This window comes from Collinsella tanakaei (assembly GCF_030373545.1).
GTDB lineage: Bacteria > Actinomycetota > Coriobacteriia > Coriobacteriales > Coriobacteriaceae > Collinsella > Collinsella tanakaei_C.
Genome location: NZ_JAUDCO010000010.1, coordinates 1 through 50,331 on the forward strand (window position 1 = coordinate 1; position 50,331 = coordinate 50,331).

40 protein-coding genes are annotated in these 50,331 nt (G+C 65.5%); 16 read left to right on the forward strand and 24 right to left on the reverse strand.

Annotated elements, in window-relative coordinates:
* Positions 1-321 precede the first annotated feature (321 nt).
* The 7 genes from QUW00_RS08170 to rplJ form a co-directional block, all read right to left on the reverse strand.
* On the reverse strand, positions 322-1,215 hold the full coding sequence (locus tag QUW00_RS08170) for an alpha/beta hydrolase (protein WP_289613893.1): 894 nt from the start codon (positions 1,213-1,215) through the stop codon (positions 322-324).
* 78 nt (positions 1,216-1,293) lie between these two features.
* Positions 1,294-2,172 carry a dihydrodipicolinate synthase family protein gene (locus QUW00_RS08175; protein ID WP_289613894.1) on the reverse strand — a complete coding sequence of 293 codons (879 nt, stop codon included), beginning with the start codon at positions 2,170-2,172 and terminating at the stop codon, positions 1,294-1,296.
* Positions 2,064-2,981, reverse strand: coding sequence for an amidohydrolase family protein (locus QUW00_RS08180; protein WP_289613895.1), 918 nt, complete (start codon positions 2,979-2,981; stop codon positions 2,064-2,066). Before QUW00_RS08180 ends, QUW00_RS08175 begins: the two co-directional genes overlap by 109 nt.
* A 59-nt stretch (positions 2,982-3,040) precedes the next feature.
* Positions 3,041-3,832: an SDR family oxidoreductase gene (locus QUW00_RS08185; RefSeq protein WP_289613896.1), complete on the reverse strand. Its 792-nt coding sequence runs from the start codon at positions 3,830-3,832 to the stop codon at positions 3,041-3,043.
* Positions 3,833-3,889: 57 nt separating this feature from the next.
* Positions 3,890-5,407 carry a UxaA family hydrolase gene (locus QUW00_RS08190; protein WP_289613897.1) on the reverse strand — a complete coding sequence of 506 codons (1,518 nt, stop codon included), beginning with the start codon at positions 5,405-5,407 and terminating at the stop codon, positions 3,890-3,892.
* Positions 5,408-5,624: 217 nt separating this feature from the next.
* A complete protein-coding gene (gene rplL / locus QUW00_RS08195) occupies positions 5,625-6,005 on the reverse strand; it encodes a 50S ribosomal protein L7/L12 (RefSeq protein WP_204616136.1) in 381 nt (126 codons plus the stop codon).
* Positions 6,006-6,107: 102 nt separating this feature from the next.
* Positions 6,108-6,629, reverse strand: a complete 522-nt coding sequence (gene rplJ, locus QUW00_RS08200; protein ID WP_289613898.1) for a 50S ribosomal protein L10 — start codon at positions 6,627-6,629, stop codon at positions 6,108-6,110.
* Positions 6,630-7,082: 453 nt separating this feature from the next.
* Here rplJ and QUW00_RS08205 point away from each other — a divergent pair, with 453 nt between their 5' ends.
* Positions 7,083-7,988 carry a zinc ribbon domain-containing protein gene (locus tag QUW00_RS08205; RefSeq protein ID WP_289613899.1) on the forward strand — a complete coding sequence of 302 codons (906 nt, stop codon included), beginning with the start codon at positions 7,083-7,085 and terminating at the stop codon, positions 7,986-7,988.
* 42 nt (positions 7,989-8,030) lie between these two features.
* Here QUW00_RS08205 and QUW00_RS08210 read toward each other — a convergent pair whose 3' ends face one another.
* Positions 8,031-9,197, reverse strand: a complete 1,167-nt coding sequence (locus QUW00_RS08210) for a pyridoxal phosphate-dependent aminotransferase (protein ID WP_289613900.1) — start codon at positions 9,195-9,197, stop codon at positions 8,031-8,033.
* Between the two features lie 191 nt (positions 9,198-9,388).
* Between QUW00_RS08210 and QUW00_RS08215 the strand changes: the two genes are divergently transcribed.
* The 3 genes from QUW00_RS08215 to QUW00_RS08225 all read left to right on the forward strand — a co-directional run bounded on the left by QUW00_RS08215 (position 9,389) and on the right by QUW00_RS08225 (position 13,215).
* A complete protein-coding gene (locus QUW00_RS08215) occupies positions 9,389-10,027 on the forward strand; it encodes a hypothetical protein (RefSeq protein ID WP_289613901.1) in 639 nt (212 codons plus the stop codon).
* Between the two features lie 171 nt (positions 10,028-10,198).
* Positions 10,199-11,914 (forward strand): TerB N-terminal domain-containing protein, encoded by a 1,716-nt coding sequence (locus QUW00_RS08220; protein ID WP_289613902.1) that lies wholly within the window; start codon positions 10,199-10,201, stop codon positions 11,912-11,914.
* Positions 11,911-13,215 carry an ATP-binding protein gene (locus QUW00_RS08225; RefSeq protein WP_289613903.1) on the forward strand — a complete coding sequence of 435 codons (1,305 nt, stop codon included), beginning with the start codon at positions 11,911-11,913 and terminating at the stop codon, positions 13,213-13,215. The genes QUW00_RS08220 and QUW00_RS08225 overlap by 4 nt, the downstream gene beginning before the upstream one ends.
* 272 nt (positions 13,216-13,487) lie before the next feature.
* Here the strand turns inward: QUW00_RS08225 and QUW00_RS08230 are convergent, their stop codons facing one another.
* Positions 13,488-15,116: a 4Fe-4S dicluster domain-containing protein gene (locus tag QUW00_RS08230; RefSeq protein ID WP_289613904.1), complete on the reverse strand. Its 1,629-nt coding sequence runs from the start codon at positions 15,114-15,116 to the stop codon at positions 13,488-13,490.
* 259 nt (positions 15,117-15,375) lie between these two features.
* Here QUW00_RS08230 and QUW00_RS08235 point away from each other — a divergent pair, with 259 nt between their 5' ends.
* Together QUW00_RS08235 and QUW00_RS08240 are read left to right on the forward strand one after the other, a co-directional pair.
* The gene (locus QUW00_RS08235; RefSeq protein WP_289613905.1) at positions 15,376-16,449 is read left to right on the forward strand and encodes an ABC transporter substrate-binding protein; all 1,074 of its coding nucleotides are present in this window, start codon (positions 15,376-15,378) and stop codon (positions 16,447-16,449) included.
* 81 nt (positions 16,450-16,530) lie between these two features.
* Positions 16,531-17,913: an ATP-binding cassette domain-containing protein gene (locus QUW00_RS08240; RefSeq protein ID WP_289613906.1), complete on the forward strand. Its 1,383-nt coding sequence runs from the start codon at positions 16,531-16,533 to the stop codon at positions 17,911-17,913.
* A gap of 33 nt (positions 17,914-17,946) precedes the next feature.
* On the opposite strand, the gene QUW00_RS08245 is transcribed toward QUW00_RS08240, so the two are convergent.
* Complete coding sequence (locus QUW00_RS08245; RefSeq protein ID WP_289613907.1) at positions 17,947-18,612, reverse strand: methyltransferase domain-containing protein; 666 nt, start codon at positions 18,610-18,612, stop codon at positions 17,947-17,949.
* 470 nt (positions 18,613-19,082) lie between these two features.
* Between QUW00_RS08245 and QUW00_RS08250 the strand changes: the two genes are divergently transcribed.
* Positions 19,083-21,512: a DEAD/DEAH box helicase gene (locus QUW00_RS08250; RefSeq protein ID WP_289613908.1), complete on the forward strand. Its 2,430-nt coding sequence runs from the start codon at positions 19,083-19,085 to the stop codon at positions 21,510-21,512.
* A gap of 13 nt (positions 21,513-21,525) precedes the next feature.
* On the opposite strand, the gene QUW00_RS08255 is transcribed toward QUW00_RS08250, so the two are convergent.
* The gene (locus QUW00_RS08255) at positions 21,526-22,791 is read right to left on the reverse strand and encodes a CapA family protein (RefSeq protein WP_289613909.1); all 1,266 of its coding nucleotides are present in this window, start codon (positions 22,789-22,791) and stop codon (positions 21,526-21,528) included.
* Positions 22,792-22,917: 126 nt separating this feature from the next.
* On the reverse strand, positions 22,918-24,981 hold the full coding sequence (locus tag QUW00_RS08260) for an FAD-dependent oxidoreductase (protein WP_289613910.1): 2,064 nt from the start codon (positions 24,979-24,981) through the stop codon (positions 22,918-22,920).
* Positions 24,982-25,230: 249 nt separating this feature from the next.
* Between QUW00_RS08260 and QUW00_RS08265 the strand changes: the two genes are divergently transcribed.
* A complete protein-coding gene (locus QUW00_RS08265) occupies positions 25,231-25,818 on the forward strand; it encodes a TetR/AcrR family transcriptional regulator (protein WP_289613911.1) in 588 nt (195 codons plus the stop codon).
* Between the two features lie 50 nt (positions 25,819-25,868).
* Here QUW00_RS08265 and QUW00_RS08270 read toward each other — a convergent pair whose 3' ends face one another.
* Positions 25,869-26,852, reverse strand: a complete 984-nt coding sequence (locus QUW00_RS08270; RefSeq protein ID WP_289613912.1) for a spermidine synthase — start codon at positions 26,850-26,852, stop codon at positions 25,869-25,871.
* The gene (locus QUW00_RS08275) at positions 26,852-28,762 is read right to left on the reverse strand and encodes an elongator complex protein 3 (protein WP_289613913.1); all 1,911 of its coding nucleotides are present in this window, start codon (positions 28,760-28,762) and stop codon (positions 26,852-26,854) included. Before QUW00_RS08275 ends, QUW00_RS08270 begins: the two co-directional genes overlap by 1 nt.
* A gap of 322 nt (positions 28,763-29,084) precedes the next feature.
* Here QUW00_RS08275 and QUW00_RS08280 point away from each other — a divergent pair, with 322 nt between their 5' ends.
* The 4 genes from QUW00_RS08280 (at position 29,085) to QUW00_RS08295 (ending at position 34,233) form a co-directional block, all read left to right on the forward strand.
* Positions 29,085-29,864, forward strand: coding sequence for a class I SAM-dependent methyltransferase (locus tag QUW00_RS08280; protein ID WP_289613914.1), 780 nt, complete (start codon positions 29,085-29,087; stop codon positions 29,862-29,864).
* Positions 29,861-30,631, forward strand: a complete 771-nt coding sequence (locus tag QUW00_RS08285) for a GNAT family N-acetyltransferase (RefSeq protein ID WP_289613915.1) — start codon at positions 29,861-29,863, stop codon at positions 30,629-30,631. The genes QUW00_RS08280 and QUW00_RS08285 overlap by 4 nt, the downstream gene beginning before the upstream one ends.
* Positions 30,632-30,676: 45 nt before the next feature.
* Positions 30,677-31,534, forward strand: a complete 858-nt coding sequence (gene trmB, locus QUW00_RS08290) for a tRNA (guanine(46)-N(7))-methyltransferase TrmB (RefSeq protein WP_289613916.1) — start codon at positions 30,677-30,679, stop codon at positions 31,532-31,534.
* Positions 31,535-31,596: 62 nt separating this feature from the next.
* A complete protein-coding gene (locus QUW00_RS08295) occupies positions 31,597-34,233 on the forward strand; it encodes a DEAD/DEAH box helicase (protein WP_289613917.1) in 2,637 nt (878 codons plus the stop codon).
* Between the two features lie 35 nt (positions 34,234-34,268).
* On the opposite strand, the gene thpR is transcribed toward QUW00_RS08295, so the two are convergent.
* The 4 genes from thpR to QUW00_RS08315 all read right to left on the reverse strand — a co-directional run bounded on the left by thpR (position 34,269) and on the right by QUW00_RS08315 (position 37,274).
* Positions 34,269-34,799 (reverse strand): RNA 2',3'-cyclic phosphodiesterase, encoded by a 531-nt coding sequence (gene thpR / locus QUW00_RS08300; protein ID WP_289613918.1) that lies wholly within the window; start codon positions 34,797-34,799, stop codon positions 34,269-34,271.
* Positions 34,800-34,862: 63 nt separating this feature from the next.
* Entirely contained in the window at positions 34,863-35,192 is a 330-nt protein-coding gene (locus QUW00_RS08305) for a helix-turn-helix domain-containing protein (RefSeq protein WP_289613919.1), read from the reverse strand.
* Between the two features lie 163 nt (positions 35,193-35,355).
* Positions 35,356-36,285, reverse strand: a complete 930-nt coding sequence (locus QUW00_RS08310; protein ID WP_289613920.1) for an aldo/keto reductase — start codon at positions 36,283-36,285, stop codon at positions 35,356-35,358.
* Positions 36,286-36,401: 116 nt separating this feature from the next.
* Positions 36,402-37,274, reverse strand: a complete 873-nt coding sequence (locus tag QUW00_RS08315; RefSeq protein ID WP_289613921.1) for a patatin-like phospholipase family protein — start codon at positions 37,272-37,274, stop codon at positions 36,402-36,404.
* Between the two features lie 280 nt (positions 37,275-37,554).
* Between QUW00_RS08315 and QUW00_RS08320 the strand changes: the two genes are divergently transcribed.
* Positions 37,555-37,815, forward strand: coding sequence for a hypothetical protein (locus tag QUW00_RS08320; RefSeq protein WP_289613922.1), 261 nt, complete (start codon positions 37,555-37,557; stop codon positions 37,813-37,815).
* Between the two features lie 148 nt (positions 37,816-37,963).
* On the opposite strand, the gene QUW00_RS08325 is transcribed toward QUW00_RS08320, so the two are convergent.
* Entirely contained in the window at positions 37,964-38,749 is a 786-nt protein-coding gene (locus tag QUW00_RS08325; protein ID WP_289613923.1) for a class I SAM-dependent methyltransferase, read from the reverse strand.
* 274 nt (positions 38,750-39,023) lie between these two features.
* Between QUW00_RS08325 and QUW00_RS08330 the strand changes: the two genes are divergently transcribed.
* The gene (locus QUW00_RS08330; RefSeq protein WP_289613924.1) at positions 39,024-39,317 is read left to right on the forward strand and encodes a hypothetical protein; all 294 of its coding nucleotides are present in this window, start codon (positions 39,024-39,026) and stop codon (positions 39,315-39,317) included.
* A 139-nt stretch (positions 39,318-39,456) separates the two neighbouring features.
* Here QUW00_RS08330 and QUW00_RS08335 read toward each other — a convergent pair whose 3' ends face one another.
* The 3 genes from QUW00_RS08335 to QUW00_RS08345 all read right to left on the reverse strand — a co-directional run bounded on the left by QUW00_RS08335 (position 39,457) and on the right by QUW00_RS08345 (position 44,576).
* Complete coding sequence (locus QUW00_RS08335; RefSeq protein WP_289613925.1) at positions 39,457-41,085, reverse strand: MFS transporter; 1,629 nt, start codon at positions 41,083-41,085, stop codon at positions 39,457-39,459.
* Between the two features lie 111 nt (positions 41,086-41,196).
* Positions 41,197-42,162 carry a choloylglycine hydrolase gene (bsh, locus tag QUW00_RS08340; protein WP_289613926.1) on the reverse strand — a complete coding sequence of 322 codons (966 nt, stop codon included), beginning with the start codon at positions 42,160-42,162 and terminating at the stop codon, positions 41,197-41,199.
* A 257-nt stretch (positions 42,163-42,419) separates the two neighbouring features.
* Positions 42,420-44,576, reverse strand: coding sequence for a Tex family protein (locus QUW00_RS08345; RefSeq protein ID WP_289613927.1), 2,157 nt, complete (start codon positions 44,574-44,576; stop codon positions 42,420-42,422).
* 271 nt (positions 44,577-44,847) lie between these two features.
* Between QUW00_RS08345 and QUW00_RS08350 the strand changes: the two genes are divergently transcribed.
* Positions 44,848-46,236 carry a hypothetical protein gene (locus QUW00_RS08350; RefSeq protein WP_289613928.1) on the forward strand — a complete coding sequence of 463 codons (1,389 nt, stop codon included), beginning with the start codon at positions 44,848-44,850 and terminating at the stop codon, positions 46,234-46,236.
* A 262-nt stretch (positions 46,237-46,498) separates the two neighbouring features.
* Here the strand turns inward: QUW00_RS08350 and QUW00_RS08355 are convergent, their stop codons facing one another.
* Positions 46,499-48,121, reverse strand: a complete 1,623-nt coding sequence (locus QUW00_RS08355; RefSeq protein ID WP_289613929.1) for a hypothetical protein — start codon at positions 48,119-48,121, stop codon at positions 46,499-46,501.
* Between the two features lie 240 nt (positions 48,122-48,361).
* On the opposite strand from QUW00_RS08355, the gene QUW00_RS08360 reads away from it, so the two are divergent.
* Positions 48,362-48,640, forward strand: a complete 279-nt coding sequence (locus tag QUW00_RS08360) for a hypothetical protein (RefSeq protein WP_289613930.1) — start codon at positions 48,362-48,364, stop codon at positions 48,638-48,640.
* A 117-nt stretch (positions 48,641-48,757) separates the two neighbouring features.
* On the opposite strand, the gene QUW00_RS08365 is transcribed toward QUW00_RS08360, so the two are convergent.
* Positions 48,758-50,059: an ATP-binding protein gene (locus QUW00_RS08365; protein ID WP_289613931.1), complete on the reverse strand. Its 1,302-nt coding sequence runs from the start codon at positions 50,057-50,059 to the stop codon at positions 48,758-48,760.
* Positions 50,060-50,331 lie beyond the last annotated feature (272 nt).

Genomic DNA, 50,331 nt, shown 5'->3' on the forward strand with positions numbered 1-50,331 from the left:
AGCATCTCCTTGGGGGTGCACTTGGTGGAGGGCAAAAAGCGGGTGCCCAGGCCCGCCGCGGGTATGATGGCCTTCATTCGGCTTCGGTTCCTTTCGGGGCGCGTCGCCCGTTGCGGTGCGCGTCCGCGTCATGGCGCCCTGTGCAGACGCCGCGTAACACTAAGCGGCAGGGTACCCCAAAGGGCAACCATGCGCGACTCGTCGCCTAAAATTGCGCTGGAAATGCGCAGATATCAAGAGAATGTCAGGTACGTGTCTGGAGTCCGTCTCGCCCGCGCACGCCAAGGTGTCCGCTTTGTCGGCTCAAAGAGCGCGCAGCACCTACATCTCGCCCCGCGCGGGCTCGTCGACGTCCTCAAGGCCGACGTTGCCGCTGTTCACGCCAGGGTGCGCCTGTCCGAGCGGCAGCCAGCTGACGACCTGCTCGATGGCCTCGTTCCAAAACGCCCAGTTGTGCCCGCCGGGAGCCTCGCGATAGGTCACCTCGAAGCCGAGCTCATCGAGCCGCTGGCGAGCCGTGCGGCTTGCGGCAAGCAGCCCGTCGCTCTGCCCGCACGCAAGGTACACCTTGGGCAGCGGCTCCCGTGAGGCGGCCAGCTGCTCGGCCAGCCACAAGGGATCGCGCTCGCTGCCCACAAGAGTCGACAGGTCCCCATAGACCGCCTCGGAAAACCTGCGGGTTGAGAAATAGCGGTCGGCGTCGTCGGTGCGCGCGGCCACGTCATCCACGAGCAGCGCGCCCGACAGCGACGCGATATGCGAAAACGTCTCGGGATACCGAAGCCCGCAGCGCAGCGCTCCGTATCCGCCCATCGACAGTCCGCCGATGAAGGTGTCGGCGCGCTCGCGCGACAGCGGAAACATCGCGCGCGCCATCTCCACGAGCTCCTCGCCCACAAAGCGCCCGTAGTAGTCGTGCGACGCCGGCTGATCGAGGTAGAAGCGGTTGTCGCCCGAAGGCATGATGACCGCCAGGTCGCGCTCCTCCGCCCAGCGCTGGATGCACGAGCCGCTCACCCAGTCGGTGTAGTTGCCAAAGATGCCGTGCAAAAGGACGAGCGTCTTGAAACCGCCCTCGGGCACGTTGGGCCGATAGGACGAGGTCGAGCCGTCGTCGCCCACCGGCACCTCCTGCTTGTCGACCGGCAAGATCACGTTGACGGGGACCGTGCGCATGAGCGCCGACGAGAAGAAGTTGACGGTAATGAGCGCCACGGGGTACCTCCTGGGAGCAATCCGCATGAACACGTGCGCGGGCGCGCCGAAGCCCCGGCGCGCCCGCATGCGAACGCCTTACGCGAGCAGGGCGCGGATGCGCTCGACCTGCTTGGGCGTCGCCTGGACCGCCGGCTCGCAGATCTTGGTCGAGATGGGCAGGCCCTTGACCATCACCGCGGCCTTGATGGCCGAGACGAACAGGTCGCACACGTCGTAGACCGCCATGAGCTGCGAGATGCGCTCGGCGCAGGAGACGGCGTCGGCGTACTCGCCCGCCTGATAGGCGGCGTGCATGCGCACGAACAGCTCGGGCTCCACGTTGGTCAGGCCACACAGCACGCCGTTGCCGCCCGCGACCCGGTTGGGCAGGTAGTACTCGTCGAAGCCGGACAGCACGGAGAACTCGGGGTTCACCGCACGCGCCGCCGCGATGACCTTACGCGTGTGGCTGATCGTGTCGACGGTGTCCTTGATGGCGCAGACGTTGGCATGGTCGCGCGCGAGCGAGGTCACGAGTTCCGGCGACAGGTCGGTGCCGGTACGCGCCGGGAAGTTGTAGAGGACGACCGGCAGCGAGGTCGCCTCGGCGATGGCACCGAAGTATGCGCGGGCGACCTCGTTGGTGGGCCCGAAGTAATACGGCGAGACGGCGACGACGCCGTCGGCGCCCGCCTGCTCGGCGAAGCGCGTGAAGTCGAGCACGCGGTCGAGCGCGGTGTCGCCCACACCGGCAAGCACCTTCATGCGGCCGGCGACGCGCTCCACCGCAAAGGCCAGCGCGGCCTTCTTGTCCTCAAGCGAAAACGCGTAGAACTCGCCGATGCTGCCGAACAGCAGCACACCGTTCACGCCCGCGTCGGCCAGGTGGTCGAGGTGGCGACCCCACAGCTCCAGGTCGATCGCGCCCGTATCGTCGGTGATGGTGATGGAGGGGCAAAAGATTCCTTCGAACATGCTCGTTCCTTTCCGATATGCAATCCGTAGGCGCGAACCGCGTTGCCCATGAAGAAGTCCTCGTCGTCGCCGAACGCGTCGCGCACGAGCTCGAAATGCTCGGCAAGCGAGGAATACATGTTGACGACCGGCCAGTTGGAGGCGTACAGCAGCCGGTCCGCGGAAAACGTCTCGCGCACGAAGGCGAGCAGCTCGCGGACGAATCCGGAATCGGCCGTCGGATAGCCCGAGACCTTCACGTACAGGTTGGGCAGGGCCGCGAAGCGCTCCATGGCAGCGCACCAGGCGGCGTCCATGCGCTCGACGTTGCCCAGATGGTTGAGGATGACTGTCTCCTCGGGCACCTGGGAAAACGCCCGGTAGGCATCCTCGAGCTCGCCGACGCGGTTGCACGACTCAAAGGGCTTGCCCGCCGCCGAGAGCGCCGCGAGCCCGTCGATAAACGACGGCTCCAGACAGCGCCCGCGCGCTGCCCCGTCCACATGCAGCGGCTCGCGGATGCCCGCGGCGTTCAACGGCACGCGCATGGCCGGCCCCACCGAGCCGCGCAGCATGGCCGCAAGCACGCGCGGCTCGCGCTCCATGAGGTCGTAGACGATGGCGTCCTCGGCGAGCGCATCGCTGCAGTCGACCTCGACGTACACGCCGCCGACAAACTCGACCCCGTCCATCTGCGCATAGATATCCGCAAGGTCGCCGAACGTATAGGTCTTGGAGATGCTTCCGTCAGTGCCCTCTAGCCACGGCAGGCGCTGGACAGCAAGGTCCCATACGTGAAAATGAGTATCGATAACCCGCAGGTCGGACATGGCCGGCCCCCCTCTCTCCTCAAATGACAGGCGCGATGCGCCGCAGCCGCGACCGTGCGCTAGGACAGCGCACGGTCGAGATTGACGTAGCCGCCGTCGACGTTCAGCCACTGGCCGGTGGTGTGCGACGAGCGGTCGGACAGCAGGAAGCAGGTCGTGTCGGCGATCTCCTCGACCGTGGTCATGCGATGGCCCAGGGGGATCTTGTCGGTGATGAGCGCCAGGCGCTTAGCCTGCGCCTCCTCGTCGCCGAACGTCTTGATCCAGTTGGCGTACAGCGGGGTCCAGGCCTCGGCGACCACGATGGCGTTGACGCGGACCTCGTCGTCCACGAGCGCCGCGGCCCACTCGCGCGTGAGGCCCAGGATGGCACCCTTGGCCGCCGCATAGGCGGTCGTCTTGCCCTGGCCGGTGAGGGCCACCTTGGACGAGATGTTCACGATGGAGCCGTGCGAGCGCTTGAGGTACGGCAGGGCGCGGTGCACGAGCTCGAAGTAATGGGTGAGGTTGCCGTGGAGCGACGCCTCGAACTCCTGCCAGCTCGTGGTCTCAAGATCCAGGTTGTCGTTGCGCCCGGCGTTGTTGACGATGCCGTCGATGTGCCCGTACTTGGCCGCGACGTCCTCGACGATGCCCGCGATGGCATCGGTGTCGGCAAGATCGATGAAATGGATGTCGAAGGCGTCGGTGATCTTAGAGAGCTCCGCGCAAAAGGCGTCCTCGACGCCGTCCTTGCGGTTGAGGACCACCGGAATCGCGCCCTCGCGGGCGAGCTGGAACACGATGCCCTTGCCGATGCCCTTGAAGCCGCCGGTGACGATGACGACCTTGCCGTCCAGATGCAGATCCATGATGCGTTGCTCCTTTCGTGCGGCCGCCGCCCCGCGTGTGCGGGCGCGGCGCGCCCCTTACATATAGTTGCAGATGTGCGGCAGGGCGGTCTCGGTGTAGCCGAGCGCCTCGGCGCAGGTCGGGGTTCCATTGCATACGTCGATGATCTGGTCGATCAGCGCATCGCGCAGCTCGCGCATGGTCTCGGGCCCGTATATCGAGGCCGAGGCGTCAAAATCCGTGTTGTCAGCCATGGTCTGGGCGGTGCGGCGGTTGGCGGTCAGGCGCAGAACCGGCGCGATGGCGTTACCGGTGGGCGTGCCCAGACCGGTCGAGAAGACCACGAGCTGGCAGCCGCCTGCGACGATGCCGCCCACGCTCGACGGGTCGTTGCCCGGCGTATCCATGACGACCAGGCCCTCGCCCGCCGCCAGCTGCGCGGCATACGGGTAGACCGCCGAGATCGGCGCGTGGCCGCCCTTGTGGATGCAGCCGAGGGACTTCTCCTCGAGCGTGGTCAAGCCGCCCGCCATGTTGCCGGGGCTCGGGTTGCCCTCGCGCATCTCGGCGCCGAACAGCTGCACGTACTTCTCGTAATCCGCGACGATGCCTAAGATGCGCTCGGCGACCTCGGACGTCTTGGCACGGCGGGCGAGGATGTGCTCGCCGCCGAACAGCTCGGGCGTCTCGCACAGCACCGAGGTGCCTCCCTGGGCGACCAGCCAATCGGAGACCTCGCCGATCAACGGGTTGGCGCCCAGCCCGCTCGAGGTATCGGAACCGCCGCAGTTGGTACCCAAGATGAGCTCGGAGACAGGGCAGGCGACGCGCCGCTCGCGGGCGGCGACGCAGGCGAGCTCGCGTGCGATGCGCGTGCCTTCCTCGACGGCGCGGATGGAGCCGCCGACCTGCTGGATGATCAGGGTGCGAACGGGCTTGTCGGTGCGCTGTCTGATGGCGTCGACCACCAGATCGTTTTGGCAGCCCTCGCAGCCAAGCGACACGGCGAGCACGCTGTGCACGTTGGGGTTGGCGGCAAGCCCGGCCAGGGTGTCGATGGTGACCTGCTGGTCGATATCCACCTGCGAGCAGCCGTTTTGGTTGTGGAACGTCACGCAGCCCTCCACGGCCCGCGCGATGCGCTCGGTCGTATCGGAGGCGCAGATGCTCGTGGGCAGGATGAGCACATGGTTGCGGATGCCGACCCGGCCGTCGGAGCGGCGATAGCCCATGAACGTCCGCCCGGGACCGTCGGCGTGCGCTTCGGCGACGGCGGTGGGAGCGCAAGCGACAGGTTCGCCCGCATCGGCGGTACCCTTCAGGGCATCGGTGCTCGCGCAGTTGTGGACGTGCACGTGCGAGCCGGCGGCGATATCCTCGGTCGCGACGCCGATGTATTCGCCGTACTTGATGACGCGCTCGCCGCGGGCGATATCCACGCGGGCGATCTTGTGGAACAACGGGATGTCCTCGACGGCGTCGACCGACCCTTGCGAGCCGTCGGGCAGCGTATAGAGCGCCTGCTCGCGGGCGCCTATCGGGACGATCGCGATAGCGACGTTGTCCTTCTCGTCGATGACCACGGCGTTTCCCATAGACCCTCTTTTCGTCGCGCACGGTCGTATGACGCCATTGTGGCACAGCCCGTTCCCAAAACGCGCGGGAACGTGACAAAAGGGACGCGCCGCCCCGTGAGATCGGGCGGGGCATACCGCGCCGAGGATCCATACAAAAACAGGGGCCCGGTTTCCCGGACCCCTGTGGCACAGCGGTTATGCTGCGAACTCGAGCAGGCGCATCGCCTGCCAGAAGTTACTTGAGGGAGACGGCAGCGCCGGCGGCCTCGAGCTTCTCCTTGGCAGCCTCGGCGTCCTCCTTCTTGACACCCTCGAGAACGGCCTTGGGAGCGCCCTCGACGACCTCCTTGGCCTCCTTCAGGCCAAGGGAGGTGAGCTCACGGACGACCTTGATGACCTGGATCTTGTTGTCGCCGAAGCCCTCGAGCACGACGTCAAACTCGGTCTTCTCCTCCTCGGCAGCGCCAGCGCCAGCAGCGGGGGCGGCCACGACGGCAGCCGGAGCAGCGGCGGAAACGCCGAAGGTGTCCTCGATAGCCTTGACGAGCTCGGAAGCCTCGAGCAGGGTCATTTCCTTCAGAGCCTCGATGATCTCATCGGTGGTAAGCTTAGCCATTTTAAAATCCTTTCGGTTCCCCTGCGGTTTGCAGGGAGATCTTATGCGGATGGCGCGCTATGCGCCGGGGGTGCGGGCGCAAGCCCGCGATGAAGGCGACGGTTACGCCGCCTTCTGCTCGGAGACCTGCTGGATCGAGCGGGCGAGACCGCTGGAGACGCCGTTGACGCAAACAGCGATGTCGCGCGCGAAGCCAGAGATGAGGCCGGCGATCTGACCCAGGAGCTGGTCCTTGGTCGGCAGCTCGGCGATAGCGTTGACCTCCTCGGCGGACACGGCCTTACCCTCGGAGATACCGCCCTTGATCTCAAGCACGCCCTTGGACTTCGTAGCGAACTCCTTGAGGGCCTTGGCAGCCTCGACGGGCTCGTTCTCGTAGAACACATAGGCGACGGGGCCGACGAGGATGTCGTCGATCTCGGGCTGGCCCTGGTTCTTCAGAGCGATACGGACGAGGTTGTTCTTGTAGACCTTCATCTCGGCGCCGGTCTCGCGCAGGGTGTGGCGCAGCGCCTCGGCCTGCTTAACGGTCAGACCGTTGTAGTTGACGACGAACACACCGTTGTTCTGCTCGATGCGAGACTCGATCTCGGCGACCTTATCGATCTTGTACTGCTGTGGCATATGGATTACACCTCCTCTTCTTTTTCTCCCGGCACAAACCCGTGCGAAGACGTGACGGGGGCATGCCTTGAGAAAAAGAAGCCCCCGCGCTGCATAGAGCGACGGGGGCGAGAAGACATATCTGCTCGACCACCTCGGCTGGCGGGTTACCCCTTTGAGCCTCGGGGCGCGTGTGCGACCCTGCGGCACCGGCTGTCTCTGGCAGCGGATTCGTGCGTGAACCGTATGTAGTATGACCAACGGGACGGCACGCGTCAAGCCTCGCGCCCAGCGCACAAACCCTCCACGCCCTCAAATTGTCGCGTGCGGGGACGGGACCGAGACGAGCCATGCATGGGGCGGCGCCCGCATGCCTCAGATTTATTGCGCAACACGCGCCCGCCTTGCTCCGTCAATACTATGCTCTGCAGATGAGTCGCGTCTAGGCGACGCGTTCGAGGGAAAGGTGCAGCCATGTTCTGTCCCCATTGCGGAGCCATCAATTCCGATAACGCTCGCTACTGCCGCGCATGCGGAGGTGCGCTCCCCGCCCCTTCCGCCCAGCCGCACATGATGGGCCAGCAGCCCCCTTCTTCCGCTCCATTCGCGCCGCAGCCGGTCGCCGCCGCGCCCGCCATGCAGCCCGCGAAGAAGAAGTCGCGTCGGGGCATCGTTGTCGGGGCCATCGCGGGCGGCGTTGCGCTCATCGCGCTCGCCATCGTCCTCGCGCTCAACTTCCTGCCGCACAAAACCCCGGTCACCGGCGTCTCCCTTGCTGCCGCCGAAGACCCTGACGACACCTTCAACCAGCTTTCCGTCTCCCTTACCGATGACACGTTCTCGCTGTCCATCGGCCGGCTTGAACAGGACAAGGGCCCGTTCCTCACGGGGACGATCGTGTCGACCGAGGACCGCGGCGACGCCACGCTCTATCGGCTCGCAGACGTGTCCTCGGCGATCGTACAGATATACCAGAGCTGGAGCAGCGGCAGCATGACCGTTGAATCGGCCGCGGTCATCGTCCCCAAGGACGCATCGACCGAGAACCCCGTGGGCTTCTGGGGCGTCTTTTTCGACCTTTCGGTCGCAAGCGACCGCTCCGGCCATGATTTCTGGGGCGTCGGCTATCAGGTCAACGAGGACGGAACAGCTCGGTACTACGCAGGCGAGACGATGGTGGTCGGCGACGCCAGCTCTGCCCTCGACATCACGAACGCGGCCTTCAGCATCGATGCGGCCATAGCAGAGATCCAGACTCAAAGCACATCGCACGAAGTCCACAACGGCTTCTCAGGCACGACCACCTGGAAACGTGGCGACGACGGCGTGTTCATGCTCGTCAACAACGACGGGACGCAATTCCGCATCGCCCTCACGTAACCGCTTGTCTTAGCGACTCATTTTAAGACGAGTTCGACAGGGTCACGCACACGTCGCGTGGCCCTGCCGCTTGGACACGAACGCCGCCAGTCGGCGGAGCGCCTCGTCGAGGTCCGCGTCCGACACGCAAAACGACAGGCGCACGTGCCCGGCCGCCCCGAAGCACGACCCCGGTACGAGTCCCACGCCCGCCTCGGCGATCGCGCGCTCGCAGAACTCCTCGTCGCCCATGCCTGTGGCCTCGATGTTGGGAAACGCATAGAACGCGCCCTGGGGACGGCGGGTGGGCAAACCCATGTCGTTGAGCGCCCCGACCACGCGATCCCGACGCGCCCGATAGGTCGCGAGCATGTCGGCGGGATCGCAGCCGAGCGCGACCTCGGCCGGCGCCATGCAAAACGCCACCGACGACGAGGCGGCGGTCTGATGCGCCTTGGCGATCTGGGAGAGCAGCGGCTCGGAGGCCGCAAGCCACCCCATGCGCCAGCCCGTCATGGCCCACGGCTTGGAGAAGCTGTCGATCACCACCGTCCGGTCGCGCAGCTCGGGATGGCGCGCCGCGAATCGCTCGTAGCCCTCGTCGAACACCAGGCGGTTGTAGACGTCATCGCTGATCACGTACAGCCCGTACGCGGCGGCGACATCCGCCACCGCGTCGAGCGACGAAGCGTCGAGGATGCAGCCGGTAGGGTTGTTGGGCGAGTTGATCACGATGGCCTTCGTGGCGGGCGTCACCAGCGCGCGCAGGGCCTCTCGGTCGATCTGGAAGCCGTTTGCCGCCGTATCGAGGCGCACCGGGCGCGCGTGGTTCATGCGCGTGGCGGACTCGTAGGACACGAAGGCGGGCACCGGGATGATGACCTCGTCGCCGGGGTTCAGCAGCGCGAGCAGCGTCGACGAGATCGCCTCGGTGGCGCCGAGCGTCACCACGATCTCGTCCGCGGAATACGAAAGCCCCTGCCCCGCCATGTAGGTGGAGATGGCTCGACGCAGCGACGGCGTGCCCACGTTGGGCGCATAGTGGGTCTCACCCCGGTCGAGGGCGGCCTTCGCCTCGGCGCGGATCGCGTCGGGCGTATCGAACTCCGGCTCGCCGAGCGCAAGCGAGATGCAGCCCGGCGTGCGCGCGGCCAGCCCGCTGATGCGGCGGATGGCGGAGGGCTGCATGGCGACGATGGCCGAATTGATGGGACGGGGAGAAGCTGCCATGGCGGACCTCCGGACGATGCGTAGCCGAATGCGTTGGCGTCCATTGTCTCATGACGGGAAGGCCCCGGGCGCGCATTCGGGCCCTTGGGGCGCGCTCGTTTCGGATCGGTTACGTGCGCGGGCGCGCCGCGGGCATCCGAGCGGCTACAATGGCCACAAACGATGGATGCCGGGGGTCTTACGACATCCGCATGGCAAGGCGATTGGAGGCAAGAAGGTTGGACGGCACGCTGCGACATGTCGCGCTTGTCGACGCCGACGGCGACGACGGAGCGGCGCACCTGCTGCTCGAGGACTTCGCCGACGCTCTGGTCGCCTACGCCCGCATGGGCGAATCCGAGCCCCCGGCCGTGACATGGATGGACGGCGCGGCGGAAGAGGCCGGGCTTCCCGATTGCGCGGTCATCGCCTCTCGCCTGCGGGAAGATACCTCCTCGACCTGGGCAATCGATGCGCTGCGAGCCCTCGGTACCCCCGACGGTCTGCCCGTGTACCTGCTGTGCTGCACCGATGAGTTCGATCCGGCCGACGCCCTGCCCGCCGTGACGGCCTGCGCCGACAAGCTCGAGGGACACGGTTTTACCTGCCGCGGCGGCGTCATCGCGGGCGGCGGCTCCCTGGTGCCGCGCACGGCGAAGAGCCCCCGCATGGGCACGCTGCGCCGATGGCGCTCGGAGGCCACGGACGCCCTGATCGCCGCCGTGCGCTTGCAATGCAGCGTGGACGAGGCGGCAGCGATGACACGCGACGAGACGCGCCGGCGCGCGTGCGGGTTCATCCTCGCCCGCTGCCCGATTCCCCGCTGGGCCTATCGCCTCTTTCGTCGCTGATCTTCGCGGACAACCTATCCGCGCATCCATCCAGCATGTTTCCCGCTTCCCCTTGTGCTCCCTCTTGCTCCCGGTCCCTTTTGGGATGCCCCCATTGAATCGAACATCTGTTTGTATCTATGGTATGATGAGAGGTCACCCGTTGGCGATATTCGGCAGGAAGGAGGACCCATGGCGGACGTGCAGCGCATCATCGAGCAGATCCTGAACACGGAGCGGCTCCGGAACAGCTCGCATTTCTCGGACCGCGTGTACACGGACGAGCCGATTCTTACAACCGGACGCCAGATGGCCTCCTACCTGCCGGATCGCTACCGCGAGATGCGCACCATCTCGCGCTGGCAGCCCGACGCGAACGGCGGGAGCGGGCGGTGGCTCACCGAGGCGGAGCTGTTCTGGCGCCAGGGCGTCTTCATGGAGGACTTCGAGGACGACTGCCCCTATCACGGTTCGTTCAAGTCGTTCTTCCCCACCTACAACGCCATGAGCGACCGGCAGCTGCGCGGATACTTCACCTGGCGCGCGGCGGTGCGGCGCGGACGGATCGAGGAGACGTCGCTCTCCTTTGCGTACGTGTACATCTACGAGCTGCTGTGCGGCATCGGCGTGACGAGTGCGTGCGAGGGCTTCGACCTGCTTCGCGGCTTTTGGGAGGCCTATCGCGCATACGCTCCCGAAATCGACCGCTACCTGCGGGTATGGATCCAGGATTACGTCGTGTACCACGGGCTCGATGTCGAGCTGATCGCCGACCAGAAAAGCGTCGCCTTCGATCGCAGCCTCGTCGAGCTCTCCGCGCTTACCACCGAGGCGCTCGGCAGGTTGGCGCCGACGGGCGGCAAGGCCCGACGCGCGCTGCCCGAGACCCTGCTGCCTGTCGACGCCGCGTTTGAAAAGCGACTTCTTGGCGCCATCGACGCCCTGTCCACCTATCGCATCGCCGGCTCGAAGCTCTACAGAAGCGATCCTGAGGGCATGCGCCATGTCGCCTGCGCGGTCTACACCCAGCTCGCGGCGTATTACGCCGGCCATCGCAAGCACGGCATCATCGAGAGCCTGTTCGGGACGATGTCGGCGCTGCCCTACACCATGTTCGCCTCCGCGGTGTTCTTCGAGCCGGCGCGCCATCCCGACACCGTCTTCGAGCTCGACGAGATCCATCGCTTCACGTGCGCAAACGGGCTGTGGACCTGCGAGCGCGTGCACGGCAACCGGGGCCGCAGCGCCAAGATCGGCGAGGCGATGCACGCCGCGGACCGCAAGCTCCGTGAGGCGCTGGGGTTCGAGGCGCAGCTGAAAGACGAGAGCGTCCCCAAGTACCTGGAGCGCATCGTCGACCGCGAGGTCGAGGGCTGGCTGACATGGCGCCGGACCCATGCGCCCCGCAAGATCGATATCGACCTGACAAAACTCTCCGGCATCCGCAACGCCGCCGCGCAGACCCGCGAGGCGCTCCTCGTCGACGAGGAGCGCGAGGAGAACGCGGCGGCGGTGATGGAAGATAGCTTCACAGCCGAGCTCGACACCGCACCCGAGCCTGCGCCCGCAATCGAGCTGAAGGCGGAACCGGCAGGCGATCCCACGGAGACGCACGAAACCGACGAGCCGTCCAAGGCGGAGCCCTCCGAAGCGCCGCGGGCAAGCAAGTCCGATGCGGCAGGGCCGCTGCCGGCTGCGCATGTGGCGTATCTCCGCGCGCTGCTGAGCGCCGACGGCCCGGCCGCGCGCGATGCGGTCGGGCTGGCCGGTATCTCCGAGGACATGCTGGTCGACGCCATCAACGAGACGCTGTTCGACATCCTCGGCGACACAGCGATTGAATTCGGGCCCGACGGGGCGTGTATCGTCGAGGACTACCGGGAAGACATGGAGGAGCTGCTCGCATGAACGACACCAACGCCGGCGTCCCGCGCGTGCCCAAGCGCGTTGCCGCCGTCATCCTGAACTCGCTCAAGGGCGGCGTGGTGCCGCGCATCGGCCTGCCCTACATCACCGTGGGCCGCGAGGTCGAGATCCGCGCGCTGCTCACCGACCTGGATCTCATCGCCGACGGCGGCGCCTCGTTCCGTTTTTTGGTGGGCCGCTACGGCGCGGGCAAGAGCTTTCTGCTGCAGACCATCCGCACGCACGCCATGGGCGAGAACTTCGTGGTCGCCGACGCCGACCTGTCGCCGGAGCGCCGCCTGCAGGGCGGACAGGGGCAGGGCCTTGCCACCTATCGCGAGCTCATTCGCAACCTTTCGACCAAGACGCGCCCCGAGGGCGGGGCGCTGGGCCTCGTGCTCGACCGCTGGGTCGCCCGCCTGCAGGACGGCGAAGGCGGCGACGTCCTTGCGCGAGCGCGTGCAAGCGTCGCCAACCTCGAGGAGCTCGTGCACGGCTTCGATTTCTCACAGATGCTCATGCGCTATCTGCAGGCGAGCCTCGAAGGGGACGACGAGGTCAAATCGTGCGTCATGCGCTGGCTGCGCGGCGAGTACCGCACCAAGACCGAAGCGCGCGCCGACCTGGGGTGCTCCACGATCATCACCGACGACGACTGGTACGACTACATCAAGCTCATCGCGGCGTTCCTGACCAACGCCGGCTACCGCGGCCTGCTCGTGCTCATCGATGAGCTCGTCAACCTGTACAAGATTCCCAACGCCATCACCCGCCAGTACAACTACGAGAAGATTCTCACCATGTACAACGACACACTGCAGGGCAAGGCGCATCATCTGGGCATCATCATGGGCGGCACCCCGACCTCCATCGAGGACCGACGCCGCGGCGTGTTCTCCTACGAGGCGCTTCGCAGCCGGCTTACCCAGGGCCGCTTTGCCCGCGAGGACATGCGCGACATGCTGGCGCCCATCATCCGCCTGCACCCGCTCACCTACGAGGAGCTGCTCGTCCTCATCGAGAAGCTCGGGCAGATCCATGCGGGCTACTTCGGCTACGAGAACACCATCGCCGACGAGGACCTCGTGGCGTTTCTGAAGATCGAGTTCGGCCGTGTGGGAGCCGACACGCACCTCACCCCGCGCGAGGTGATCCGCGACTTCATCGAGCTGCTCGACATCGCCTACCAGAACCCCGATATCGACATATCGGCGCTCCTGCGCGACGAGGGCGCCGTGACGGGTGCGACCGGGACCTCTGCAAGCGACAACGGTGCCGCGCCGTTCGCAGAATTCACCATCTAGCCCAGAGCCGGGGCGTTCCGCCGCGCCCTTGATCCCCAAAGAGCGCGAAGTGAGTGCGTACATCCGGAAACGCTTTGTATACCGATACGGTAGCAATTTGTGTACCAGCGATTTTACGCTATGGAGATACCTCTCTACTTGGGCAACCCGAAACGAAGCACTCACTTCGTGACCATAGGGCGAATCGGAGGACCCCAGCGCACCCAAAAAGAGAAGCGGCCGCCTCCCGAAGGGAGACGGCCGCGCTCGCATCATATCGAAGCGGATGACCCTTACGCCTTGGTATCAGGCGTCAGGGCCTCGTGGGCCTCGGCGACGGCGTCAGACTTGCCGTCCTCGGGGCGCTCGAGCTCGGGAATCCAGTCGATGTAGGCGTCGTCCGGCGCGTTCTTGTGCGGGGAGCGCTTGGCATAGGCCTTCACCATGGCAGCGGTCTTGGTGATGGACTGCAGCGTGCCGGCGCCGGCCACGCAGCCGCCCGGACACGCCATGCCCTCGAGCAGGTAGCCGTCGTACTTGCCCTTGATGGCGTCCTTGAGCATCTTGCGGCAGTTGTCCAGGCCCTCGGCGTTGGCGATCTTGACGATGCGCGACGGGTCATCACGATGGATGGCGTTGACCACGGCGTTGGCGACGCCACCGGCAACGGCGAAGTTGCGGCCGTCGGTGGAGGCGACCTCGAAGTCGCTCGAGCCCTCGCCGGCGAGCTTGGTGTAGTCGATATCCTTGGCCTCCATCATGCCCGCCATCTCCTCGAAGGTGAGCACGAAGTCGACCTCGGACTTGACGGACTTGCGCTGGGCCTCGAGCTTCTTGGCCGAGCAGGGTCCGACGAACACGATCTTGGCATCGGGATGCTGCTTGCGGATGAGGCGCGCGGTCAGCGTCATGGGCGTGAGCGCCATCGAGATGCAGTCAGCATGCTCGGGGAACTCCATCTTGGCCATGACCGACCACGCCGGGCAGCACGAGGTGCCCATGAACGGGATCTTCTCGGGGACCTCCTCGAGGAAGTCGCCGGCCTCCTGAACGGCGCACAGGTCGGCGCCGAGCGCGACCTCCTCCATGCCGGAGAAGCCGAGCTCCTTGAAGGCCTGACGCAGCTTGTCGACGTTGCCCTTGCCGCCGAACTGGCCGACGAAGGCGGGCGCGACCTCGGCGATGACCTCCTGGCCCTCGCGGATGGCGTGGATGACCTGGAAGATCTGGCTCTTGTCGGCAATGGCGCCGAACGGGCAGTTGACGAGGCACTGGCCGCAGGAGACGCACTTGTCGTAGTCGATCTTGGCGCGGCCCTGCTCATCGGAGCCGATGGCGTTCATGCCGCAGGCGGCGGCGCAGGGGCGCTCGTAGTGGTGGATGGCCGAATACGGGCACACGGTCGCGCAGCGGCCGCACTTGATGCACTTGGACTGGTCGATGTGGGCCTTGCCGTCCACGAACGAGATGGCGCCCTTGGGGCAGATCTCGCGGCAGGGGTGCGCCATGCAGCCCTGGCAGGCGTCGCTCACGCGGTAGACGTTGTCCTCGCACGCGTTGCAGGCGAAGCTGATGACGTTGATCAGCGGCGGCTCGTAGTAGGTCTCGGGCTTGGCGGCCTCGGCCACGCCCTCGGAGAGCATGGCGGGCTTGTCAACGCCCTGCAGCGGCAGGCCCATCGCCAGGCGGATGCGCTCGCCCACGACGGCGCGCTCGATGAAGACGCTCTCACGGTAGGTGGCCACGTCGCCCGGAATGATCTCGTAGGGCAGGTTGTCGACCCAGCTGTAGTCGTCGCTGTCAACGATGCCGTCGCCGTCGACATCGACGCCGCCCTGATAGGCGATGCGTGCGACCTCTTTGAAGACGGTGCGCCGGATCTTGGTGAGGTTGGTGTCAACCCCGCGCATGGCGTTGCTCATATCGAATTCCCCTCTCGGAGGTTGTTACAGGCTTCACCATTTTATAATCGCCGGCGCCGATTTGTCCGCACTTTGCTGTTTAGAAACTTGAATTGGTGCACAAGACAAACACTCACCTCCTGAAGATTTTGGCGTCATGCGTATAATCGAGGGCAGCGACCCGTCTGCCACCCGCCTGAGACTCAATTCGACACGCGCGACAGACGCCGTCAAACGTATATGCGCTCCGCGCGCCTGGTATTTGAAAGAAGGTTCGCTCATGAAGCACCCGTTTATCTCCACCACGCTGAACCGCCGCGCGTTCCTTGCGTCCGCCGGCCTGGGAGCGGCATCGCTCGGCGCCCTGCTCGCCGGATGCGGCTCCACGCCCGCCGAGAACGGCTCGGCCGCCGGCAGCGCCCCCGTCGAGACGGGCAGCGCCGAGACCTCCGAGGGCGTCGAGGTTCGCGTCGCCTCCCTCAAGGGCCCGACCTCCATCGGTCTCGTGACCTTCATGAACGAGGCCAAGAACCCGGACATGTTCAAGAACAGCTACGACTTCCAGATCATGACCGCCGCCGACGAGATCCTGCCGCTGGTCATCAAGGGCGATATCGACATCGCCCTCATCCCCGCCAACGCCGCATCGGTGCTGTATAACAAGACCGAGCAGGGTATCACCTGCCTGGACATCAACACGCTCGGCGTGCTGTCCGTCGTGACCGGCGACAGCTCCGTGGCGAGCTTCGAAGACCTCGCCGGCCGCACCGTCTACCTCACCGGCAAGGGCACGACGCCTGAGTACACCATGAACTTCCTGCTCGAGGCGGCCGGCATCGCCGATTCCATGACGCTTGAGTTCAAGAGCGAGGCCGCCGAGGTCGTGAGCGTCCTTGCTGCCGACGCCGCCGCCGTGGGCGTCCTGCCGCAGCCCTTCGTGACCGCCGCGCTCGTCAAGAACGAGGCGCTGTCCGCCCCGATCGATCTGACCGACGTCTGGACCCAGTACGCCGAGGAGGGCAGCCAGCTCGTCACCGGCGTCACCATCGTGCGCAACGAGTTTTTGGCCGAGCATCCCCAGGCCGTGTCCGAATTCGTGATCTCGCAGGCCGCTTCCGTGGACACCGTGAACGACGACCCCGCCACCGCCGCGCCGCTCGTCGTCGAGGCTGGCATCATCGACGCCGAGCCCGTGGCCGAGAAGGCCATTCCCGCCTGCCACCTGGTGTGCCTGACGGGCACCGAGATGCAGGAGGCGCTGTCCGGTTACCTCCAGGTGCTCTACGACGCTGACCCGACATCCGTCGGCGGCGCGCTTCCCGAGGACGAGTTCTACACGGCGTTCGAGGGCTAACAGCCGCGATTCGGGCGGGGTGCCTCGCGACGCGGGCGCCCCGCCTTTCTTGCTATTGATGCATACGACCACGGAAGGGCCATGGGAAACGACACGTCCAACATACGCGCGCGCCGAAGCGCGACCAGGGCGATCGCCGTCCTGTTTTGGATCGGCGTATGGCAGGCGGCGAGCATGGCGGTCGGCAGCGAGTTCATCCTCGCCGGCCCGCTCGATGCCGCCCGGGCGCTCGTGCGCCTTGTGCCCTCCCCCGCCTTCTGGGAGCACATCAGCTTTTCCAGCCTGCGCATCGTAGGCGGCACCATGGCGAGCTACGCCCTCGCCCTCGCGCTCGCCGCGCTCGCGTGGCGCAGCGCCGCCGCGCGCATCCTCATCTCCCCCGCGCTCACCGCCATCAAGAGCACACCGGTCGCCTGCGTGGTAGTCGTGCTGCTCATCTGGTTCGGCTCGATGAACGTCAGCGCGATCGCCGTCTTCCTCATGGCGCTGCCGGGCGTGTACTTCTCGGTGCTCAAAGGTTTAGACGACCTCGATCCCAAGCTGGTCGAGCTCTTCGATATCCACCACGCGCGACGGGCGGTTCGACTGTGCGCTCTCATCTGGCCGGGTGTCCTTCCCTACCTCGTGGCGGCGAGCGAGACCGTGCTTTCCATGAGCTGGAAGGCGGGCGTTGCCGCCGAGCTCATCGGCGTTCCCGACGGCTCGATCGGCGAGCGTATCTACCAGGCGAAGCTGCTGCTTGAGACGGCCGACCTCTTTGCATGGACCATCGTGGTGGTCGCGATCGCCTGGGTCTTCGAGCGTGCCGCGCTCGCACTCATACGCGCCAGCTGGCCCGCCGCAGGCAGATGGGCCGCGCGGCGCGTCGCCGCGGAATCGGCTGCCCCGGCGGGCACTGCCGCCCTGCGCGCAAACGGGCTTGTTGTCGGATATCGCGGGCACGCCGCCTGCGCCGCCGTCGACCTCGACCTCACGCGTGGCGACAGCCTGTGCCTTATGGGGCCTTCCGGCGCGGGCAAGACCACGATTCTGTGCACGGTCTGCGGCCTTACCCCTGCGCTTGGCGGCACGCTCACGGTGACCGACCGCACGCGCTGGGCGGCCGTATTCCAGGAGGCACGACTCGTTGACGATCTCACCGCCGTCGAAAACGTCACCCTGTTCGCCGCTGCCGATGCGGATGTGCGCGGCCTGCTTTCCGAGCTTCTGCCCGAAGATGCACTCGAAGTGCCCGTCCGCGAGCTGTCGGGCGGACAGCGCCGACGCGTAGAGCTTGTCCGGGCGTTCGCCGCCCCGGCCGACATCGTGCTGCTTGACGAGCCGTTCGGCGGCCTCGACCGTGCGGCACACGACGGCGCGCTCGCCTTTATCGTCCGTCACCGCAACGAGCGCATCCTGATCGTGAGCACCCATGACGAGGGGGACGCCGCCGCTCTCGCGGCACCGACCCTGCGCATCGGATAGCGCTGATGCCGCGCCGTCCTCGTGGGACGGGCCTTATTCCGCGCGAATCGGATCGTAGCGCCAGATCGTGTAGGTCTGCGGATGCGCGTAGACACGCACGGTGCACCCGGACGGCAGACGGTGATCTTGGATGCTCCCCTGCCTGATTACCTGCCAGCCGCTTCGCCCCAGATAGGCGAAGCGCTCGCCGTTGTCCGACATGTGCACGACCGTGACCGCCTGGCGCGCCTGGCGCTCGAGCCGATCCAGAAAGCGCGTGAGCACTGCGGTGTCGAAGGGGTTGAACAGGTAGAAATGCGTATACGGAGCGAGCTGCTCATCCAGCACGCTGCCGCATCTGACCTCGAGCTGTGGATACGCCGATGCCCATGAGGCGGCCTCGCGGGCAAGCTCCGAATCGGGCTCGAGGCCCGTCACCCGCGCCGGGCAGCCGATGTCCGCGCAATAGGCGAGCACACGCCCGCGTGCACACCCGACGTCGAGCAGGTGCGACTGGGCATCGAGGCCGATTGTGGGCAGCAGCTTCTCGAGCACGAAGTAGGGCGTCGCGGTGGGATCATGGGCGCCCATGCCGGCAAGAGCCGTCGCATCGTCGCAGGCAAGCGACCTGCCGCAGATGGCCCGGTCGCGTTCCTCGTCATCAGCGAGCAGGTCCGCCCTGGTGCAGCCTCCCTTGGATGCGCGTCTATTGTCTGCCATAGCCATCCTCTCGCATGCCGTCATCCGTCGATGGAAAAGGCGCCCCACGTATAGAACATATGTTCTCTTTTGTGCTATCATACCACCATTGAGCGGACGGTGCCCTCCGAATCTCGCAGGGAGAAAGGAGGGGTCCCATGCTCAGGAACCTCACCTGGCTGCTGCTTGCGGCAGCCGCGCTGCTGGCGCACGTGACGATTCTGGCGCTCATCGTCAGATAGCCGTTTGTGGGTGAGCCCTGAAAACGGGAACAGCCGCCTCTGGCTAGGCGGCTGTTCTGTGCGGGCTTAACCCACAAAACCCATCTAGCAGGAGGGCTTGAAACCTTCTGCTCGTACTGAGTATACCCTTTTCGCATCCCTGCGTGCGCGGGTATCACCGGGGCAGGGCGCCCTTTTGCGGCGCCCTCGCCGGCGCGGCATAATCGAAGGGCTTCGACACGAAATGTATGGGACGAGAGGAGGAACGACGTGGGGGTTTTCGACCGATATGCACCGTTCGTGCAGGACTTCATCTACAGCCATGATTGGGAGAGCCTGCGGTCCATCCAGGTGGCCGCGGCCGACGCCATCTTCAACACCGATGAGAACGTCTTGCTCACCGCTCAGACCGCATCGGGCAAGACCGAAGCGGCGTTCTTCCCCATCCTCACCCTGTTTGACGAGGACCCGCCCGCAAGCGTCGGCGCGCTGTACATCGGTCCGCTGAAAGCGCTCATCAACGACCAGTTCTACCGCCTCAACGACCTGTGCGAGGAGGCCCATATCCCGGTGTGGCACTGGCATGGGGACGTCGCGGCGTCGCACAAGCGCAAGCTGCTCAAAGAGCCCTCGGGCATCCTGCAGATCACGCCGGAATCGCTTGAAGCGCTCCTGCTCCACAAGCATGCCGCCATTGGACGGCTGTTCGGCGATCTGCGCTTCGTGGTCATCGACGAGGTGCACTCGCTGCTGCGCGGCGACCGCGGCGGCCAGACGCTCTGCCTGATCGAGCGCCTGTCGCGCATGGCGGGCGTCAACCCGCGCCGCATCGGCCTTTCCGCCACCATCGGCGACCCCGAGCGGACCGGAGCGTTCCTGTCGGCAGGCACCGGGCGCGGCTGCATCATCCCCCGCTTCGAGGAGCCGCGTCGCACCTGGCGGCTGTCGATGGAACATTTCTACATCACCGGACCGCAAGCGACCGAGCGTGCCCGCCAGGACGCGTCGCCGCTCGAAGCCGAGGTGGTGAGCTGCGAGCGACTCGGCGCCGGCGCACCCTCGCTCGACGACCTGCTCGCCAACGCCACCAGCCCGAACTCCGATGCCGTGTTGGCCAAGTGCGACCAAGCAGCACAGGGACCATCGTTCGCACAGGGAGCCGCGAGCGAACCTTCCGACGAGATCGGCATACCGCCCGTCGCGGAGACGGAACTCATGGTGGCCACCGACACCGCGCCCGCCGATGCGGATCCCGGACTCGGCTACATCTTCGAGCACACGCGCGGCCGCAAGTGCCTCGTGTTCGTCAACTCGCGTGAGGAGGCCGAGGGCGTCTGTACCATCCTGCGTCAGTACTGCGAGGCGAACCACGAGCCCGACCGCTTCCTCATCCACCACGGCAACCTCTCCGCCTCGTACCGCGAGACCGCAGAGGAGATCATGCGCGACGAGGAGCTCGCGCTCACGACCGTCACCACCGCCACGCTCGAGCTCGGCATCGATATCGGCCGTCTCGAGCGGGCGTTCCAGATCGATGCGCCGTTTACCGTCTCGTCGTTTCTGCAGCGTATGGGCCGCACGGGCCGCCGCGACCTGCCGCCCGAGATGCACTTCGTCATGCGCGAGGAACAGCCCGAACCGCGTTCGATGCTTCCTGAGACCATCCCCTGGAAGCTGTTGCAGGGCATCGCCCTCGTGCAGCTCTACCGCGAGGAGAAGTGGGTTGAGCCCCCGCAGCTCGATCGGCTCCCCTACAGCCTGCTCTACCATCAGGTCATGGCAACGCTTGCGAGCTGCGGCGAGCTCACGCCCGCCGAGCTTGCCGGCCGCGTGCTCACCCTGTCGTACTTCCATCGCGTGAGCGCCGACGACCTGCGCGTCCTGCTGCGCTATCTCATCGAGACCGACCATATCGAGCAGACCGAGGGCGGCGGGCTCATCGTCGGCATCGCCGGCGAGCGCATCACCAACTCGTTCAAGTTCTACGCTGTGTTCCAGGAAAACGAGGAGTTCACGGTGCGCTCCGAGTCCGCCGAGCTCGGCACCATCGTGAACCCGCCGCCCGCCGGCGAGCGCATCGCCATCGCCGGCCATTGCTGGATCGTCGAGGAGGTGGACTGGAAGCGCCACCTGGTCTACTGCACGCAGGTGAAAGGACGCGTGCCGGCCTACTTCGGCGACTGCCCGGGAGACATCAACACCCGCGTGCTCGAGCGCATGCGCCAAGCGCTCACCGAGAGCTGCGGCTACCCCTATCTCATGGCCAACGCGCGGGCGCGCTTGCGCCAGGCGCGCCACGTGGCGGCCAACGCCCACCTCACCGACCGTCCCCTCATCAACCTGGGGGGCGACACGTGGGCACTCGTGCCGTGGCTGGGAAGCTATGCGTTTTTGGCCCTCGAGCGCCTGCTCAAGATCAAATGCGCGGCCGAACTCGGCCTGAAGGGCCTCGACCCTTCGCGCCCCTACTTCATGCAATTCCGCATGAAGGCCGACGAGTCCACGTTCTATCAGGTCGTCTGCTCCGAGGCGCAGGTCGACTTCGATCCGCTCGATCTGGTCTATCCCGGCGAGGTGCCCTACTTCGATAAGTACGACGAGATGCTCCCCGCCGAGCTCGTGCGCAAGGGCTTCGCCGAGGGCGTGTTGGACATCGAGGGCATGCGCGAGCGCGTGAGCTCGTGGGAGATGTTCATCTGATCGCGCCGCCGCGTTACAGCTCGCCGTACAGCACGCACGCGTCCGGGTCGTAGGCGTCTCCGAGCACCTTCGCCGCCAGGTCCCGGCAGTACGCGACGTCAAAATCGCCGCAGCCGTCGGCGAGCCTCACGACGTTTTTCTTGGCGAGCTCGTCGGTGTAGTCGGACAGGCGGTACACGCTCATCGTGACGTCCCACGCGCGATGGGTCACCAGCGGCGTCATCGAGTACGAGACCACGCGCGACCCCGACGAGGTCTTCTCGAAGGTGAGCTTCGCCATGCCTCCGACCATGCGCGGCTTGTCGATCTGGCTGGAGATGTAGTTGCCGAGCGACCAGAAGACCGGAATGCGCTTGCCGCCCGCGTCCTCGAGTACCTCCACAGGCTGGATAACATGGGGGTGCGTCCCGATGATCGCGTCGACACCGGCCTCGACCAGCACATCGGCCCACTTGTATTCCGTGGGATGCGGCTCGTGGACGTACTCCTCACCCCAATGGGGGCAGGCGACCACGATGTCGGCTCCCGCCTCGCGCATGCGTGCGACGTCGTCGGCGACATCGCAGTTCTCGAAGATGCTGATGCACCACGTTTTGTCGGACGGCGGGTATTGCCCGTTGGTGAACGCCGTGTAGGAGAGGATGCCCACCTTGATGCCGTTGCGCTCAATGATCTTGGGCGTGCGCGCGACCTCTTTGGTGTCGGCGATGCCCGGAACGAGCACCTCGGGATGCTTTGAGCGCCAATAGTCGAGCGTCCAGCAGATACCCTCGTAACCATGATCGAGCGAATGGTTTGTCGCCGAGATGGCTACGTCCACGCCCGCCTTGACCTCGGCATCTCCCAGTTCCTGCGGGCTGTTGAAATGCGGGAAATCCTCGAGCCCGTGCTCGGTGCCGCCCAGAATCGTCTCCTGGTTGACCATGGCGATGTCGGCGCCGGAGAACTCATCGCTCAGATTGGCAAAGAAGTGGTCGTAGTTGAGGGTGCCGTCCTCGCGCTCGCCGCTCTTCCAGACCGCGGTGTGAATGAGCATGTCGCCCACCATCATGAGCGTAGCCGTCTTGACCGGGGGCGCGCTGTCATAGACGGTCGGCAGGGTTGACTCGATCTTGTCGGATCCCGCACTGCTGCTGAAAGGGGCAAGGCCGCCGGGGGCGCATCCCGGAAGCGCGGCGGCGCCGGCAAGGAGCGAACAGGCAAAGGCGCGGCGGGATATGGACACCGGCGGACGGCGCTCGCCATCGCGACGTGTCGTATCGCCCTGTCCTCGTTCCATCGTGCAGCTCCTCACCTTGCATGCGGCTGTTCCCATGATAGCAGCTGGCGGCAATGTTCCCGCACGCAAAGCGGGCGCGCGCCGGTTGCTGGCGCGCGCCCGCTCGCAGGGAGTGGCTGTCCGTCCTTACAGCGCGACGGCCGTCTCGTAGGCGGTCCAGATCGCCTCCATGACGTTGGCGGGACGGATCGCGTCGCCGATCAGATGCAGGTGCGCGGCATCAACCATCTTGGCCAGCTGATCGTACAGCTCCTGGCTGGCCGTGTACCCGACGCACGCGACGATGTGGTCGGCCGGGACCTTGTGCATGAGCTTTTCGCCCTGCGGACCGAGCGCGAACATGCGCTTGGCACGGTTTGCGCAGTTGGGATAGTTCTTCTCGGTCTCCTCGACGTAGGCCACGCCGTCCTCGTACTTCTGCACGACGGCGTTCTTGATGACGCGCACATGGTAGTAGTCAAGCAGGTCCATGAGCATGTTGTAGTTGGCCGCCGCCAGGCCGAAGGTGTTCAGGATCGTCTCGGTCATCTCGACGATGGTGACGTGCTTGCCCTTGCGGCCCAGGTCGTAGGCAATCTCGCAGCCGGTCAGACCGCCGCCCACGATGACGACGTTGTCGCCCTCGAACTCGTCGTGCGCCGACAGCGTATCGATCGCGTAAGTGACGTTCGGGCTGTCGAACCCGGGCGTATCGAGGCGGCGCTCGGTGGCGCCGGTCGCCACGTAGACCTCATCGTAGCCCGCGACCATGTCGGCCGTGGCCTCGGTGTTCAGGTGCACGTTCACGCCCAGATCGGCCATCTGCTTCTTGTACCACGCGAGCAGCCTGCGGTCGTCCTCCTTGAAGTCGAGGGAGGCCGCCCAGACGAAGACGCCGCCCAGCTCGCCGGTCTTCTCGAACAGGTCGACCGTGTGCCCGCGCAGGGCGCTCACGCGCGCGGCCTCCATGCCGCCCAGGCCGCCGCCCACCACGGCGACGCGCTTGACGGTCTCGGCGGGCGTGATGGCCATGCTCTTCTCGCGACCGCACGCGGGGTTGACCGCGCAGCTGATGTCCTTGTGCTGGAAGATGCGCGACAGGCACCCCTGATGGCAGGAGATGCACGGGCGGATGTCGTCGAGCCTACCCTCGCGGAACTTGTTGGCGATCTCGGGGTCGGCGAGCTGCGGGCGACCCATGCCCATCATGTCGATCTTGCCCTCGGCGATGACCTTCTCGGCAAGATCGGGGTCGTCGAAGCGGCCGGCGCACACCACGGGGATGTCCACGACCTCCTTGACCTTCATGACGTCGTCCAGGTTGCACGCCTTGGGCATGTAGACCGGCGGATGCGGCCAGTACCAGGAGTCGTAGGAGCCGTTGTCGCAGTTGAGCATGGCATAGCCGTAGCTCTCGAGCAGGCGCGCCATCTCGAGGCTCTCCTCCAGATCGCGGCCGACCTCGACGAACTCCTCACCGGGCAGCGCACCGCGGTTGAAGTCCTTGACGTAGCTGCGTACGCTGTAGCGCAGCGACACGGGGAAGTCGTCGCCGCACTGCTCGTGGATGGCCTCGACGATCTCGCGGGCGAAGCGCAGGCGGTTCTCCAAACTGCCGCCGTACTCGTCGGTGCGGCGGTTGTAGAACGAGATGGCGAACTGGTCGAGCAGGTAGCCCTCGTGCACGGCGTGGATCTCGACGCCGTCGCCGCCGGCGCGCTTGACGAGCGACGCCGCCGTGGCGAAGTTGCGCACGTAGGCGTGGATCTCGTCTTTGGTGATGCCGCGGTTGGTGATGGTGGGATCCCACACGTTCTGGATGGGCGCGGGCGCCGGTAGCGTGTCGGTGGGCGCGTCGCCCTCGAACCAGGCCGCGCGGCCGGTCATGGCCGTGAGCTGGATGAAGATGCGCGAGCCCTGCTCGTGGATGCCGTTGGTGAGGTAGCTGAGCTTCTCGACGTACTCGTCCGGGAAGTTCACCGGGTTCATACCGGGCAGCGGGATGATGGGCACGAGGCCCGTGATGATGAGGCCCGTGCCGCCTTTGGCGCGCTCGATGTAGTAGTCGGCGCCGTCCTTGGTGTAGGCACCCGTCTTGAGGTCCATGAGGCGCGGTGAGAACACGCCCATGGGCATCATGGCGATGCGGTTGGGCACCTCGACGTTGCCGATCTTGATGGGGCTGAACAGGTTCGGATAGTGAGTTGACATAGGGTCTCCCTTTCCATGCGATGGAATCCGATACCCCGCATGGTACCCGCGCGGCATGCGCGCCCCTCACGTTTACCGAATGCGGTTCGGTAAACGTGAGGGGCGCGGCGGGGAGCGGCGATATGCGGGCAGGCATCGTGCCTTGCGGCGCGCTCCCGCCGTCGGTTGCGCTAGGATTGAAACGGTCGGTCTGGCGCGTCGCCATGACCGGCAGCTATTCGACCGAGTGCTGTACAGTCAGGAGATGCGATGGCAGAGACCGGCAAGCGGGCGCTTCAGGCGCGCGAGACCAAGCGCGCGATCTTCAAATGCGCGCTCGACCTGTTTGCGGAGCACCCCTACGAGCAAGTCTCGGTCAAGGACATCTGCGATGCGGCGGGGGTTTCCGTCGGAGCGTTCTACCACCACTTCGAGGGCAAGGACAATCTGCTCGACGAGGGTTATCGCGTGTTTGACCAGCAGCTCGAGCAAGATTGGGACGCACGCGAGACGACGGGCGCCATCGAGGACATCCACTTTCTCATCGACCACCAGATGCGCTCCATGGAGGCCATGGGCGGGTTTGCCGCGGCGCAGTACTTTAAGAACCAGCTTTCGGTCGACCACAGCTACATGCTCGACGCGCACCGCGTGCTGAACATCAAGCTGATCGAGTCGCTGCGGCGCGCCATCGGGGACGGCCTGCTTGCCGGAGACCCCGACGCGATCGCCGAGGAGATCCTCTGCGTGACCCGCGGCATCATCTACGACTGGAACCTGCACGGCCACGACTACGACCTCGTCGCCCGCGGACGGCACCTGGTGGATATCCTGCTGGAGCATTATCGGTTGGGGTGACGGAACAGCGAACCGTTTCGCAGGTGGCCCAAATGCGCAGGCGCCAACCGCTAATCTCCCAGCACCTCGCCCAAAAACTCCTGGTCAAACGGAATGACATCGGGCCAAGTGTACACGGCGTCCGAGGCGATCACTAAGTAGTTATCCTCGCCTGCGAAGAGCTCCTCGGTCACCGGCAGAACCCACACGTGCGCGAACACCGCGGAGAGCGTGGCCACGACATCGCGCAGAAACGTCACGTCGGTCCCCTCCCCGCGCGAGACGACGTTGGTGATGTAGATGCCGCCCAGCGTCAGGCACGCGCGCACGGCGTGCATCGCCTCGATCGTGGCAAGGCCGCGCACGGGCTCCGCACCCGAGAAGGTGTCGTTGACGATGACGTCGTACGTCATCCCCTCGGCAGCACCGCGCTCGAGCACTGCCCGTCCGTCATCGCACACGAGCTGCAAGCGTGCGCCCGCGATATGTTCGAGCTCGTCGAGGAAGAACAGGCGCCGTGCCAGGCTCGTCACCTCCGGATCGATCTCCACGACGGTCATCGCAAGATCGGGATGCTCGGTCAGGGCGTACTTGGGCCATGCGTACCCACCGCCGCCGAGCGCGAGCACGCGCGAGATACCGTGACCCGAAACCGCGCGCATCGCGTCCTCGGCGTCGAAGACGACGCTGAAACCTTGCTGATAGGCAAAGACCGGCTCGAAGCGGCGCTCGTCGAGGTAGGTCGCCGACTGGTACACGCCGCGCGTGCACAGGATGCGAGCTAGGGAGCCGTCAGTCAACCGCCGCGTACGGACGAACGTGAACCCGCTCGCCGTGTGCGCGACATGGGGATCGAAGCGCAGGTACACGATCGCGATGACCGACGAAAGCGCGAACAGCAGCGCCATGGCCCATGCCGCCGCCCCGCTCATGCCGCCCACCGTGAACGCAATCGCGATGAAGAGGATCACCGCGACGTCGACGGCCTCGGTCGGAAGGCCGCCGCCCGCACGACGGCGCGCGGATGCCTCGCGCTGCGAGATCTGTCTGCCCATTACAGCTCCTTTTGCTGATAAAGCCCGTGGTCCACAAACCCAAGATGCCTGTAGTATTCCCGCGTGCCCACCGCGCTGATCACGTTGATGCGCCGATAGCCTGCATCCTGTGCCAGAGAACATGCGCGCTCGATCAGGCGCTTGCCGAGTCCCAGGTGCTGGGCGGCGCGACCGTCGGCGCCCACGCGTGTCGCCATACCGTAGACGTGCACCTCGCGGATCATCGCCTCGCCCGCCGCCACGGGAAGTTCGGCCGCGTGTGCCTCGACATAGGCTTGCACGGGCAGCGAGAGGCGCAGGAATCCGGCGATGCGACCGTCCGCGCACACCCATTGCAGGAAGTGCTCCGTCGTGTTTTCCGTCTTGTACGAGACGGTGTCCAGGCGCAGGTCATCCACATCAACCGTCCGCGTGCCGATCTCGCGGAAGCGGATCTCCTGCACGTCGGGATGGACCGGTGCGTCATCGTCGGTGCGCGACGCCGCCGCGAGCCGCGCCTCGACGAGCTGGCGCAGGTTGGGTTTCTTGTTGCCCGCCACGATGTCGTCGGAGGAAAAGTCGCGGATCATGCGGGAGATGCGGCAGAACGCCGGTGTCGCGAGCACGTCCTCGACGAGCACATCGAGCAGCTCTTCCTCGGAATAGGGTACCCACGAGCCGTCGCGATAGCGCTCGGCCAGGCGTGCGCTGCCGATCAGCGCGCAGGGGTAGAGCTTCACCTCGTCGGGCTGATACGCCGGGTCGTGCATCAGGCGCGCGTAGTCGCGCTTGTCATCGGCCGGCGTCGCACCGAGCAGGTTGGCCATCGCGTGCGCATGGATCTTGAACCCGAAGGCGCGCAGCAATGCGAACGCCTCGGCGATACGTTCGACGGAGATTCCGCGCTCGTTGACATCCAGGATGCGCTGGTCGGTGCTCTGCACGCCCATCTGGATCTTGGTCGCGCCCAACCGGCGGATAAGCGTGAGCGCCTCGGGCGTGATGGCATCCGGGCGTGTCTCCACGACCAGGCCGACAACACGATGGCGGGCAGTCTCGTTGATGCGCTGCTGGCGCTCCAGCTCCTCGAGGGTCGCCGTCTGGGCGGATGCCGCCCGCCGCCACGCATCGCTTTGCCCGTACAGCCGCGCAACCGCCCGGTTGTAGCTGCACGAACCGGTATCGACCGCAGCCTGGGCCTCGGCAGATGCCGCCGCGAGCGCGTGCTCATCGGCCGTGATACCACAGGCGCGATACCACGCGCGGCGCTCGACGACCCCCACCGGCACGTCAGAGGAGCTCGCGAGCACGGCGCCTTTGTCCTCGCCGGGCGCGGCGAGCATGGGATTTGCCGCCACGCCGGAGACGGCATCGTCATTCAGGGCGCGGAACAGCTCGGTCACGAACCATATCTGGTAGTCGCGCGGATAGTCGCTCCACGTACCGCCCAAAATGATGAGCTCGATCTTGTCGGTGGCGTGCCCCATCTGCGAAAGCGCGGTCAGACGGGTCGATACCTGCAGATAGGGGTCGAAGCAGTTCTGCTCCGCGCGGGCGCAGGCCGGCTCGTCGTGCAGGTAGCTTTTGGGCATGCGCACATCGTTGGGACAGTAGAGGCAATCGCTGCCGCACGGCCAGGGTTTGGTGATGACCGTGATGGTCGCCACACCCGAAGCGGAGCGGCGCGGCTTCATGCGGATGACGCGCAACAGGGCGCGCTCCAGCTCCGACGTCACGTTCCAGCTGCGCCAGCGCTCGGGCTCTTCGCGCTTGACGCGCTGGTAGAACGGCAACAGGCGCCGCTTGGCGAAGGCGCGCTTGTCGCCGCCGGTGCGCTTGGCCTGCGCATGCACGAGCTTGACGAGCGCCGCGTCGTCGACCGTCTCGCCGTGCCGCAGCATCTCGAGTATGTTCACGATGATGTCTTCCATAGGGCGCATTGTACTATGGCGCAGGCGGCAAGGCGGCACCGGACAGCGCGGCGCGACGGCGGGGCGCCTGAAACGGACGTTTGGAGCCCCTATCCCGTCCGCCGGAGGCCATACCCCCGTTTAGGGGACGGTTTTAGTCGGCACCTCCGAGTAGCCGGAAATTCGGCAACACGTCTACCAGCACCTTTTCTGAACAGCATGGGGGATCTACTCGACCACCCCCTCTAAAACCGTCCCCTAAACGGGGGTATGGCCCAGGGCGCTACAATGAAGCGAAAATCGACTGGCCCGAACAGCCCGATCGTGCCCGAAAGGAGGCGCTGTGGACGCACAGCTCGCCCGCGAGCTCATCGCATGCAACAACGAGTTCTATCGGAGGCATGCCGCGTCGTTCTCGGCAACCCGCCAGGCGCCTTGGCAGGGCTGGGCGCGCGTTGTCGAAGCAGCGCGGGCGCTCACCGAGCCGTCACGCACCCTTCATGTGCTCGACGTCGCCTGTGGCAACCTGCGCTTCGAGCGGTTCCTTGCCGAGCGGATACCCACGGTCGAGCTCTCGTGCCTCGCCGTGGACAGCACACCCGAGCTTTCCTGCGATGCTTCCGCGATCCGCGGCGTCCGCACGCGCACCGTCGATGTGCTCGAGGTGCTGCTCGACGGGCGCGATCCGCTCGATGCCACCGGGACGTTCGATCTGACGGTCTGCTTCGGCTTTTTGCATCATGTGCCGGGCGGGAATCTCCGCCACGCGCTGCTTAACACCCTCGCGCGCCACACCTGCGCCGGCGGCATCATCGCGCTTTCCCTCTGGCAGTTCATGGACGACCCGCGCCTGGCGCGCAAGGCGGAGACTGCCGAAGAAGCGATGCGCGAGCAAGGTTTTCCCGTCGACGCACTCGACGCAGACGATCACTTCCTCGGCTGGCAGGACAGCATCCAACCCGTCCGCTACTGCCATCATTTCAGCGAGGCCGAGGTCGACGAACTTTCGGCCCACCTCTCCCAGCGCGGCGCTCGCGAAATCGACCGGTTCTCGGCGGACGGCCGCTCCGGCACGCTCAACCGCTACCTCATCTGCCAGATAGAGAAATCAAGCCGTCTATGATTGCACGTCTCACCGACCCTGCAGCCGCCAGCTCCCTGTTCGATGGCTGGAATGAAACCGTTATATGGTCCTGTCTCCAAGGCATCATGGGATGCGTGCTTGCCGACAATACGACACGGCCGCAATCCGCCGCAGCCGTTCTCGGCGACTTCGCCTTCCTCGCAGGTACCGCGAACCGAGCACTCGTCCATTCAGCTTTAGCGCACGGCGAGCCCCGCCCCTTGATCCTCGTTCCCCGCGATGCAATATGGTCCGCGTGTATCGAATCGGAACTCAAAGAAAGTGTCTCGCGCATCACCCGGTTTGCCACGCGCAAGGATCCGGCGGACCTCGATCGCACCCGCCTGCTTGACCTTGTGCGCGACGTCCCTCACGGCATCGAGCTCTCCCCCATCGACGCGCATCTGCATCGGGCGTGCGCCGGTGCCGACTGGAGCTGCGACCTCGTGTCGCAGTTTCCCAAGTACGAGGACTTTCAGCACCTCGCCCTGGGTATCGTCGCGGTCGAGAGCGGCGTGCCAGTGGCAGGCGCCTCAACCTACGCACGCTATCGTGATGGCATCGAAATCGAGGTCGACACGCGCCCCGACAGACGACGTCGGGGTCTCGCGCGGGCATGTGCCGCCGCGCTCATCCTCGCCGCGCTGGATCAAGGCCTCTACCCGAGCTGGGACGCCCACACACGCGCATCCCTCGCATTGGCCGAGCAGCTCGGCTATCGCTTCGACTATGCATACGACGCGTATCTTGTCAGCTCAAGCCGTTAATCGTATACAATCCACGAGCACGAACATCCGATAGCAGGGAACGCCATGGGCCTCACGCATATCCGCACGCCGAAGAACTTCGACCTCGACGAGCGCATCGAGCGCTACGCCGACGCCATCGAGCGCCACGCACCCGCCTATGCCGGGCGCTGGGCCGAGGCGTGCTGGCCGCTCGATGCGGACGCCACCCGTGGTGCCAGCTTTGCGCGCGTCCACCTCGACTTAGGCTGCGGCAAGGGCACGTTCATCGCCCAATGCGCGCGGCGCGATCCCGACGCGCTGTTCATCGGCATGGATGTCGAACCCATCTGCATCGCCTACGCCGCGCAGCGCATCGTCGAGGAGGACCTGCGCAACGCCGTCGTCGTGCCGCTCGGGGCGCAGGCGCTGCCGCGCATCTTCGGGGCCGGTGAGCTCGCGGGCATCACGCTCAACTTCCCCACGCCCCACCCCAAGCGCCACCACGCCGCCAAGCGCCTGGTGAACGTCGACCACCTGCTGCTCTATCGTCCTCTGCTCGCGGCGTCGGGTACCGTGACGCTGCGCACCGACAGCCTGCCGCTCTGGGAATATGCCAAGGGGCAGTTCGACGCCGCCGGCTACGATGCGCAGTGGGTGTCGGCCGATGTCCGTCACGAGCACCCCGGCTTTCCCGAAACCGAGTACGAGCAGCGCCTGACCGAGCGCGGCGCCGCCGTGTACGGCATCTGCGCCACACCGGGCCAAGAGCCCGACGAGGCGCGCGTCGAGGCGGGACGCACCGCCGAGCAGAGCCTGATGTGCTACCTGCCCGACGACCTGTCGACCCTCGACTACGTGCCCCTCGGCATGGAGGCGGCCGTCGAGAACTTCCGCAACCGCGAGCGCAAGGGCAAGGCGCGCATCCCCGGATCGCGCAGCTAGGACACAAAGCCCGCGTTGGGCCATAATGGGTGCGAACAAACCAGGCAAGGAGCGCTGAAGACGTGACAACGACTACGAACACCGCACCCACCACGGCATCCGCCAGCTCGTTTGCCGGCGGCACCGGCGAGCTCCAGACGGGCTCGCTCGGAGCCCTCGTCCCCTGCTGGTGGGAACCCGAAGATGGCAGCGAGCCCGAACCGTGGCTCACGCCCGACCAGGCATTCGAGCGCTTCTTCGAGTGGGCGGCCGACCAGGGCATCGAGCTGTGGCCGCACCAGGAGGAGGCCCTCATGGACCTCGCCGCCGGCGACCACGTGATCTTGGGCACGCCGACCGGCTCGGGCAAGTCGCTCGTCGCGCTCGGCATGCTGTACATGGCCATCGCTCAGGGCAAGCGCGCCTACTACACCGCGCCCATCAAGGCGCTCGTCTCCGAGAAGTTCTTCGACCTGGTCGAGGTGCTCGGCCGCGACAACGTCGGCATGATCACCGGCGACACGCACATCAACACGGCCGCACCCGTCATCTGTTGCACGGCCGAGATCCTCGCCAACCAGGCCCTGCGCGAAGGCGAGGATTCCGACGTCGGCAGCGTCGCGATGGACGAGTTCCACTACTTCGCCGATCCCGACCGCGGCTGGGCCTGGCAGGTTCCCCTGCTCACCCTGCCGCACGCGCAGTTCATGCTCATGAGCGCCACGCTCGGCGACGTCACCCAGATCGCGGAGGCCCTGCGCGAGCGCACGGGCGCCGAGGTCGACGTCGTCGCCGACGCGTCGCGCCCGGTGCCGCTGTCCTACGAATACGTCGACACCGCGCTCGAGGGAACCGTCGAGCTCGCGCTGCGCCGCGGCGAGGCGCCGCTCTATATCGTCCACTTCTCGCAGGATGCGGCGCTTTCCACTGCGAGCTCGCTCGCGAACTTCGGCGTCGCGAGCAAAGAGCAGCGCGAGGCCATCAAGGAGGCCGCGAAGGGCACCCGCTTCACCACCGCCTTCGGCAAGATCTTGAAGCGCCTGCTCTCATGCGGCGTGGGCGTGCACCACGCGGGCATGCTGCCGCGCTACCGTCTGCTCGTCGAGAAGCTCGCCCAACAGGGCCTGCTGCCCGTCATCTGCGGCACCGATACGCTCGGCGTCGGCATCAACGTGCCCATCCACACCGTCGTGCTCACCGCGCTCACCAAGTTCGACGGCCACCGCATGCGCCGTCTGCGCGCCCGCGAGTTCCACCAGATCGCGGGGCGTGCCGGCCGCGCGGGCTTCGATACCGAGGGCTGCGTCATCGCCGAGGCGCCGGAGCACGAGATCGAGAACGCCAAGCTCGTCGCCAAGGCGGGCGACGACCCCAAGAAGCTGCGCAAGATCAAGCGGAAGAAGCCGCCCGAGGGCTTCGTGAGCTGGAACGAGGGCACCTTCACTAAGCTTATCGAGACGGCACCTGAGACCCTCAAGCCGCGCCTGCGCATCACGCACTCCATGGTGCTCGCCCAGGTGGAGCAGGGCGGGGACGCGCGGGCGCACGTGGAGGAGCTCATCGAGCGCTCCCTGCAGACGCCCGAGGAGAAACTCGCGCTGTCCGCACGTGCCGACGAGATCTTCGCCACGCTGATCGACACCGGCGTCGTGGTGCGCGACGAGCTCGAGGACGGTACGCCCGACTACGCGCTCACCGTCGACCTGCCCGACGACTTCGCCTTGGACCAGCCGCTCTCGCCGTTTCTGCTCGCCGCCCTCGAGCTGCTCGACCCGGAGAGCGAGACCTACACCTTCGACCTCATCTCCATGGTTGAGGCCACGCTCGAGGACCCCAAGCAGGTCCTGCGCGCCCAAGAGCGCGCCGAGCGCGACCGCGCCATGGCCGAGATGAAGGCCGACGGCGTGGACTACGAGGAGCGCCTGGAGAAGATCGCGGACGTCACCTACCCCAAGCCGCTCGAGGACCTGCTCGACGCAGCCTTTGCCGAATACTGCACAAAGGTCCCCTGGGCTGCCGACTACGCACTGTCGCCCAAATCGGTCCTGCGCGACATGCTCGAGAGCGCCGCGGACTTCAAGGGCTACATCCAAAAGCTGGGCATCGCCCGCTCCGAAGGCATCCTGCTGCGCTATCTCGCCGAGGCCTTCCGCTCGCTCGACCGCACGGTGCCGCTCGAGAAGCGCAACGAGCAGCTGTGCGACATCATCTCGTGGCTGGGCTTCCTCGTGCGGTCCGTCGACTCGAGCCTTGTGGACGAATGGGAGGCCGCGGGCGACCCGGCAGCGCTGGATGCCGCGCCGCCGTCTGCCGCCGACGCGGTGGTGGCCGACCGCCGCGGCTGCACCCTGCTCGTGCGCAACGCCCTGTTCCGCCGCGTGCGCTTGGCCGCCGAGGGCAAGACCGCGGAGCTCGGTGCGCTCGACGGCGACTGGGGCATGACCGAGATGCGCTGGGAGCGCGCGCTTGACGCCTACCATGAGCAGCACGAGGAGATCTTGCTGGACGCCGACGCGCGCTCGGCGGCCTTCCTTGCGATCGACGAGAGCGACGAGCGGGCAGAGCACGTCTGGCACGTGCACCAGATCTTCTCGGATGAGCAGGGCGATCGCGACTTCGGCATCATGGCCGACGTCGACCTGGACGCCACGGCCGACGAGGGCGAAGCGGTGTTCTGCAACTATCGCGTGGGCTTCATCGAGGACCTGCTGGATTCGTAGGCGACCGTCGTTCGCGCACTTGGCAGGTGCAGGAGCTATCCGACGAGCTTCGCGGTGTAGAGCGGCTTATAGGTCGCGCCCATCTGGTCGAGCGTGCTTTTGAACAGCGTGACGCGCGCGAGCTCACACGGCTCGGGAAACGCCAGCCCGTCGAGGCCCGTACGCGGGATGCGCACGCGCCGGGCAAGCGTGATGTGGGGCATAAACGGCTTGGCATCGAAGGCAAGGCCATGGTCGCGCAGACGGTCGCGCACGTGGGCGGCGGCATCCATGAGATCAGGGGTTTGAGCGATCCCGAGCCACAGCGTCGCATCGCTCGCCCGGCCGAACTTGCCCAGCCCGGTCGCCGCGCACGATATCGGCCCGAGGTCCGCGCACGCTGCATCGAGCGCATCGATGGCGCTGCGCGCGTCGGCCTCGCCGATATCGCCTAGAAACGCGATGGTGACGTGGTAGTTTTCCGGCGGCATGAAGCGCCCGGGGACCACGGCGGACAGCCGACGGGCCAGCCGTGCGGTATCGTCGACGAACCGCTGCGGCAACTCGAACGCGATAAACGCCCTCACCGTTCCGTATCTCCTTGTCTTGCTTGGGCGGATGGGACGCACCCCCGCCGTGGCGGCGCCGCGCTACAGCGATGCGGCGCCCAGCTCCGTCGAGCCCTTCTTGCGAAACGCCAGCACGTCGGCGAGCTTGACGCTCCGATGATGGTTGAGACCGAGCCGGATGCCGGGGAGTTCGCCCCGGTCGAGCATGCGCGTGACGGTACGGCGCGAGACCCCCAAGATCTCCGCCGCCTGACCGGTCGTGATCACCGTCTCGCCAGACGCGTCGGCAGCCGGCGCGATATCGTATCCGAGACTCGCGGACAATGCGATGATGAGCTCGTATTCTTTGCGGCTGAGCTCATGACGGACGCCCTCGGGATCGATCAGGGCGGGTCCTAGGTTCTCGGGCATGGCTCCTCCTCGCTCACAGTGCTACAGCGAAATTGTATGCCGCAATAATCCACCCGTTCGGTGAACATCTGCCAACGGGGCAAAGCAGCCTTGTGAACGCGCGGGCGCTCGCGTGCCGCATCGCACGAGGGCGCCCGTTTATGTCGCCATGCTCGGCAGCGGGCTATTCCATATCGAGCGGCATCTTGTGCGAGGGCGCCGGGAAGGCACGGCTGATGAGGGCGAGGTCCTCGTCGGTCAGCTCGATCCGATCGGCGGCGGCGTTCTCGAGCGTATGCTCGGGGCGCGAGGAGCGCGGGATGGCGATGGTGTCGCCGCCGCGGATGTCCCACGCGAGCGCCACCTGGGCGACCGTCGCGTTATGGCGGCGCGCCACCTCGGCGAGCTCGGGCGAGTCGAACAGGCGACCGCGCAGCGTGCCGGCCTGCGCGAGCGGGCAGTACGCCATGAGTGCGACGCCGTGGTCGCGCATCCAGGGCAGCAGGTCGTACTCGATCCCGCGGGACGCAGGATGGTAGAGCACCTGGTTGACCTGGCAGTTACTGCCGCCCGGCACGCGCCAGAGCTCCTCCATGTCATCGGTGTCAAAGTTGGAGACGCCCCACGCGCGAATCTTGCCCTCGGCGACGAGCTCCTCCATGCAGGCGACCGTCTCGGCAAACGGAACCGGTCCGACCCAGTGCAGAAGATACAGATCGAGGTAGTCCACGCCCAGGTTATCGAGGGTGTTGTCGCAGCTCTCGAAGATATCGGGGCGCCCGGCGTTGCTCGGCAGCACCTTGGAGACGATGAAGAGGTCCTCGCGGTCGAGAGTCGCGGCGCGGGAGCCGTCCTCCTCGCGCAGCGGGCCGCCTGCCACCGAGGTGCCATCCAACGCATCGCAGATCAGGCGCTCGCTGCGCCCGTTGCCGTACATCTCTGCCGTGTCGATGAGCGTCATGCCCGCGCGCACGCCGGCGCGCAGTGCCTGCGCCTCGCGGTCATGGGTGGCGCGGCTATCGCCCAGATACCACGTGCCCTGCCCGAGCGCCGGGACCCGATCGCCATTTGCCAGAGTGACGGTATGGCGCTGCGTGGTAACGAAATCGGACATGGTGGCACTCCTCATCTATCTGCTCAGCCAGCTGAATGCATGGCCCCAACGTACCACGGAACGACAGGCGGTACCATGGTTTGCAGGACAGGAGTACGCGCGGACGAACGCTCAGCCTACACGAGATAGGCCGTAAGCGCCGCGAGTTCGCGCTCGGCGTCGGCGCGGCCGATACGGTACGCATGCTCGAGAATCTCGGGGTCGCGCACGATCATGGGCATCTGCACTGACTCGCTCGGGCGGACGACGAAGACCTTCCCCGCACGTTCGAGCTCAGCGAGTTCCTCCTCGCACCTGTTATAGCGAACATGTCGGTCAGCGAGCAGCTCGACGAGTTTGGGGTAACGGCGAAGCCACACGCGCAGCAGCGGCATGAGGCTGTTGGGCTCCTTCACGAAGCCGGCCGGTTGCGTGAGCACCACGACGGTGCGGTCGTAGCCCTGGTCGAGCATCCAGCGGACCGGAATGGAATCGGCCACGCCGCCGTCGAGCAGGCGCCTGCCGCCGAGTTCCACGGGATGCGACACCATGGGGATGGAGGCGGAAGCGCGGATCCACTCGATATCGCCCTCGTCGCCCGGGCCGAGGTCGTGGTAGACCGCCTCGCCGGTGTCGATATCGGTGGCGACCACCGTGAAGCGCATGGGGTTGGCGGCGAAGGTCGCGCTGTCGAACACATCGAGCTTCCAGGGCAGCTCGCCGTAGGCAAAGTCGCGGCTGAACAGGTCGCCCTTGAAGATCCAGTTGCGCAGGCTGCAGTAACGCGGGTCGGCGCAGTACTTCTTGTTGTAGCGCAGGGTGCGTCCGATCTGCAGGGACTTGAAGTTGCAGCCGAATGTGGCGCCCGCCGACACACCCACGGTCGCATCGGCCGTGATGCCGTGCTCCATCCACACGTCGAGCACGCCCGCCGTGTACATGCCGCGAAAGCCGCCGCCCTCGAGCACCACGCCGACGGTCGGCGCCTCGCCTGCCTTCAGGTACCCCATCTGCCCGTCCTTTCCGATGTCACGAGGGACAGTATAGCCCTGCGACAGGCCGGAAGCGCAAAAGGGTGGCCGGAGGCGACAGGATGGTGCCAGGGACAAACCTGTCGCGACAAGTTTGTACCCGGCACCATCTTGTCGGCCGGATGGGTTGGAACGAACACGTCCCCAACCAACCCATCTTGTCGCATTTGGCTATATATTCGCGCGAAGGCGGGCGCGTATGATGGGCTGTATCGCCGGAGCTTCCCGGCGACATCCACTCGGTTTGCCGGAGGTTCCCATGCCCTTGGAATATGCATCGATCGCGCTCGGCGCTGTCGCCATCTTGCTTGGCTTCAGCCCAATCATCCCCACGCAGGTGCTGGGAGTCATACTGGGCATCGCGGGCATCGTCGCCTCCCGCCGCGCCCGCAAGGCGGACTACCGCAAGGACCTGCCCGCGACCGTCGGCTTCGTCTGCTCGATCGCGGGCATCGTGGTGAGCGCCGTCACCCCGCTGTTCGCCCTCATCATCGCCGTCGCGCAGGGCGCCATCGGCTAACCCGGACGACAAGTTCGAACACGGCCCCATCTTGTCGCCAACGAACCGAATGGGTTGAAAGGAACACGCCCCCAGCGAACCCTTGTCGACCCAATGGGTTGGAAGGAACACGTCCCCAACGAACCCATGCCTGGCGCCATCTTGTCGCTTAGCGCGGCGGGACGATGCAGTCGTAGCGGACCGCTTTGCCGCCGATCGTGTGGCTCGGCTTGACGCCGGCAAGCTGCGGACCCTTTACCGGCCGCTTGACGACGATCTTCCTCGGATGCACGGCGCGAGCGGCCTCGAGCAGAAGCTCCGGATCCGCACAGGGCCGCTCTAGGTGATGCAGGAGCTGGAACTTCTTCTTGACGGCGGCGCTTTTGGTCCGCTCGGGAAACATCGGATCGAGATAGACGACGTCGGGATTCTCCCCCGCCCGTGCCATGCGACGCAGGCCCTCGATGCTGTCGCCCTCCACCAGCCACATACGACAGGCGATGCCGGCAAGATCCGGGTCGTCCTCAGCACGGCGCAGCGCATCGGCGAGCAGCGCCGCGATCACGCGGTCGCGCTCGAACAGCGTCACGGTAAAACCCGCCGCCGCCAGCAAAAGCGCATCGGCACCCAAGCCCGCCGTGGCATCCACCGCCGTCGGCGCGTCGACACCCTTGACCTTGGCCGCACGCACCAGCAGCTCGCGGGAGAGGTTCGCGGGCTTCAAGCGCGGCAGCATGTCGCGCAGATCGGCGCGCAGTACCATGGACCCGTCGGTGAGAGTCAGCCCGTCGCCGCCCAGCACCAGGCGCAGCGGATACGCGGACGGATCACCACCCTCGTCCAGCAGCGACACCCCGAGATGTTCGGCGAGTCGCACCGCCGCTCCCCCGTCGGCATCGGCACGCACGACGACCGCGAGCTTGTCGCGAAGCGCGTCTTCCGTCCTGTCGTCCATCGATGCCTCCCGTTCGGTCCTCCACTCCGCAACCATGCGGCCTTCCAGCAAGCATACGACGTGTTCCGCCGCCAACGGCGCACCGCTTCCATTTTCCACCCCGTCTCCGAGTGAACACTCGTTGGAGTTCGACCGGCCGCACGCTCCTCGCCTATCGCACTACGGCACAATGGAAGCATCGGGCCGGCGCCCGAGCGCACACGATCGCGTCAACGCGAGCCGCCCGCCACGAAGCCATCCCGCCCGCCGCACATCATGGACACGAGGAGCAGCTATGTCGAGCAGGAAGCCATCGGCCAAGGCCAAGCAGATCGCCGCCTTCAAGGCGCAATCCGGCGGGCTCGACGACCTGTTTACGCGTGAGGAACAGCACCGCGAGGACCTCGCCGCCAAACGCGGCGAGGCCCTCTACCACAAAGCGTGTGCATCCAAGAACCGCTACACGACCCGCGCCGAGGCAGAGGAGACGATCCGCCTGTGCGAGGCGCACGGCACGCGCGGCCTGCACTGCTACAAGTGCGACTACTGCGGCGGCTGGCACCTGACGTCCAAGCCGCAGCGGCGATAACGCGAACGCCGGGGCGGACCGCAGCGCGCCCCGCCCCGGCGTCCTACCGACATCGACAACCCTGCTCGCCGACGACCGGTCCTCTCACCGTCGATGCCGGCTTCCCTGCCGCCGGCATCGGCTCATCCGCCTTGCGGCATCAGCCCTCCTGCTTGCGCGCCGTCTTGATGGCGGGCGTCGTCGCCAAGCCCAGCAGCACGATAACGGCACCGACGGCGTAGGCGGTACGCGTCGAATCGAAGCGGGCGCGCGCCTGGATGTTCACGAGCGCATGGCGCTCGGTCGCCGTCATGGGAATGTCCTTGATCTGCGCAGCAAACTCTGCATCGCTTCCCAGATCGACCGTCATGCCCGAAAGCGCATCGCGGACCTCCGTCGAGATGGACGGGTCGGACGCCGCACGCGCCCTGACCGTGCTCGTGATGCCGAACAGCAGGATCGCACCGAGCAGCGCCACGCCGATCGCCTGGCCTACGTTGCGCATCGTGGTCTGGATGCCGCCGGACTGCGACGCCTCGCGCTCAGGCAGGGCAAGCGCCACGATGTTGCTCGCATGCGACGACACCGTGCCCGCGCCGACGCCGGCCATAAACGCGCCCAGGTACACGCCCGCCGCATTGGCACCGTCGATCGTGACCGACATCGCCATGACGCCGAGAGCGAGTGCCATGGCGAGGTAGCCCGCCTGGATCACGTGGCGCGGATTGGCGCGCGGCAGCAGTTTAGGGATACCGAGGGCGAGCGCGAAGGTGGGAACGCCGGTCACGATGGAGATGGTGCCGACGTCGATGGGCGTCCAACCGGCCACCAGCTGCAGATACGGCGCCATGAGGATGGACTGCGCGCCCATGAAGAAAAACGTCAGGGCATTGGCCACAAGCCCGGCGAGCACCTGCGGCGTCCGGAGGAACGCACTCGGCAGCAGCGCGATGCCGTGCTTGCGCTCAACTTCGCCCTCGACCCTCACCAGCACGGCGAGCACAACCAGACCGCAGGCGATGAGCGGCAGCGCGGGCGAGATGCCCATGATCTTGAACGGGCAGGCGGCAAGCGGCGTGATCAGGCCCCACGACGAGATGCCCGACATACCGATCAAGACCATGAACAGGCCCGCGGCGGCAAGCGCGACACCCAGGCCGTCGAACCTCAGGCGCTCGTCAACCTGATTCGTGGCGGGCAGGCTCAGCGAAAACAGGAACACGGTGATGAAGTACACGCCGAGTACCAAGAAGGTGACGCGCATGCCCGCCGTCTCCATGACGACGCCGAGGATGAGCGGCAGCACCGCCGAGAGGCCCGACGCCGCGCCAATGCAGCCGAACGCCACCGTACGGTTGGATCCGTGGTACAGAAGCGGGATGAGCCCGAGAACCGACGGGATCATGAAGCTCGCACCGAAGCCCACGAGCACGCGTCCGACCCAGATGAAGACGATCATGTTGGGGGCGAAAGCGAGCGCGACCTCGCCCGCCGCGCACAGCAGCGTGCCGATGCGGAACGTCTTCTTCCATCCGACGATGGTGCCGACAAGGCCGCCGGCGATCATGAACGCACCGCCGACAAGCGGGTAGACCATGTTGGCGAGCTGAATCTCGGAGGTCGTGGCGCCCAGCTCGTGCGTAAGCGCCGAGGTGGCAAGCGACAGGGCGCCGTTGTCGCCGGTCGCCCCCATCTGCGCCAGGATGAGGATAACGATGGGTAAGACGAGGAATTTCTCGGCGTTCGCGGACTGCGAGCGGCCGGGATGTGCCAGAGCAGCGGAGTTCATATCCGCTCCTTCCTAAAGAGGTGGTATTGGGCTTGTATGTGGCAGAGATCGACGCGGCAGGGGTCTGACAAAGGGGGTAAATCGCCTTGTCAGACCCCTCGTCGGGAGAGCCTAGGCTGCGGGCTCCAGCATGATGGGTGCGGAGCCGGAAAGATCGCACGAGGCGAGCGGGTAGGCGCGAATCTGCGGATCATCGTAGGTCGCGTGGTAGTACGTGAGCGTTCCCGCCGAGAAGCAGCTCGTGTAGAGCGTCTTCTCGTATGTGCCGTCGGCCATGCGGGCGCACCCTTCAGGCACTGCTACCGAGCCGAGCGTGCGGAACAGGCGCGTGACGTTGTCCGCCTCGCGCTCCTGCGCGGGATAGTGGCTGTTCACAAACGCAACCTTGACGAAGCGCGACGGGCCGCTGTAGTCGCCGGGCGTCCCTTGCATGCCCAGCCCTGAGCCGAAGGGTGTGAGGTCGGCGCGGTCCCACGGCGTGTGCGCCGGGGCATCGTCGGACAGCATGAGGTAGTTGCGCAGGTTTTGGCGCTGCCAGCCGAAATCAGGCTCGTTGGTCAGCACGTCGACGTCGTTTTCCCAGACGCGGACGCCGTCGTCCAGGCACTCCACGACCACGCTTCCGGTGGCATCGCCGATAATCCAGTGGAGGTTGGCGACCGGCAGCTGTTCGTTGACCGGCTTGGCGACGATGGTCGTATCAGCGAGCGCGCGGCGCACCTCATCGAGGCTCGCGAAGTTGCGCGCAACCCAATACGGGAACTCGTAGGCAGCGACGTTGACGGAGCCCTCCTGCGGACCTGCCGCATAGCGCGCCGACTGGGGGAAGTTGAGACCGGCCACGGCAAGCCCCGCATCGTTGCCGCAGTCAAAATACAGCGGGATTCCGGCGACGACGATTCCCATGCCGATCACGGCATGGCCATGTGCGAGGTCTGCAGACCGGTCGAATGCGGCAGGGACGATCGCGGCAGGCGGCGTCACCACCACCCGCTCGCCGTAGCCTTGCGTCCAATCGAGATTACGGCCGAAGAACATGCGTCCTGCCGTGTCGGTAAAGCGGATGCCCGTGCACATAGGGCGGCCCCTTTCCTGCCCGCGCGATGCGTGTTCGCCACCGGGCACCTGGGTGAACTAGATATCACTCTCGTACCCAAAGCGCGCAAAGGGGTCTCTGAAGGCGCACTTAAGAGCTCTTACGCTTTCGGGAAGGGACCCGTTGTGGATGGGTTCGTTGGGGACGTGTTCCGTCCAACCCATTCCGCTCTGCTTGCACATATGCCGCTGAAAAAGAGCGGCGGCGATGCCCTTCTCGAGCATCGCTACCGCTCCCGCTACTTGCCCTTCACCATGGTGAGCGAGATCTTGCCGCGCTCGCGGTCCACGCGCTCGACCCACACCTTGACCGTGTCGCCTACGGCCACCACGTCGCTCGGATGCTTGACGAAGCGCGTCGAGAGCTTGGAGATGTGCACAAGGCCGTCCTGGTGCACGCCCACGTCCACGAAGGCGCCGAAGTCCACCACGTTGCGCACCGTCCCGGTGAGCTCCATGCCGGCCTCGAGGTCATCGATGGAAAGCGCAGCGCGGCTGAACACGACCTCCGGTGCATCGTCACGCGGATCGCGGCCAGGCTTTTCCAACTCGGCGATGATGTCGATAAGCGTGAGGATGCCGCAGCCAAGCTCGCCCGCGAGCATCGCCACGCTGCCGGCGCGCTGCTGGATATCGGGCACGCCGCCGCTGCCGAGCTCGTCGGCGGTCACGCCGGCACGCTTGAGGACCTCACGCGCAACCCCGTAGCTCTCCGGATGCACAGCGGTGGCGTCCAACGGGTTCGCTCCGCCCGCGATACGTAGAAAGCCCGCCGCGTTCTGGAAGGCCTTGGGCCCGAGCTTGGGCACCTCCTTCAGCTGGCGACGGTCGGTAAACGCGCCGTGCTCCTCGCGGTAGGCCACGATGTTTTGAGCGACCGTCGGCGTGATGCCCGAAACATAGGAAAGCAGGCTCGCGCTCGCGGTGTTCACGTCCACGCCCACGCGGTTCACGACGTCTTCCACCACGTGCCCGAGCGTGCGCGCAAGCTCCGCCTGATCGAGGTCGTGCTGGTACTGCCCCACGCCGATGGACTGCGGCGGGATCTTGACGAGCTCGGCGAGCGGGTCTTGCAGACGGCGCCCCAGGCTCATGGCGCCGCGCGTGGTCACATCCAAGTCGGGATACTCACGACTCGCAAGCTCGCTTGCGGAATACACGGAGGCACCCGCTTCGTTCACGATGGTGTAGCGCAGCTCGGGCGCCGCTTCGGCGATGAAATCCGAGACCACTTCCTCGGTCTCGCGGCTCGCGGTTCCGTTGCCGATCACGATGGTGTTGATGCCATAGCGCTTGGTCAGGCGCGCCAGCTCGCGCTTGGTGCCGGCGATATCGCGACGGGGCGGCGTGGGGTACACGACGCCGTGGTCGAGCAGCTTGCCCGTCTCATCGAGCACGGCCACCTTGCAACCGGTGCGATAGCCGGGGTCGAGCGAGATGATGCGCGCCCCGCGCACCGGACGGGCGGACAGCAGGCTCTCGAGGTTCTTGGCAAAGACGCGGATCGCCTCGGTCTGCGCGCGCACGGTCAGGCGGGCACGCAGCTCGCGTTCGAGCGAAGGGGCCATGAGGCGCTTGTAGCCGTCGGCGACAGCGGCGTCGAGCACCGGCGCGAACCCGCCTTGACGACGCGGCCACCGGCTTCCCAGACGGGCGACGGCCGCCTGCGCGTCGACACCCACGTGCACGCGGAGCTTGCCCTCTCGCTCACCGCGGTCGATGGCGAGGATACGGTGGTTGGGGATCTTGCGTGCCGGCTCGGAAAAGTCGTAGTAGGGCTCGTAGGGCGTCTTCTCGTCGGCATCGACCGCGATGGAGACGATCTCACCCGTGCTCTCGGTGAACGAGCGCAGGTCGGCGACGTTCTCCGGATCCTCGGCCACGGTCTCGGCGACGATGTCCTGCGCACCCGCGAGCGCCTTTTCCGGCGTGTCGTAGCCGGCTTCCGCCGCCTTGGGCGTCACGAAGGGAGCCGCCGCCTCGAGCGGCGAGCCCTTGGAAGTGACCTGCATGATGATCATGTTCGCAAGCGGCTCGAGCCCCGCCTCGCGCGCTTTCTGCGCACGCGTCTGGCGCTTCTTGCGATAGGGCTTGTAGAGGTCCTCCACGCGTTGGAGCTGCGTGGCGGCGCGGATCTCGGCCTCGAGCTCGGGCGTGAGCTTGCCCTGCGTGCCGATCAGCAGGATGACGTCCTCCTTGCGCTGCTCAAGGTTGCGCAGGTAGGAAAGGCGATCGTCGAGCGTGCGCAGCGCGACGTCGTCCATGCCGCCCGTGGCCTCCTTGCGGTAGCGCGCGATGAACGGGATGGTGTTCCCCTCGTCGATGAGCGCGACGGCAGCCTCGACGGCAGAGGGCTTGAGATTCAGCTCTTGCGCAAGCGCAGCGATGATATCCATGGACGGACTCCGGTTCGATCGGGTGCAGAAGCTGAACAAGGATACTCGCCCGCTCGGACAAGAGCAAACCCGCAGAATGGGTTGGTTGGGGACGTGTTCGTTTCAACCCATAATGGGTTGAAAAGCACACGTGCCCCACCCACCCCATTTGACGCGCGCCCGCATGGCGGGGGTTTTAAGGCCTCCCCCTTCGGCATCCGGACAAGCCACCCGGCCTCAAGTGCCGACTATAATGGACCCATCGCCTTGGCACACGATGGGAGGCCACCTCATGTCCCGCATGACCACCCCGCCGCCCTCTCCTGCGATTCCCGCGGCACGCACGGCGAGCCCCTCGCGCCGCCCCCTCGTCCTCTTTGTCGCGTGCGCGCTGCTTGCCTGCACGGTTGCGGCTGTCCTCACCGGCTGCTCGAACCTCGGCGAGTTCAACGAGAGCGCCGTCGTTCGACAGGCGGAAAGCTACTACGCCGACAAGTACGGTGAGCACATCAAGGTCGCCGATCTTTGGGAAGACCGTTCCTATCAGCTGTTTGGCTATCGGTCGAGCGGGCAGGCATTCTGCACCATGGAGGACGGCTCCTGCGTGCTCGTGGATTTCGAAGAGGGCGTAGTCGGCGACAATCGGCAGCAGGACGAAATCGTAGCGGCTTACGAGCAGCGCTTCCGCGACGCCGTCGAAGATGCCACGCGGCGGCTCGAAAGCGCAGGGTACACGGTCTCGACCATGTACATAAACGGTTTCTCTCCGGAAAGCGACGGCTTTTTGGATGGGGAGATTTCGACCCGCACCTGGCAGAGAAACGAAGAGGCGTCTGAGGAAACCGGATCGTTCTTCTACGCGCGCTATACGGACGACGAGCGCTTCTTTGAACAGGAAGCGTCGCGCGTGTATCTGGGGGTGCCCTCAATCGAACTTGAGATCTCAGGCGCGGATGCGAACTATGAGCACGGCTTTCCCGTAAACGTTCCCGCGCGTCCGGCGTGGGTTGACCCCATCGATGCGGCCTGTGAGACTCTTCTGCCACTAACCGACAACGATCCCGAGGTGGAGGTCACTGTTTTCCAGGACGGATATCGCAACGCTGCGCGCATGGAGGGCACACCGTTCGGCATGCTGGGCGAGCTGAGCCCCTTCGACCATGAAGAACCGACCGGCAACTGGCTCATCGTCGACTGGGTCTCCTTGGGCAAAGGTATCTACGTCACGTCCGACGAGGCCGGCGTGCGCCTGCGCGGCAGCGACATGGCGTTAGCGGCGGCCGATGGGTCGCTTTCGCTTGAGGATCTGGTGGTAAGCGGGCGCCTTGACGAACGGGAAAGCCGCGCCTATCTCCCCGAGGCCTTTGAGATCTATCGTCTCGATACCAACGCGGACCTGTTCGCGACCGCACCGGCATACGTTCGGGACAAAGGCTGGTTCAGCGTGAATATCGCCTACGACAACACCGACCCCGAAACGGGGCTCGCGCAGCTCGGCATTGAGCCCGACGCGCTCGCGCCGTCGCTTTACACCGTCAAGGCCAACCCCGATGCAGCGGATTCCGAGGACGAGCCGTCCCTTGACGTGGGCATCATGCGCACCGAGACGCTCCCTAACGGCTTCCAGTACACGAGCACGGCGTTGTTTGAGGATGAATCGCTGATGCTCGCGCGGGCGTAGGCAACATGTAATAAAACCCCTAGGGTTATTTTGCATATGATGCTGGCGCGGGCGTAGGTGTCGCCGGACCAAGAGCGCAACGCCCATACAACCCGCCGGCATGCCCCTGCGTAGTCACGCGTAATAAAACCCCTGGGGTTATTGTGCGTAGCGCACGAAAAGCGAGCGCCCCCGTGCAGGACGCCCGCCTACGACATATGAAAACACGTCAGAGGTTTTCCCATATGGGTTGGATGGAACACGTCCCCATTCAACCCATCGGTTACGAATGACGCTTCAGCGGAGCACCGACACCCAGGGCCAGCATGCCGATGAGGGCGAGGCCGATCACACCCTCCATGGCCACGTCGCCGGTGGCGGGGATGGTCTCCGCCTCCTTCTCCTCTTTGGGCTCGGTCTTCTTATCCTTTTCGGACTGCACCTGCTTGACGTAATCCGGATCCTTCGCTCCGCAGATGGTGCAGACGCCATCCTTCATATCGTGCTCGATGGCCGGAAGGGTCTCGGTCGCCGTCGCCGAATACGCAGCACCGTCAAGCTCAACCGTCCCGCGATAGAGGCGCACGCCTGCCGCGGTGCAGGTCGACTTCGTCTTCACGCTCGCTGTCGGCGTGACGGTCAGCACCTTGGTATGGTCGGCATCGTGCTCGCACGTGAAGGTCGCCACGAACTGCTCGCCGTCCTCGGACCAGCTCCACGTCGGCTTGCCCCACGCATGGCCGAGCGCGTCGATAGTCTTGCCCTTCTCGAGCACCTTGCCGCACAGCTCGCAGACCTTGTCGCCCGTGTAGCCCTTCTCGGTGCACGTCGAGTGCGCCGCACCCACGGTCGCCACCTTGTGGTCGAGCTGGGAGCCCTCGTCGGTACGCGTATCGGTCGCACCACAACCGTTGTCGCAGGTCGCCGTCTCCGTGCCGTCCGTCGTGCATGTCGCATCGCCGTTGGACACATAGTTCGTGAAGCTGTGCTCCAGCGCGGCGACGGTTTCGCCCTTGGCCATCATGTATCCGCAGGCGGAGCATACAGTGTCGCCCGTGTAGCCGCCCTTCGTGCAGGTAGCATCCGTTTTGCCTTCGACAGCAGGTGTGTGCTTGGCATAGCCCAGCTTGGTATCGCACCCGTTTTCGCACGCATACCAATGGCCGTGCTCATCGCTCGACCATGTCGCCGCGCGAGCATGATCGGTCGCGGGATCGATAGTCTCTTCCTCCGCGATCTCCACCGCACCTTCGGCATCGCTGAAGTAACGCCCGCAGCCCTCGCAATACCAGTACGCGATGTTGCCGTCATCGGTGCACGTAGGAGCCTTGGCCGCAACCTCGATCAGCTGATGCTCGTGCATCACGGTCGGGTTCACGATATCCCCGGTGCCGACGATGGTGCCCGCATCGATCATCGAGCCGATGACCTCTATGGTTCCATCGTTCGTCAGGGTCACGCCTTCGGGAATCGTGAGCGTCGCGCCCTCCGGCACGGTCAGGATCTGCTTCTCGCCGATGACCAAATCGCTCGTCAAGGTCGCGTTGCCATAGACGACACCCGCATCGCCCGTAAAGACGATGAGACCGGGATCATCTTCGTCCGAGGGAAGCTTGATTCCCAGCTCATCCACGATGCCCTGCAACGTGTCGCCGGGCACGGCATCCTGGATGACAAGAAGCCCCTTGCCGTCATAGCGCACGTCGTATTCGTTTTCGTCAGCAGGAATCAGCGCGCCGGTATCATCAACCGTCCAGTAGCTATCCGTCGCTTCTGCAGCATCGGTGACCGGAGGGGTCCCGGACTCGCCCTCCGCCGCGACCGCTGTCGCGGGCGCCCATATGCCGACGGTGAACACAACCAACGCAAATACTAAGAACCTGCGGAGCTTCACGTCCATCTTCATGGCGAACTCCTTCCAGCCCTAGCACCGGATGGCGCACCTTACCCGCTTGTATTGTTCCCCGGAAAGACTCTTCCACGCATCGCCCCAGCTTGAGCGGTAGGGCCAGCGTGGCGAACGCATTGCCACGCCTTTTGGGCGCACCAAATGAGTTCTTCGTAGTCCGCCGGATTCCGCTTCCCGCTTTGCTTTGTCCCGCCTACAGTTCTGCTCAGGACAACAGCTCAAGAAAAAGAGAGAACCATGGACATCAGTGCAGCTATCGAGCAGGTCAAGAAGCTCTACCATGTGGCGGAAACCGCCAACAACCTCGAAGCGGGTGAGCGCAGCGTCGAGCGGTGGGTTGGAACCAGCATGAAAGACTTCATCAGCAGTATGGACTTCAACCAGTATGTTGCTCTTCTCGGCTTGTACGGAGACAGCGACGAGCATGATGAATGGATTGAACGCGCTCAGCAATTCGTCAGTTCGCTATCAGACGAGCAGATTGACCTGTTCAGCCGCATCTGGCATCAAGCTTAGCGTTCGGCCGAAACGCTATGGGGGCGGTAGCGCGCGAAATGGCTTGCAGCGCTCGATCGCTCCAACCCGAACGTCCGCCCCCCGATCAGCGCCGTCGCGCTCTCATTTAAGCCCAGCCTATCCCCACAACCCCATGTTCGACATCGCGTACAGCGGGACATTCCTCATCCAGTCCTGCTCGCGGTAGCCCGACAGGCTAAAACGAACGGACTTAATCTCCGGGTGGGCGGCCTTGAACGCCCTGAGGCTCTTGGCCCGCAGGTTCTCCTCCGCCTTCACCTCGATAGCGTAGACGCCGTTCGATCCCTGCACCAGGAAGTCGATCTCGCCCGACGAGTTCTCGGCGGACCAGTAGTACGGCGCGAGTCCGCAGTCGGAAACAAGCTGCTGGCAGACGTACTGCTCGGTAAGGGAGCCCTTGAACTCTGTGAACGCCGCGTTGCCGTCCAACACGGTGGCGGGGTCAAGGCCCGCCATGGCGCCGAGGAGGCCAACGTCGAGAAGAAACACCTTGAAGGACTTGTTGTCGTTGTATGCCGAAAGCGGGATTCCCGGCTTGGTTATGCGCGGAACCTTGTGGATAAGCCCCGCCTGAGCCAGCCACGTGAGGGACTCCGCGTAATCCTTGGCACGGGCACCCTCTCTGACCTGCCCAAAAATAAACTTCTTGTTCTCTTTCGCAAGGTGCACGGGAATCGAGTTCCAAGCCTCGACCATCTTCGGGTTGATTCGCAGCGGCGCGTGCTTGGCAAAATCTCGAAGATAGTCCTCGAGGATCTGGCTCTGCATATCCCGAACCGAGCCGAGCGACTCGCCCTCGATATAGCCCGCGACGACCGCCGGCATCCCTCCCACCACGAAGTACCGACGCAAAAGCGGGATGAGCCTCGAGGAAAACGCGTTGATGCTCACTGTGTCCACCGAGTCCGCGAGCTCTCGCAACATGGTATTACCCGTGGCATCGAGAAACTCGCGGAAGCTCAACGGATAGAGATCGAGCGTATTCACTTTTCCAACGGGATACCCCGTGCCCTCGGTTGCGGATATCCCCAGAAGCGACCCCGCGGCAGCAACGGCGTATTCCGGCGCGTTCTCACAGAAGTATTTGAGGGAGGTTATGGCCTTTGGCGCTGCCTGTATCTCGTCAAGGATTACAAGCGTGGATAGAGGGCGAATTGCGACGCCGGTCAGGATGGACAGGTCGCGTACGATGCGTACTGGGTCGAGATCCTGCTCGAACAAGTCGCGCGCAACCGAGTTTCCATCTAAGCTGACGTACGCGACGGCGTTAAAGTGCTCTCGTCCGAACTCTTTGAGAAGCCATGTCTTGCCGACCTGCCGCGCTCCGTTGAGAATGAGCGGCTTGCGGCGGGGAGATTCCTTCCAGCGGACAAGTTCGGTCATCAGGTGCCTATCCATGCGCACTCCTCACAAAATACGGCCTTATTTTTGTTCAGAGTAACAGAAATAAGGCCGTATTAATGAGACTATCGACGAAAATCAGGCGGAACTTTACTCCCACTCAGTAATTGTCGGCGCAGGTGAGAGGGCCGCTTCATCTTCTGCTTCGCCGTTTACCACCATGCTTACCCTATTCCACATGCACTCGAGATGGATTCACGCGGTCACCGTCCCCATCACCCCTCCCCCCTTGCGAATCATGGCGCAGGAGCTGTCTCTTATACACATCT

What these genes read in the sequence shown, in the direction of transcription:
- QUW00_RS08175 (WP_289613894.1), bottom strand. Translation starts at nt 2,172, where the DNA reads ATGTTCGAAGGAATCTTTTGCCCCTCCATCACCATCACCGACGATACG.
- QUW00_RS08180 (WP_289613895.1), bottom strand. Translation starts at nt 2,981, where the DNA reads ATGTCCGACCTGCGGGTTATCGATACTCATTTTCACGTATGGGACCTT.
- QUW00_RS08185 (WP_289613896.1), bottom strand. Translation starts at nt 3,832, where the DNA reads ATGGATCTGCATCTGGACGGCAAGGTCGTCATCGTCACCGGCGGCTTC.
- QUW00_RS08190 (WP_289613897.1), bottom strand. Translation starts at nt 5,407, where the DNA reads ATGGGAAACGCCGTGGTCATCGACGAGAAGGACAACGTCGCTATCGCG.
- rplL (WP_204616136.1), bottom strand. Translation starts at nt 6,005, where the DNA reads ATGGCTAAGCTTACCACCGATGAGATCATCGAGGCTCTGAAGGAAATG.
- rplJ (WP_289613898.1), bottom strand. Translation starts at nt 6,629, where the DNA reads ATGCCACAGCAGTACAAGATCGATAAGGTCGCCGAGATCGAGTCTCGC.
- QUW00_RS08205 (WP_289613899.1), top strand. Translation starts at nt 7,083, where the DNA reads ATGTTCTGTCCCCATTGCGGAGCCATCAATTCCGATAACGCTCGCTAC.
- QUW00_RS08210 (WP_289613900.1), bottom strand. Translation starts at nt 9,197, where the DNA reads ATGGCAGCTTCTCCCCGTCCCATCAATTCGGCCATCGTCGCCATGCAG.
- QUW00_RS08215 (WP_289613901.1), top strand. Translation starts at nt 9,389, where the DNA reads ATGGCAAGGCGATTGGAGGCAAGAAGGTTGGACGGCACGCTGCGACAT.
- QUW00_RS08220 (WP_289613902.1), top strand. Translation starts at nt 10,199, where the DNA reads ATGGCGGACGTGCAGCGCATCATCGAGCAGATCCTGAACACGGAGCGG.
- QUW00_RS08225 (WP_289613903.1), top strand. Translation starts at nt 11,911, where the DNA reads ATGAACGACACCAACGCCGGCGTCCCGCGCGTGCCCAAGCGCGTTGCC.
- QUW00_RS08230 (WP_289613904.1), bottom strand. Translation starts at nt 15,116, where the DNA reads ATGAGCAACGCCATGCGCGGGGTTGACACCAACCTCACCAAGATCCGG.
- QUW00_RS08235 (WP_289613905.1), top strand. Translation starts at nt 15,376, where the DNA reads ATGAAGCACCCGTTTATCTCCACCACGCTGAACCGCCGCGCGTTCCTT.
- QUW00_RS08240 (WP_289613906.1), top strand. Translation starts at nt 16,531, where the DNA reads ATGGGAAACGACACGTCCAACATACGCGCGCGCCGAAGCGCGACCAGG.
- QUW00_RS08245 (WP_289613907.1), bottom strand. Translation starts at nt 18,612, where the DNA reads ATGGCAGACAATAGACGCGCATCCAAGGGAGGCTGCACCAGGGCGGAC.
- QUW00_RS08255 (WP_289613909.1), bottom strand. Translation starts at nt 22,791, where the DNA reads ATGGAACGAGGACAGGGCGATACGACACGTCGCGATGGCGAGCGCCGT.
- QUW00_RS08260 (WP_289613910.1), bottom strand. Translation starts at nt 24,981, where the DNA reads ATGTCAACTCACTATCCGAACCTGTTCAGCCCCATCAAGATCGGCAAC.
- QUW00_RS08265 (WP_289613911.1), top strand. Translation starts at nt 25,231, where the DNA reads ATGGCAGAGACCGGCAAGCGGGCGCTTCAGGCGCGCGAGACCAAGCGC.
- QUW00_RS08270 (WP_289613912.1), bottom strand. Translation starts at nt 26,852, where the DNA reads ATGGGCAGACAGATCTCGCAGCGCGAGGCATCCGCGCGCCGTCGTGCG.
- QUW00_RS08275 (WP_289613913.1), bottom strand. Translation starts at nt 28,762, where the DNA reads ATGGAAGACATCATCGTGAACATACTCGAGATGCTGCGGCACGGCGAG.
- QUW00_RS08285 (WP_289613915.1), top strand. Translation starts at nt 29,861, where the DNA reads ATGATTGCACGTCTCACCGACCCTGCAGCCGCCAGCTCCCTGTTCGAT.
- trmB (WP_289613916.1), top strand. Translation starts at nt 30,677, where the DNA reads ATGGGCCTCACGCATATCCGCACGCCGAAGAACTTCGACCTCGACGAG.
- QUW00_RS08305 (WP_289613919.1), bottom strand. Translation starts at nt 35,192, where the DNA reads ATGCCCGAGAACCTAGGACCCGCCCTGATCGATCCCGAGGGCGTCCGT.
- QUW00_RS08310 (WP_289613920.1), bottom strand. Translation starts at nt 36,285, where the DNA reads ATGTCCGATTTCGTTACCACGCAGCGCCATACCGTCACTCTGGCAAAT.
- QUW00_RS08315 (WP_289613921.1), bottom strand. Translation starts at nt 37,274, where the DNA reads ATGGGGTACCTGAAGGCAGGCGAGGCGCCGACCGTCGGCGTGGTGCTC.
- QUW00_RS08320 (WP_289613922.1), top strand. Translation starts at nt 37,555, where the DNA reads ATGCCCTTGGAATATGCATCGATCGCGCTCGGCGCTGTCGCCATCTTG.
- QUW00_RS08325 (WP_289613923.1), bottom strand. Translation starts at nt 38,749, where the DNA reads ATGGACGACAGGACGGAAGACGCGCTTCGCGACAAGCTCGCGGTCGTC.
- QUW00_RS08330 (WP_289613924.1), top strand. Translation starts at nt 39,024, where the DNA reads ATGTCGAGCAGGAAGCCATCGGCCAAGGCCAAGCAGATCGCCGCCTTC.
- QUW00_RS08335 (WP_289613925.1), bottom strand. Translation starts at nt 41,085, where the DNA reads ATGAACTCCGCTGCTCTGGCACATCCCGGCCGCTCGCAGTCCGCGAAC.
- bsh (WP_289613926.1), bottom strand. Translation starts at nt 42,162, where the DNA reads ATGTGCACGGGCATCCGCTTTACCGACACGGCAGGACGCATGTTCTTC.
- QUW00_RS08345 (WP_289613927.1), bottom strand. Translation starts at nt 44,576, where the DNA reads ATGGATATCATCGCTGCGCTTGCGCAAGAGCTGAATCTCAAGCCCTCT.
- QUW00_RS08350 (WP_289613928.1), top strand. Translation starts at nt 44,848, where the DNA reads ATGTCCCGCATGACCACCCCGCCGCCCTCTCCTGCGATTCCCGCGGCA.
- QUW00_RS08355 (WP_289613929.1), bottom strand. Translation starts at nt 48,121, where the DNA reads ATGAAGATGGACGTGAAGCTCCGCAGGTTCTTAGTATTTGCGTTGGTT.
- QUW00_RS08360 (WP_289613930.1), top strand. Translation starts at nt 48,362, where the DNA reads ATGGACATCAGTGCAGCTATCGAGCAGGTCAAGAAGCTCTACCATGTG.
- QUW00_RS08365 (WP_289613931.1), bottom strand. Translation starts at nt 50,059, where the DNA reads ATGGATAGGCACCTGATGACCGAACTTGTCCGCTGGAAGGAATCTCCC.